Here is a 54,047-nt window from a genome sequence, read left to right on the forward strand (position 1 = left end):
GACATGGTCGTCGCTCCACCACTTGCCTTTCTTGGCGCCGATCACCTGGCCCTGCGCCGAGCGCGGAGTGCCATAGGCGAGACATTTGCCGAGCCCAACTCGACGGGCGTCAGGAAAGGCGATGATCAAGGCTTCCATTGCGACATGGCGCGCCCGCATGCCGAGTTCGCCGGAGCACACCGCAAACGGATCCTCTCGGTGCGGCCGGCAGGCCATTACGATGGCAAGGGCAATCTGGTCGGCTGTCGGGAACATCAGACGATCCCCGCCGCGAAGCGGTCGGCCGCGCGAATGGCTTGACCTTTGAGCATGTGCATCATCTCGGACTGCGACCAGATAGGGGACCGAAGGGATGCGGCCTCGGCCAGGATCAGGCCGTGAAGCACGTCGAGACTTGCCCGGTACCAATGCTGGCCGAGATGGCAGTTGGCGAGCGTCCGCTCGGCACCCAGCACGATGGTGCGCGCCACGGCGAGCCCCGGCGTCCAGACGACATGTGCGAAATGCAGCCTCTCCCACCGCCCGGGCTGGAGCTGGGGGAGATGCGCTTCGATGTTCTCGGCCGTCGCGAGCCGGAAGACACCCGGGTCAGCCTCGAAGCCGACGGCGCAGACCGCGGCATGGCCGGCGTTCTTGCGCCGATCGACCAGGTTGCGCGGCATCGCGATGTCAACCGGCATTGTTTTCCTGCTCCTCACGCCGGCGACGTTTCTCCTCGCGCTTGCGTTCCCTTCGAAGCTGGTCAATTTCCCGGACGGTCTTGCGCCGGAAACTACGGCTGGTGCGAACCAGGCCGAACTCCTTCTCGATGCCGACCAGGATCTGGCCGAGGACCCGGCTCTTGACGTCGTGCAGCGCCTGCCTCGACATGACCTCGACGCGATGCCGGTCCCAGACGCGCGTGCAGAACTCGACGCCGTGGCCGCCGGCATGCGCCAGGAAAGTCCGCTTGTAGCGCTGCGCGTCCTGCCCTTGCCGCCCTGCCCGCACGAAGCGGAGAAGGTCCATGATGTCGACCATGCGATCGGCGGCCGACTGGTGAACCACGATGCGAACTTCGGTGCTGTCGTACTGTGGCATCCCGTCGGCCATGCGCGACAGCTCACGCACATAGGCCTGATGCTCGGTCTCTCGCGACGAGGGCATAGCCGATCCGACCTTGGAGACCATGCGGCGTTCGACGTCGGGCATGTTTCGGGCCGTGTCGACGGCGTCGGCAAACAGTATCCAGAGCAGGTCGCGCGGCGTGGGCAGGCCCCGCTTGTTTTTGGTGAAGAAGATGTCCTCGGCATGCCGCATGTGCTCGATGAAGCGGTCGATCCGCTTCTCCAGCTCGGCGGGCGTATCGAGAAAAAGGCGCTTCATCTTCATCATGCCCGATCCGCCGAAGCAGTAGCCGTTGCGGTTCCAGATGTTGCCATTTTGGTTACACTTTGGGCAAGCGAAAGATCGCTCGGCCACCGCGTTTTGCGTAGGATGCGACAACACTTAATCGTGCTTTGGACGCCCGGCTCACCATAGTGGCGGCGGATCGAGCCCAGCCATGCGCCCCACTCGGGCCGCTCGGGCGTGATCACGAAATCCCCATCCTTGTCGATGGGTGGCGCGCCATGGAACTCGAGGAAGAGCTGCTTTTTCAGGAAGGGGATCATCAGGGGCTTTTCCTTCCGAAGGATCATGGTCGTTCGATAGGTCTCCGCCGTCGCAATCGCCAGCGCCTTGCCGTCAGCTTCAAGGCTTGCGAACGTCTTCGCAGCCGCTTCCCGGCTGTCCGGTCGCATCTTCTCTGGCCATGAGGACCACAGCATATCGAAATCCCCTCCGCCCGGCGCGTCAGCGCGCCCTGGAGGTTCTCTTACTGGTTCCCTTACAGGGTTAGAGTCCGGATTCCGGACTCGGCTATAGGCATTTTCCGGACACGGCTCGCCCTCTTTTCCGGACTCGGCCCCGTGTCCAGATTCCGGACTCGGCTCCACCACATCTTGTGCCGTGACGAAATCGGCCTCGAACGCGAACCGATAGCGCGTGTTCTCCTGCTGTTTGGTGCGGGGGTTGATATGCTGCTCCCGGCGAATTAGGCCGGTCAGCTCCAGGATTTTGAGATGCTCATTGAGCGCAGAGCGCGACATCTCGCAGTCATAGGCGAGCTTGTCTTGGGACGGGAAGCAGCCAAGGTCGGGGTTGTGGCGGTCGCAGAGATGCCAGAGGACGATGCGCGTGGCAGGTTTGAGCCCGCGCTGGGTTATGGCCCAATTTGTGGCGGCATGGCTCATGCTGGCAGTGCCTCAACTGCCGCGACCGCGGTTTCGACCGGGCAACTATACCACTCGCCAGACAGGCGCCATTTGGCCAGGGCAATGTGGGTGAGCCGCTCAGCGTCCTGATGGTCTGCGAAATGCCGCTGGAACACCACCACCGCTTTGATGGCCTTGTTGCGATTGACGACCTTGCAGCGGCGGGTGGGATCGGTCGACATCCCGATCTTTACCCCGCCGTGCTCAGCCGTCATCACATACACGAAGCCCGGATCCTCGCGGATCGGTCTCGGGCAATGCCTACGAATTATCGTCATGTCGCTCTCTCAACTGCGAGGAGCGGCAATCCTACAAGCTACAAATGGTATTGCCGTTCAATCTGGTAGTTCATTGCTTATCCTATCGAGGCCAATACCGCCGACAGGATCTGTTTAGTCATGGAAGGACCGACGGTTTCTCCCAGATATGCCGCTGCTGCCACGAGATGCACAGTTGCACTTCGCTCGGCGGCAGCCGATCCAATGCTTCTTGCTGTTTGGCAAAACCCAGCCATAACTGTCTTTACTTCACCGTTTACCGTCTGCCCGCCGTCAGTCTGCTTCATTTTTATTAAACCTCCTGGGAATGTTTCAACTTGAAACATTGCGTGCGGACCTAAGGCGGAAGTAATTGGCGGAGGAAATCACACCTCCGTCAAAGTCAGCCTCTGTTCGAAGCTTTCGCGATGACGGCTACAGGTTCGTTAACCGGCTCCACATTGGAGCCTGCCTTCTGGCACAAACGGTTGTAGCGGCCGAGGAGGTCGAAGATGGCTTTGCCGTTCCAGTTGGAAGCGGTGCCATACCAAGCATCCCTCACCCGCCAGTGGCCGCGCGGGTAGCCGAGCGCGTCACACGCAGCGTTGATCTGAGCTTTGATGCCCATGCCTGGTTTGATAGTTCCGGCGGCTTTGAACACCACCTGTTGTAGCTCTGCAGCAATGTCCTGCATCGATTCCTCACAAAAAACAGGAGAAGGAACGACGACCCATCGGGATTCTCGGATGCCTTGTCGGACACATCCAACAATTTCCCCGCCATCATCGCCACGACCGCAAGGGGAATGCCGATGGGCCACGACGATGATTGCTGGAAACCGCTTGGAGTTGCGGCTTGGGAAGTTGTTGAACGCACCGACCAACTTCGGACGGAACGAGGAACCGTGTTGATCGTATCTCGGGTCAAGCCGAAGCCGGGCGCCGTGCAACGACATCTGCCGCCTCCCTGCCCAACCAATGGTTTGCGTTCACCTCACCGTCGGTCATAACGACGATGCGGTCGAGATATGGTTGCCTCGGCATCCGGCCGGCCTCGTACCGATCGACTGTCAGCCGCGTACAGTCGATCATCCGGCCCACGTCGGCGGCGCTTAGATTGCGTTCTTCACGCCATTTCGTCAGTTGATGCAGGTTTTCCATGGGCGGGTTTTGTCACCAATTTGGTTACACGTCAAGGTTTGTAACCAATCTGGCACAGTTTCGCAGGAAAGCGTTTTGAGCTACCGCACTGATATGGCGAATGGAATTAAGCACTTCCGGGAGAAAGCCGGGCTCACCAAGGCTGAGCTGGCGCGTCGCGTTGGCACCACAAGGCCGCAGATGGGCCGCCTCGAGGAAGAGGATGGCCCAAACGGCCGGAAGCTTACCTTGAAATGGGCGGAGCGAATCGCGCCGCACCTCAATGTCAGGCCGGAAGAGCTTATGTTTCCGGAGCTTGCGGCGATTGACGTCAGCAAATTCAACCAGGTGTTCGAGATCGCCGGCGGCAAAAATCAAACGCCAGGCCTCGTGCTGGATCCTGAGTTTCTGGCCCGCATGCTGCCGAACTCAACGGGCCACAACCTCCGGTTCATGATGGTCGACGCCTACCAGGCCAATGGCATTGTTGCCAAAGGGGATGCGCTTGTGATCGATCTGGACGACAACATCCCCAATCGACCCGGCATCTTCGCCCTAGAGATCGCCGGCGCGGTGCAGTGGCGTTACCTTTCGCCCACGACGGCAGGCGCCGTCCAGGTCCACAGCGACAACCCCGCGGCGGTCAACGAAACCGTCCAGCCGAAGGACTTGAAGGTCATCGGGCGCGCCCGGCTGAGGATTTCCACACTCTGATCTGCATTTTTTTTCCCTGAGATGTAACCATTTCGGGTACACTACTTGCAAAACGTACCAAATCGGTTACGATCCTACTCACGCAGAAGGATCGCTAGACCGATGGCCCAGTTGCCCCTGGTTGTATTTTACCATCATGCCTCGCGGTCATGTGTTGAGTATCTGCGTGTTCCCGGCCGGGCCGGTGTGACCCCCGCACCATTCGCCCGCACCAGCCCGGCCGGGTTCTCCCAATCTAAGCAGCACTGCGCCCCGCGACCGCTTCGTCGCGCCCATTGTGTTGCCAAAATGGTTTCACGTGTAACACAAAAGGAAACAGACGGATGACGGCGGACCAATATGCATGGTGGCGTCAGGCTTTGAAACTGGCGGGCGGATATCGCGAGCTGACCCACGATCAGCTGCTCCTGCTCGCCCCTTCTGCCGACAGCCCGGAGTCAGGATTTTTCAGGAACCGTCCATTCAAGGATGCGCCCCTGGTTCCTGTTGCCATCTGGCGTGACGCATCGGGCAATGTCATCTGCCTGCAGGGCGGCAAGGAAGCGGAGGCCGATAGGGTCTGGAACTATGCTTGCCGCAACCCGATCACCGAAGCGCTCTATCATTCGGTGCTGGCCGGCGAGCCTTGGCCAGATGAGCCTCCGTCGGTTTCGAAGGAACACAACCTCCCGGCCAAGACCGGCGATCTGCACAAAGACCTGACCCTTGAGCTGGCCGCCGAGAAGGAGACGGTCGAGGGCTTCCTCAAAAAGCCGATCAGCACCCAAGAGCAGGCCGATCAGGCGGGCGTCTGGGCAAAGCGGCTCGCCGGAATCGCCACCAAGGCGGACGAACAATTCAACGTCGAGAAGCGTCCTTGGCTCGATGGCGGCAACGCCGTCGATGACAAATGGCGCGATCTGCGGACCGATGCCAAGGACCTCGCCAAGAAGCTGAAAAAGCATGGTGAGGCGTGGCTGAAAGAACTGGACCGCCTGGAGCAGGAGCGCCAGCGCAAGGCTCGCGAGGACGCAGATCGCATTCGGCGCGAGGCAGAGGCGGCTGAGCAGCGGGCGGCCGACGTCGCGCGCGCGGCCGAGGAGGAGAAGGCTCAGCGCGAAGCCGACACTTCACCCGGCCTCGCATCTTCGTTCGCACAGGAGAGCGACCAGGAGGCCCGGCGGCTCGAAGCCGAGGCCGAGGCAAGGCAGTTGGCCCAGCGCGCAGCGGAAGCCGCACGCGAGGCCCAAGCCCGTCCGGTCTTCGCTGGCAGGACCGGCGCCAAGATGTCCCTGCACACCTATTGGGTCGCGAACATCACCGATTACGACGCGCTGGTTGTGGCCTTGAAAGACGAGCCGGAGGTCCGGGAGGCGATCGAGAAGATCGCAGGCCGCATCGCGCGCAACAAAGACGCCGCCCTGCCGGCCGGCATGGAGCGGGTTCCAGACAAGAGGGCAGCATGACCGACCAGAAGATCGTCGCCGTGAAATTCGGCGAGAGCGACAAAACCTACGACTATTTCGCCGGCGCCTTCGACGTGGCTGTCGGCTCCCGCGTCATGGTGCCTGTTCGCGGCCGCGAGACGTCCGTCACGGTCGCCGAGATTAAGGATCATTCCGACGCCGCCAAGACAGCCATCCTCGCAATCGACGTGCGCACCGACGAGCAGCGCGCCGCCAAGCATCCTAACGGCCGGCACCAGTGGTCGCCCGACGGAACGCTGCTCGACGAGAACGGCAACCGGTCGATCTTCGACGACGTGGACAAATAGCTATGCGCTTGGTCCGCGTTGCCATCGTCATTTTCTGGCTGCCGTGATGATCAGCGCCGCTTGCAGTCGGCTCTTCCGCGAAGTCCCCGCCGCTTTCTGGTTCGCGAGGAACGACGTGTGCATCGAGCAGGACGAGATGCGCCGGACCTGGCGCGCCAACAGCTTCAACCCCGAGGATTGGAAATGAACGAACGGGCTCAGGTACCGGCCCTTATGGTCGGCGGCGCGATCAGCGCCATAATCCCTCAGTCGATCGAGGAAACGTGGCGTCTCGCCACCATGATCGTCGAGGCCGGTCTGGCGCCACAGGCGCTTGTCGGTCGCGAACCGGCTGAGGATGCCGGCGACGACGCCTGGAAGCGTTGGGGCAAGAAGGGCACCAGCGCCGTGGCCATCGTCATCATGTCCGGCGCGGAGCTCGGCCTGCCGCCCATGGTGGCGCTGCGCAGCTTTACCGTCATCGGCGGCAAGCCGGCGCTTTACGGCGACGGACTGATCAACGTCGTTCGAAAGTCGGGCAGAGCGAAATCGGTCGAGCTGGGCTATCTGCGCGATGCGAGGAAAGAGGCGCTCCTCAATCTCGGCCTGCACAAGGACGTGGTTGCCCAGATGAACACCGTCGACGAGCGCACCATCGGCTGGTGCAAGGCGGTGCGCTCCGACACAGGGGAAATGAAGGTCGAGGCCTATTCGGTCGCGGATGCCAAGCAAGCCGGCCTCTGGGACGAACGTCCGACCCGTCGCGGCAAGGTCTGGAAAAACAATCAGCATGTGTGGGACGACGTGCCTAACGATTCCTCCTGGTTCCGCCATCCCAAGCGGATGAAGCAATGGCGCGCAGCTGGTTTCTGTCTGCGCGAGCTATTCGGCGACGTTCTTGGCGGCGTGCGAGACGAGTTCGAGGCCCGCGAGATCGCCGGCGATCTGATCGAGCACCACGACGACGAGCCGGCACCCAGGGCGAGGCTTACCCCGCCATCGCCGCCACCGGTGCCCAGCCTCGACGCCGTCGACCCTATCCCCGAGAACGGGTTCGACAAGGATGTCGAGGGCATGCACGACGGCGCAGAAGCCGCCGAGGAGGAGCAACCAGCGGCCTTCGACTACGGCAAGTTCTTCGAGGATTTCCAGATCGCCCTTCAAGGTGCGAAGTCGACCGCGGCTGTGGAGGAAATCTGGACCGAGTTCGACGTCGAGGCTCAATTCCACGACGACGAGAGCAGTCGCCAGCTGGCCGACAAGATCAAGGCGCGGAGGCTCGCTGCGCTCGCTCCGCCGAGCGCGGGCTGATCATGGCCGGCCGGATCGCATTCCTTCCCGACCACGGCGCCCAGGTGCTCGGTCCGCCCGAAAACTGGCGGGCGCGCGCGCTCAGCGTCCGCGAGAAGCTTGAGATCGTCGTGCGCCAAGGGGGCAAGGAGCCCAGCGGCGCGCGGCTCAACCCGCTCGACGGTGTTCAGTTCGATCACGATCCGGCGTTGCAGCGGCGGCGCTGGGACCCAGAAGCGCATGACACCATCCCGCCATCGTGCGCGCTCGACTACATCGTGGCGCTGAACAAGCCCACGCATGGCGTCAAAACACCGGTCGACCAACGCGAGATCGCGAAGACGAAGCGGCTCGAGGGACGGACCGGAAAGGGTAAGCCGAAACGGAAGATCCCGAGCCGGCCTTTCCCGAAGCTCCACAGGGGTTTTCGATGAGGCGCGCCAGCTACGCCGAGCTCGCCGTCACGCCTGGGATGGTCTTCATTGCGGACCGCTGCCGGCTGGACCTGCCGAGCGTGACCAACGATGCCGAGCGCGTCGTCGAGCAATGCCTGGCCGCCTATGGCGAGCGTCGCATCATCTATCGCGACAGCGGGGGTGAGTGGGGCGAGCTGCTGCACACGGGCATCCAGTTTCGGGGCTTCGCGCCCTACGCCGACCTGACGCCCGACGAGGAGGCAGCATGATCCACGCAAGGCGGCATGCAAGGGCGCGGCCACCAGGTCGACCCGCTGCGGCATGGATCACATGGAAGAATGCCGGGCCTGCCACATGGAGGTGGACTGGGATCTCATGAACCACCCCTTCATCGGCTTCAAGGCGAGCTGCGGCTTCATACCCTTTACCCCTGACCATAACGAGGAGACTTACCCATGCCTAACGAAGTAGCGCACCCCCCGAGGATTTCGGACCTCCAACTGCGCATCGCCCAGGCGCAGACGCAGGCGAAGATGGATTTGCTGGAGCGCGCCAACGAATCCCTGACGTCCCAGCTGACGACGATCTTCGACGGCATCGGCCGCAACGAGCAAGTCGAGCTGATCTATCCGAACGGCGAGGTGGTGCTGATCACCAAGGCGCGGCCTCGTAGAGGCGAAGGCGGCGAGTGATGCCGATCATCTCCGTGTATGTCGACGAGATGACCGCAGCTCGCATGAAGGCCATTTCCGCCGAGAAAGGCCGGTCGGTCGAGGACCTGGCGGAGTGCGCCGTCTCCGAAGCCGCGCTCAATTATTTCCGGCTTGCGCCGGCCGACTCGGATCCTGGTCGCGCCGACGGCGGCGCGAACATCATCACCACGCACACCAACATCGCGGGCACCTGATGAGCACGTTCTTCCTGGCCGCCGGCTTCATCATCTTGCTCAGCGCTTGCGGCCGGCGCGCCTACCTCGATTTCACCGGTCGATGGGTGCCGATCGAGGGATATGTCTTCGGCGCGATAGTCGGGTTCATCGGCGCGCTGCTGATCCTGATAGGCATTTTGCTGGCGGCAGCGCCCTGATGGAAACTCCAATTGGACATGTCCAAAAGCAAAAGAGCCCCGACGAGGCGCTGACGCAGCTCTATGAGCTGCTGGCGGCGAAGAACGCGCCAAAGCCGGGAAGCTTCACCAGCCTGAACGAGGATCAAAAGCGGGAATATTTCCGCCTCGCCCGGCGGCGTAGCCGGGCGAGGGTGCGCGCCGCCCCCTCGGTCGCTGCCACTGCAGCCAACATCAATCAGGCGCTCGCCGACGCGGCGCTGATGATCCTCGCCACCGATGCGCCCGGCGCCGACCAGGTTCGCAAGGTGCTCGCCACGATCTTCGAGCAGCGCCCGGGCGTGCCGATCTCGATCGAGACCAAAGCCAAGGGCGGGAAGCTCAAGACGAAACTCATCGCGAGAGCCAATGATGTCTGAGCGGATCTTGGCGATGGAGACCGCGGAGCAAAAGGCATGGGACGCCCTCGCCCGCTACAAGTTCTACATGTTCGGCTACCACGCGGCGCAGTGGGTCAATCTCAACCGCATTGGTGAATTCAAACGCGAAAACCCGTTTGGAGACTTAGTGAAGATGGCCCGTGGGTACCGACCCATGCCGATCACCGCGACTTCCTCGATCGAACTTCCATCCTCAATTGCCGAACAAGGATCGCTACTATGAGCGACATCCAAGAGTTAAAAAGAGACCAGCTCCTGGCGGAGATCGGTCCCGACGTCGTCACGGCCGAGATGCTGGCCGAGCGAGTCGGCATCTGCACCCCGCACCGTATATCGCTACGTGCGCCAATTGCGTGCGGCTGGCCACAAGATCCTTTCGGGGCCTGGCTTCGGCTACCTGAGACTCGAGCGCGGTCCGGAGGCACAGCCATGAGCCTAGCCGCCGGGCGAAACTGAGATGTTCTTCATCGACTGCTGGTCGGTCGGTCTCGACGATATCCCGCGAAAGCAGATCACCCCCGAGCGCATACTGACGATCCTCCAGCGGGAGGGCCGTTTCAGCAATTTCGAAGCCACCGCCAACCAGGTCATCGCGCGAGCGATCACGGCGATCGTCAATAGCAACCTCGTCGAGACCTACAGGCCGGCGAGCCTCAAAGGGAGCGACGGTACCCTTGGACCTATGTTCGTCTCACCGAAGCAGGCCTGCGCGTCATAGGGGCCGGCGCGCCACGACCTGATCACAAATAGGCTCAAGCATTCGTGATCCGCCTTTGTCGCGCGGTTCAAGTAAGGGATCGACCCGCAACTGGTGTCGAATAACAACCTCCATGAAATCTTACATCATCAACCTGGACCGCAGCCCGGGCAGAATGCAGCGCATGGCTGATCGTCTCAACTCCATCGGAGCAGCCTTTGAACGAGTGCCGGCGGTGGACGGGCGCCTGCTTAGCGACGCTGAGATTGCGGACGTCTACAAGCCCATAGCTGGCGTGGCCGCGATGACGCCGGAAGAGGTGGGCTGCTTCCTGAGCCATCGAAAATGCTGGGAGCGGATCGCGTCGGGTCCGGACGCTTACGGCTGCGTTTTCGAAGACGACATGTTGATATCCAAGCGGGCCGGTCTGTTCCTGGTCGAGGAGGCCAGCTGGGTTCCTCGCGACGCGGACCTGGTCAAGGTCGAGACAGTCGTCGGAAGGGTGTGGCTGGACCGCACCGTACTTGCGCTGCGCGACGGCTTCGAACTGGCGCGCTTGCGGAGCTTCTCTTTTGGGTCCGGCGGATACATTCTATCGAAAACTGCGGCCGAGCGCCTGTTGGCGATGACCAGGGTATTCTCGGATGCGGTCGACCATGTGAAGTTCAACCCCGCCTGCGGGATCGCCGGTAGTCTGAAATCCTATCAGATGATCCCGGCTCTGAGCGTTCAAACGCAGAGCTTCTATCCCAAGGGTTCCCCTTTGATCGAAGTGCCGGCGCTCGCCGTGCACAGCGATCCTCGCTTTCCCGGGAACTTGATGGAGAAGCCGTGGCTGCAGCGAAAGGTCTTGCAGGCGCTCCGTCGGCTGGGACACACGCTGCGCCGCCATTGGCGAACCGAGGTCATGTTTGCCGATCAAACAGGTGCTTTCTGCAGCAAGATCTAGGGAAAATTAGACCGCCTTTTTTGCTTGACTTTATTGTAACCAAAATGGTTACACTGAGCACCGATTTGGTAGCAAAGAGAAGCAGCATGAGCAGTTTGCCAGCAATGATGGAAATCGATCTCCTCGAGACGCCGGCGCCAATCGGGCAAGCGCGCCCGTCACCAGGTCGACCCGAGGCAATCTGACCTCGACGACACAACCCCTACCACGGAGAGTAAGCATGGAAGACAAGAACTACATCGAGTTAACGGCCTCGATCGTCTCGGCCTATGTCGGAAACAACCCGGTGCAAGCCGCGCAATTGCCGGAGCTGATCGCATGCGTGAACGCCGCTGTGCGCAAGCTCGACGGCCCGGCGGTCGTCAACGCGACCGCACCGAAGGAGCCGGCCGTCCACCCCAAGAAGTCGATCCATCCCGATTTCATCATCTGCCTGGAAGACGGGTTGAAGTTCAAATCGCTCAAGCGGCACTTGATGACCGACCACGGTCTTACGCCCGACGCTTACCGCGCGAAGTGGGGTCTGCCGGCGGATTACCCGATGGTGGCGCCGAACTATTCCGCCACGCGGTCGCGGCTGGCGAAGGCCTCTGGCCTCGGCCGGCATTCCAAGGTGCCGCCGATCCGCACCAAGACGCCCGCGCGCCGTGCCTTCCAGTAGGCGCGCCATGAAAGTCACCGCCGTCATTGAGCGACTTGCGAAGGGCGATCCCTGCGCCTCGGCTTCTCCAGTGGCCAGAGGCGGTGGTGGTTCGAAGGACCTTACCAGGTCGTGCCAGAGCATATCTTCACGCGGCGGTGCACGACGGGGCTGTCGCCGTGATCGAGGCCGGCGACAGCCTGTTCGGCTTCAAGGGAAATTCGCAGACCTGGCTGGTCGAGGATGTTCCGATGCACGGTGACCCCTGGGCCAGCTACGACGCCTGGAAGCCGACACCGCCCGATTGGGTGATGCCCTTCCACACCCGTCGCTACGCCGACGAAACCCGTTGGCGCATGCACCGCGATCTCGGGCGACATCCGTTCTTCGACGGCGACGAGTCCGAATACGAATACCTCTGCGAGGAATGGGACGAGCTGGCGCGCATCGATGCGCACGAGCGCGCGCCCGAGGAAGAAGATTTCGAGGAGATGACTGCCGCGACCGGGAAGAGCCATGAATGACCAGCCGCCCGAAGTGCTGACCATGTCGCAGACACCGGAATACTGGTCGTCGCGTTTTCGCGACAAAGGGTTGCGCATGTCCGCCAGGTCGTTGCGCGAGAAGGCGATCAAGACGGGCCTCTGCTACTGTGTCGACAGGCAGGTGCTGATCTCGCCGCGGCAGATCGATGAGTTGTTTTTGTGGAGTAAAGCGTCATGCCGCTCACGATCTACAAGCGCGGCCGGTTCTGGTGGCTCACCGGAACGGTCCCAACCCGGCAAGGCGAGCAGCGCGTACACGAGAGCACTGGCGAAACTGACGAAGCCAAAGCGAACAAGGTCCGCCTGAATCGCGAGCTGCGTGCCCAGCAGGAAATCGATCTCGACCCAAAGGACTTCTTCACCTTCGCCCAAGCCGTCGAGGCCTATCTGCAAGCCGGCAAGAGCGAGAGCTACATCCAGAAGCTGCTCGAACATTTCGCCGACACCAGGATCTCGGACATGACCGGATCGGGCGTGCGTGCCGCCGCCAAGGTGCTGTACCCCGGTGCTGCTTACACGACATGGAACCGGCAGGTGATCATCCCCACCCGGGCCGTCATCAATCTCAGTGCCGATGACGGCAAATGTCGAGAAGTGGTGATCAAAGGGTTCAAGAAATCGGACAAGGACGTCCGCCGGCCGAGCACCCCGTCCAAGCGCGCGGTCGACCGTTCCTACATCGACACATTCCGGGAGCACAGCGACGACCCCCGAATCAGCGCCTTGATGCTATTCATCTACCAGACCGGCGCCCGTGTCTCGGAGGCGATCGCGCTTGAGGATGATTCGCCTGATGTCGACCTGGTGAACCGCAAGGTCATTTTCCGCGACACGAAGAATGGCGAGGACGGCGAGGCCGATCTAACGGTCGAGATGGTCTACGAGATCCAGGAACTCCGCCAGTGGAAGCGGGAACGCTTGGCCGCATGGGAGGTGCGCGTACCCTGGAAGAATAGGCGCTCAGGCCCACGCCACAACGGCCGTGCCGCTAAGAAGCCGAACACCCGCCTGTTCGGCTATATCCAGCGCGGTTCGGTCTACAAGGACATCAAGCGCATCTGCGAAAAGGCCGGCATCCCCTATCTTGGCACCCATCAACCGGGCCGTCACAGCTTCGCCACCGAGATGATCGTGCGCAACGGCGTCGACATCGCCACCACGGCAAACAAGGGCCGTTGGAAAACGAAAAAGCTCCTCCTCGAAAACTACACCCACGGCGAGGGCAAGGGCGTCATCGATAAGGTCTTCGGGAAGAAGAAGCCGCGCAAGGCGGCGAACGCTGGTGACAAAGCAACCAAAGTGGTTACGAGACCTTACACCAGCCGAAAACGGCCTGCCTGATAACAATCTGATTTCGCTAGAAAAAGGGCCGCGTTTCCATCTTGGTTACGCCCTTACCAAGGGAGTGCTCTACCACTGAGCTACCGCAGCCTGCGATGGCGGCGCTTCTGCCATAACGAACCGGCAAGCGCAAGGCCAAGAAAACCTTAAAACGACGCATGCCTTCGTGCGAAATCGCTGCGCGGTTTTCCCGCGGCATGTGTCGAATGCCGCGGCTGTGGAGGCCGCTTGCGAGCAGGCTTCGATGACATGGCGGCGCCACAATGTTAACTATGCCTGAACCACAGCCGGCTATCCGCCGGCGAGGACCGGCGATGAACGACAAGCCAAATCCGCCGAAAAAACGCGACGGCGAGCGCAAGGACCGGCTGGCCGAGGCGCTGCGTGCCAACCTGCAGAAGCGCAAGGCGCAGGCCCGTTCGCGGCGGGATGGCAATCCCGATGATCGGCCGGAAGGATTGCCGACTGCTGGAAAAATGCACAAGGACTAACCGAAATCGGCCACACTGGCCGATCACACTCGGTCCACAGATGGGGAAATCCTATTTCTTGAACCGCACCGGCCGATAGTCTAGAGCCGGATATACTCAACCGATTGAAACCGGCCCGTCCGGGCCGAGGGGACGTTCTTTCATGGATCGCATCAGAATTGTCGGCGGCAATAAGCTTGCCGGAAGCATTCCGATTTCGGGCGCCAAGAACGCGGCGCTGCCGCTGATGATCGCCTCGCTGCTCACCGACGACACGCTGACGCTCGAAAACGTGCCGCATCTGGCCGATGTCGAGCAACTGATCCGCATCCTCGGCAATCACGGCGTCGACTATTCCGTCAACGGCCGGCGCGAGAAGCAGCAGGAGGGCTATTCGCGCACCATCAATTTCTCCGCCCGCAACATCGTCGACACCACCGCGCCCTACGAGCTGGTGTCCAAGATGCGCGCCTCCTTCTGGGTTATCGGCCCGCTGCTTGCCCGCATGGGTGAGGCCAAGGTGTCGCTGCCGGGCGGCTGCGCCATCGGCACGCGCCCGGTCGACCTCTTCCTCGAAGGCCTGCAGGCGCTGGACGCCGAGCTCGACGTCGACAACGGCTATGTCGTCGCCAAAACCAAGAACGGTCGTCTCCACGGCAACCGCTACGTGTTCCCGAAAGTGTCGGTCGGCGCCACCCATGTGCTGATGATGGCGGCCTCGCTCGCCAAGGGCGAGACGGTACTCGAAAACGCCGCCCGCGAGCCGGAGATCGTCAATCTCGCCGAATGCCTGATCGCCATGGGCGCCAAGATCCACGGCGCCGGCACCTCCACCATCACCATCGAGGGCGTCGAGGCGCTGTCGGGGGCGCGCGTGCGCGTCATTCCCGATCGCATCGAGACCGGAACCTATGCCATGGCGGTGGCGATGACCGGCGGCGACGTGGTGCTGGAAGGCGCGCGCCCCGACCTGTTGCAGAGCGCGCTCGATGTCGTTGCCGAGACCGGCGCCGAGATCACGCCGACCAATGCCGGCATCCGCGTCAAGCGCAACGGCGCCGGCATCGCACCGGTGGACGTTACGACCGCGCCCTTCCCCGCCTTCCCGACCGACCTGCAGGCGCAGTTCATGGGCCTGATGACGATGGCGAAGGGCAAGTCGCGCATCACCGAGACGATCTTCGAGAACCGCTTCATGCATGTGCAGGAGCTTGCCCGCCTCGGCGCCCACATCACGCTGTCGGGCCAGACGGCGATCGTCGACGGCGTCGCCAAGCTGAAGGGCGCGCCGGTCATGGCGACCGACCTGCGCGCCTCGGTGTCGCTGGTCATCGCAGGGCTTGCCGCCGAAGGCGAAACCACCGTCAACCGGGTCTACCACCTCGACCGCGGTTTCGAGCGCCTGGAGGAGAAGCTTTCCGGCTGCGGCGCGGTGATCGAGCGGATTTCGGGCTGACAAAGCGCCTCGGTTGCGCAGAGCGGAAAGACCGCATAACAGAAGATTGACTAATCAACCTTCAGGTGCGCATTCCGCATGGCCCTCAAGCTCATCGCGCTCGACGACCAGGATCTGAGCATCATCTCGGCCCACGTCCAGGACGCCGTGATGAAGGTCTCCGACCTCGAATACCTGCCGGCGGCCAAACGTTTCGTGCTGACCATGAACCGCTTCGTCTGGGAGGCGAGGTCCGGCTTCTTCCGCCAGCACAATGAACGGCGCCAGTGCGTGCTGCATTTCGACCGCGTGCTCGGCGCCAAGACCAGCGGCATCGCCCGCGACAAGCCGGCGGAGATACTGTCGCTCTTGGCGGTCAGCTTCGTCGCATTCAGCAAGCCGGCCGGCATCATCGAGCTGGTTTTTTCCGGAGGCGGCACGATCATGCTCGACGTCGAGTGCATCGAGGCGCGGCTCGCCGATGTCGGCGGCTCCTGGGAAGCCACCTCGCGCCCGGTTCACAGGACCTGAGCACCGACGATGGCCATCACGCTTAGCCAAACCGACGCCGATTTCGAGCTGCGTTTTTCGGCATTCCTCACCACCAAGCGCGAGGTGTCGGCCGACGTCGAAGCGGTGGTGCGCGACATCGTCGCGCGCGTGCGCGCCGCAGGCGACAAGGCGCTCATCGACTACACGCTGAAATTCGACAAGGCCGATCTCAACAGGCTCGGCATCGCCGTCTCCAGGGCCGACATCGAAAAGGCATACGCCGCGGCCGACCCAGCCACAGTCGAGGCGCTCGAATTCGCACGCGACCGCATCCGCTCCCATCACGAGCGGCAGAAGCCGAAGGACGACCGCTACACGGACGCCGCCGGCGTCGAGCTCGGCTCGCGCTGGACCGCGATCGATGCCGTGGGGCTCTATGTGCCCGGCGGCACAGCGAGCTATCCGAGCTCGGTGCTGATGAACGCCGTGCCGGCCAAGGTCGCCGGTGTCGAGCGCATCGTGATCGTGGTGCCGGCCTCCGGCGGCGTCATCAATCCGCTGGTTCTGGTCGCGGCCGACCTTGCCGGCGTCTCCGAGATCTATCGCGTCGGCGGCGCGCAAGCCGTCGCCGCGCTCGCCTATGGCACCGAGACGATCCGGCCGGTCGCCAAGATCGTCGGGCCGGGCAATGCCTATGTCGCGGCAGCCAAGCGCCAGGTGTTCGGCAGCGTCGGCATCGACATGATCGCCGGGCCGTCGGAAGTGCTGGTCGTGGCAGATGCGGACAACGATCCGGACTGGATCGCCGCCGATCTGCTGGCGCAAGCCGAGCACGACGCATCCGCGCAGTCGATCCTGATCACCGACAATGCCGCATTCGGCACGGCGGTGGAGCAGGCGGTCGAGCGCCAGTTGAAGAGCCTGCCGCGCGCCGCGACGGCGGCGGCGAGCTGGCGCGATTTCGGCGCCGTGATCCTGGTGCCGACGATCGAGGCTTCGCTGCCGCTGGTTGACCGCATCGCGGCCGAGCATGTCGAGCTCGCCTTCGACGACGCCGAAAGCTTCCTCGCCGGGATGCGCAATGCCGGCGCCGTCTTCCTCGGCCGCCACACGCCGGAAGTCATCGGCGATTATGTCGGCGGCTCCAACCACGTGCTGCCGACCGCGCGCTCGGCGCGCTTCTCGTCTGGTTTGTCCGTGCTCGATTTCGTCAAGCGCACCTCGATCCTGAAGCTCGGCCCGGAGCAGCTCAAGGCGCTGGCGCCGGCGGCGATCGCGCTCGCCAAGGCGGAAGGGCTCGACGCCCACGCACGATCGGTGGCGATCAGGCTGAACATGTAGCGATGTCCGGCCACCACCAAAACCGCGACAGGCTGATCGACGTCGAGCTCGACGAATCGATCGGACGTTCGACGCCCGATGTCGAGCATGAGCGGGCAGTGGCGATCTTCGACCTGATCGAGGAAAACAGTTTCCGGCCGGTCAACGACGATGGCGCCGGCCCATACAGGCTGAAGCTGTCGCTGGCCGAGTCGCGCCTGGTGTTCGCCGTCAGCCGCCAGAATGGCGCCGATGTGGTTACCCACATCCTGTCGCTGACGCCGCTTAGGCGCATCGTCAAGGATTACTATCTGATCTGCGAAAGCTATTATGAGGCGATCCGCTCCTCCACGCCCAGCCATATCGAGGCAATCGACATGGGCCGCCGCGGCCTGCACAATGAGGGCTCGCAAACACTGATGGACCGGCTCGCCGGCAAGATCGAGATCGACTTCGACACGGCGCGCCGGTTGTTCACGCTCGTCTGCGTGCTGCACTGGCGGGGGTAGTCCTGGCCGCGCTGCCGCATTCGATTCTTTTTGTGTGCGGCATGAATGCCGTGCGCTCGCCGATGGCCGAGCAACTGGCGCGGCGGATGCTGCCCGCCACCACTTTCGTCGCCTCGGCCGGCGTGCGCAGCGGCGAGCGCGACCCCTTCGTCGATGCCGTGCTTGCCGAAGAGGGTCTCACGCTCGGCGAGCGGCAGCCGAGGACGCTGGACGAGCTGGAAGACGACTATTTCGACCTGATCGTTACGCTGGCGCCCGAAGCGCATCACGCCGCGCTCGAGCTTACCCGCTCGCTCGCCGTCGAGGTCGAGTACTGGCCGATGCCGGACCCGACCGACACCGGCGGCACGCGCGAGCATATCATGGCCGCCTATCGCGATGTGCGAGAGCGGCTGAAGACGCGCATAAGCCGGCGTTTCTTGCTTCCGGAAGCAAAAAACGCGACGGATTAAGCATGTTCACAAGCGGGCGATTATCATATAGGTTCCGCCGCAAATTCCGGCTGGAGTCGGACGAGTTCAGGTCTGTTCGACCTGAAATCGTCCGGCTCCAGATCAAGAGTAGAGCATGATGTCGTCCGAAAACCGCTTCACACTTTTCGGCATCATGCTCTAGGCCCCGGAACCGCCATCCAAGCAAAGGTATCGAATGCCGAAGGAAGAAGTCCTCGAATTTCCGGGCGTGGTCACGGAACTGCTGCCCAATGCGATGTTCCGGGTGAAGCTCGAAAACGAGCACGAAATCATCGCCCACACGGCCGGCCGCATGCGCAAGAACCGCATCCGCGTGCTGACCGGCGACAAGGTCCTGGTCGAAATGACGCCTTACGACCTGACCAAGGGCCGCATCACCTACCGCTTCAAGTAACAATTCGGCGCGAACCGCGATGAGCATCCTGCAGAAGCTCGTGCTTGCCTCGGGTTCGCCGCGTCGAATCGAGCTGTTGCAGCAGGCCGGCATCGAACCGGACCGCGTGCTGCCCGCCGATGTCGACGAGACGCCGCTGCGCGCCGAGCATCCGCGCTCGCTGGCGAAGCGCCTTTCTAAGGACAAGGCCGAGAAGGCGTTCGCCTCGCTGAAAAGCGAGGAAGACTATGCGCCGGCCTTCATCCTGGCCGCCGACACGGTGGTGGCGGTGGGGCGGCGCATCCTGCCCAAGGCCGAGACGATCGACGACGCGGTGAACTGCCTCGGCCTGCTTTCCGGCCGCTCGCACCGGGTCTATTCCGGCATCTGCCTGATCACGCCGGGCGGCAAGCTCAGGCAGCGGCTGGTGGAGACCAGGGTGCGCTTCAAGCGACTGCCACGCGAGGAGATCGACGCCTATGTCGCGTCGGGCGAATGGCGCGGCAAGGCCGGCGGCTATGCCGTGCAGGGCCTCGCCGGCTCCTTCGTCGTCAAGCTGGTCGGCTCCTACACCAATGTGGTCGGCCTGCCGCTCTACGAGAGTATCGCGCTGCTGTCCGGCGAGGGCTTCAAGCCGCACAAGAACTGGCACGTCGCGCGGCCATGAGCCCGGACGAAAAGGTCACGCCGCTGAGGCCGAAGCGCCCCTGCCCCGAATGCGGCAAGCCTTCGGTGCGGGAGCACTATCCGTTCTGCTCGACACGCTGCAAGGACATCGACCTCAATCGCTGGCTGAAAGGCGCCTACGTCATTCCCGGCCGCGACGACGAAGAGGAAGAAGACGGAGGCCCCAAGCAAGGCCCTTCGTCCACAGACGAGCAGTGAAGGCCCGTAGCAATACGCCGTTTCCCGGCGATTTTTCTTTATCAACACCTAAGCGCTGGACAGGGCGAATTCCCGTGCTATAACCCACGCGCTTTCGAGGGGGGCGCCACCCGGCGCTTCCGTGAAACCCGGCGGACGAGCCCGTTAGCCGGCGCAGGCCCAGATAGCTCAGTTGGTAGAGCAGCGGACTGAAAATCCGCGTGTCGGTGGTTCGAATCCGCCTCTGGGCACCATCACCCTCTTCTCCCCGCATTCGCTTTGGCCGAAGCTTCTACGCTGCAGCAAGCAGCTGGTGTTGGCGATCTTTTTGCTAGCGATGGCGCAATTTGGCGGGATTAGGAGCGCTGCGCTGGAGCTGTTACGGCTGCACGCTTGCCAGCCGGTTTAGCCGTGCCCAGGTTCTTCGAGCTTTTCCAGTCTCGCGGACAGCCGGTCAAGGTCAGTTGTGCCCTGGCCGAAAAGGCTCATGGCCCTCATGGCGACCAACTGGCGGTCTTCCTCGCTCTCAAGTCCATGCCTTGAACAATAGCGATGGACAGCTTTTGAGAGGATTTCAAGTTGGGTGGAATCCAAAACACCATGCAGGGACATGCGTGCCTCCTAGCCAGGGGCGAAAGCACGATACCGCTTTCAAGCGTCCGCTTGCCTCACTACTCGGTACGAACGACAAAGGGGTGATACGCCTCTCCGGCAAGTCGCGCGCTAACAAATGAGGCCGTGATGAAAATCGCGCCTGAGCGGTTACGCCTTCTTGAGAAGGCGCGCCTGCCGAAGAAGCGAAGCTGCGTCGATGCTGATCAAGTCGATGAGCTCGCGTGCTTGGCTGCGGGGATGCCGGTCCCGCGGGGCTGAAATCGCACCCGAAATTCCTTTTCGGCCTGCGACATTCCACCTGAACGTCGGGTACGCGAGCCTTGGCGGCGGCCCGTCTCGCTTGTCATGTGACAGCCATCAAAGACCCAAGAATATCAATCGGCACTTCGCGAACGTTTTCTCCGCTCCAGGCTTTTCGCCTTTCGGCGAGCGATTCTGAGTTCGCCAAGCGTCGGCCGCCACCACCCTCTCGATCGTTCCGCTGATCCGGCAGGACGCCGCGCCGGCCATGTCTTGATCAGTTCAGCCAAGGTCGGCGGCCGCCACCTCGCCCAAACGGCGCCGAAGCCGGTCTCCATCGACTGTGGGTAGAACGGCGCCAGCTCAGAGGGGTCGGCGAGCTCGCCTGAAATCCCGGTGAAGACAACAACGTCATATTGCACCGTCGCCACGGCGCGACCGAGCGGAGGCAGGTCTTCGGCTGGAACCGGATAGCGCCGGCGCCTGCGTTCGGCATGGCGCAGCCTGGCGGCCTTGTGCTCATCGGAGTGTTTACCAGCCTCCCGCCGGCGTTTCCTCTCCTCCGGCTCGGCGCGTTGGGCGGCTCTTTCGATGCTTGGCCAACGGCGCCGCAGCTCCTCATAAGCGCGAAAAGGCACCCGCCAGACCCGCAGTTCGTCGTCCCAACTCGCCCATGGAACCGCTCGCAGTTCCTCCAGCACGGTCTTCGAATAAGGCGTGCGAATGCGCAGGTCGTCCGCGACTTCCAGATAGTGGCTCGACAGTGGATCGAAGGCGAAGGCATCCCGCCCCTTACTGTCGTCATGGGCTGCGCGAGCCGCTGTCTCCTGTGCCAGCCAGCGCTCGATCCGCCGCGCCGCCGTTTTTCCGGGCACGAACCAGCTCCTGAGCTCGTCGCTCCACCTCGCGCGCGGAAACGCAAGCTGGAACCGCTCAACTGCCGCTCGATCGTACGGGAAGCGCGCTTCGGCACCACGAGGCTTCTGCGGTTCAAAATGGGCTTCGGATTTTTCCATCGGATTGCGCTCGCTAGCTCTGCTCGCAAGGAACGCCGCGCAAGTTCCTTGGGTTCAAGCCACACAGCCGAGACAAGCCGAACTGCTCGAGGAACCGCGAGCGGAAACCTTCCCGGCATTCGACGGTTAATCCGGATCAGGAGAGGTCAGCCCATGGCGAGACGACGTGATGCAGATGAAACAGCGGCGAGCCGGCCCAGAAGGCCACGTTCGCGCCCGCTGAAAGGCGAAGAAACGGAAGTGAACCATATCGTGGAAACGCAAAACATCTCGCCGGCCCAGGCGCGGGAGCTGGTGCGGCGTCACGGAAACGATTGGCGCAAGATCGATGAGGCCGCCAAATCCTACAAGAAAGACAGCTAGTATTCCAAACCAAGTATCGGGGTGACTGCCCGGAGAGATCATCGGCCAAGATAACCGGATGACCAGGATCGCTACTTTCAACGTAAATGGCGTCAATGGGCGATTGCCGGTCCTCCTGAAATGGCTTGGCGAAACCGGCTATGACATCGTCTGCCTGCAGGAGCTCAAGACATCCGATGAGAAGTTCCCTGCCGAGGCGATCCGGCAGGCTGGTTACTGCGCCGTCTGGCATGGGCAGAAATCTTACAACGGCGTAGCGATTCTGGCCCATGGGAAACAGCCGCAGGAGCGCAGGCGCGGACTGCCAGGCGACCCGGACGATACGCACAGCCGCTACATCGAGGCCGAGGTGGATGGGCTGGTGATCGGCTGCATCTATCTGCCGAACGGCAATCCCGCGCCTGGACCTAAATTCGATTACAAGCTGGCGTGGTTCCAGCGTTTGATCAGCTATTCCCAGACCTTGCTTAAAGAGGAAACGGTCCTGTGCGGCGATTACAACGTGGTGCCAACCCCGATTGATGCGGTGGTGCCGGCGCGCTGGTTGGGCGATGCAGTGTTTTTCCCGCAGAGTCGTGACGCTTACGCCGATTTGCTGAAGATGGGATGGATGGATGCGGTTCGGCAGATCCATCCCGAGAAGGGGGTCTACACCTACTGGAACTTCTCCTACCGGGGCGGTTATGACCGGAGCTCCGGCCTGCGAATGGACCATCTCCTGATCAGTCCGGCACTTTCAAACCGGCTGCGAGGGGCGGGCGTCGATGCTGCGGTAAGAGCTTTGGAAAGGCCAAGCGATCATGCCCCGGCGTGGATCGAGCTGACCTGGCCTGGAAAGCTCGACTGAGGTTCCGATGGCCTGCCCAGGAGCGGCATCAGCCCGAGCGTATCACGCCGGGCTCATCGGTCTGTTCGTGGGCTTGTCCGACAGCTTGGGGCGCGGCCACAAGGTCCTGGAATCCGATCGTGGCGACCAGATACCCCGCTTCGTCGTAGATTCTCGTAACCCACGATGTCGGGTCGACGCCTTCGACAATCCCATCGAGCATCGCCTCCTTAGCCGCGCGTTTCGCCTCGGCCTTGGCGGCATCCAAATTTTCCATGTCGACCTGGATGGCCGGCTGCGCCGTACTTTCGATGAACTCAAAACGGAACTTCGGCATTGGTTTCTCCATTCGGCGCCGCCGGGAGCGGATCGGGCGGGCTCTCAATCTTGCCGTTGCTGGAAGTTTCGTCTCCGAGCACTGCTTCCGCGATGTATTGCTTGAGATCGCCGACTTCGTCGCCGATATCCTCAGCCAGTATTCCCAGGCCTTCGGCATCGGCGATGCATTGTTCGGCGAGCTTCTCGGCGGCGATTTCGGCCGGGATTGCAGCTGCGGCTTCCGCCTTGTGCTCGTCGATCCATTCCCCGACGAAATGTGCGGTCTTGTTCACGATGATATCCGGTTCCTGAGCGGAAACCGTGTCAGCGTCAGTTGGCTTCGTGTCCATGTCTAAACCCGCCCTCTAGGATCCTTCTTCAACGCCGATTGCCTGCGAAGGATGCAGGCGTTGGTCGAAAGTTGTTATAGCTTCAGGCTTGCACTTCAGACTCCCGGCTCAAGGCTGGAACCTGCGTCAGGATCAACAGTTCTTGAGCATGGCAAATCACCCGATAACGAGTTTCCTCACATCAATCGGGACTTTAGCGTCCCGTCCCGCCGCATTCCTGGTGCTGCTGGCCTACGCAGCACTGTGTGTCGTTTTCGATCGGCAAAGTCTGAATTGGTATGGGGCGGCCACCCTGGCGCCTCCAGCGGGCGCGTGAAAGGTGAGATTTGGTCGGAACCGGCGGAGGCTGCTCAGCAGCCTCAAGTATTTGGCCGTCGCGCTTGTCGCCAGTCTGGTCACGCTGCTCGCGATCAACTTGATCCCCGAGACCCGTGTCATCCGCACGATCGTGCCGCACCGTTTCGATGCGGCAGATCCGCAATTCGAAAGGAGCATGAGCAGCTATTCGCAGGGGCAGATGTTCGAGGCGAACGCCGTGCAGACCCTCGTCAACGGCGACGAGATTTTTCCCGCCATGCTGCAAGCGATCCGTTCGGCCCGAAAGACCATCAACATGGAAACCTACATCTATTGGTCGGGCTCGGTCGGCTACGAGTTCGCCACGTCTTTGGCTGCGAAAGCCCGAGAGGGTGTCGAAGTGCGCGTGCTCGTCGATTGGCTTGGCAGTCTTCCCTTCGATGAGAAGCTGATCCAAATCATGACGAGTGCTGGCGTTCGGTTCGAGCGCTATCGGCCGATCCACTGGTACACGCTCGACCGCGTCAACAACCGGACGCATCGCAAGCTGCTCATTGTGGACGGGCGGGTCGCCTTCACAGGCGGGGTCGGCATCGCGGACAACTGGCTGGGAGATGCGCGCAACCCCAATGAGTGGCGCGACACGCACTACCAGATCGAAGGGCCTGCTGTGCCCGGGTTCCAGGCGGCCTTCGCCGAGAACTGGCTGGAAACAGTGGGCGAGACGTTGCAGGGCGAGAACTTCTACCTGCCGCCCGAAGCCGCGGGTGCGCTCCGTGCCCAGCTGATCCTTTCTTCGCAGCCGAACGGCTCCGAAAACATGGAGCTGATGATGCTGGCCGCCATAGCCGCGGCCAAAGACCACCTGCGCATCGGCATGGCCTATTTCCTCCCGGACGACATCGCCCTGCAGCAGATATTGGACGCCAGAAAAAGAGGCGTCGCCGTCGATGTGATCGTTCCCAATTCCCTGACGGATGTTCCGATCGTCCGCAAAGCTTCGCGCTATTTCTGGGGCAAATTGCTCGAGGCCGGGGTGCGGATCTACGAGTTTCAGCCCACGATGTATCACCCCAAACTGCTGATCGTGGACGACGTCTGGGCGAGCTTCGGTTCCACCAACCTGGACCAGCGGTCTTTGCGTTTGAACGATGAGGCCACGCTCAACGTCTATGGCAAGGAATTCGCACGAACGCAGATCGACTTGTTCAACGAAGATCTGAAGCGCTCGAGGCAGATCAGCCTTGCCGAATGGAGATCGCGTCCCATGCGCGAAAAGTTCACCGATTGGCTGGCCAGCACGCTCCGCGCGCAGCTCTAGTCAGCCCATGGAGCCGAACGCAAAACACCAGCCGCTGCTTGTCTCTTCGGCCGCCCGTCACCCATCGGCGGAGTTGCCAACCCACCCCAGGTGAGCCAGGGTCGGCCGCCACGGGGCGGCTCTTGACGCCGAAAATCGCGCTTCCAATATTTCACCTCAGCGCCGCCGGCACATGCCCAACACCTTGCTGAGCATCTGTTTGGCCTGCCGGCGATTGGCGCATCAAGCGGAGGAAGGTCATGGGCCCAAATGTCTTCGGGGAGCCCGTTGGGCGTGCTTTGATTTCTCGGCAAAGCGACAACTATGGTCACGACCACGGCGCGGCAGAACCAGGCGCAATGAGCACTGATGTGTTCGCTGAACCTGTCCTTGTTGATGACGTGCCATTTGGCGTGAGGAAAATCCGTTGCGCGATGGACGCCATCGAATTCCTGGAGGAGTGGCCGTTCGAGAAGCGGTGCCGCCTGCACGGTTTGGCCAGCGACGCTTGCTGCGCGGCATATGATGGCCGCGGGCCGGTCGCCGCGGCCAGGAAAGTGTTCGTCAGCTGGGCGATCCAGACCGGGATTTGCGCGAGCGCGCCTTGCCTCGAGCTCGACGCCGCCGAGGCAGCGGATCAAGTCACAGGCAGTGGCACGTCCTGATGAGGAAGAACACGCCGACCCCATAGGGAAGCAACAAAAGCAGCAGGGCCAGCCAGTAACCGGGCTGTGCGATCGGCGCGAAATCTGAACGAAGCTGCTCCATTGCCCGTCCAACGCAGGGCGGCACAGCTGGTTCCTCTACTGCACATGTCGCAAGACCAAGCAGCCGCGTACCTCCTGCTGTTGACGGCTGCAGCGATCGAGGAGCGCTGGCCGCCTCCCAGGAGCGGTGATGGCACCGCCAGGTCCTTGGTGCTGTTGGGCCGGACTTCGATATGGATGCACCTGCCACACGCAATTCTTGCAGTCCCTTTCTGGGCAGCAGGAACAAAGGGGCTCGTTGTCCGTTCGGTTTCGCGCAGCAAGAGCAGGATCAGCTTGCAGAACGGCGAGACCGGAGTTTCTGCCGCCAGATTTCTGTTTTCCCTTGTTGTCCGCGTTGAACAAGGTGTTCCGAAGCGCCATGCATTTCCCCCAGTGTCCGTCGGCCGCTCTTGGCCTCCTGCTCTTGGCCATCGCGGTGCTGCCGTACGATCCCGCTTGGGCGCAAGCGCCCTGCCCGGCCGATCACGACAAACTGCTGTTGGCCTTGAAGGCCAATGTCAAGGCGAGTGGCGGGCCGGCAAATGGCGGCTTCGAGAGCAATGAATGGGCCGCGATCGTTGCCCGTGACGGTACGGTCTGCGCCGTCGCCTTCAGCGGCCCTACCGTGGACGCGCAATGGCCCGGCAGCCGGCTGGTCGCGGCGGAGAAGGCCAACACGGCCAACGGGCTCAGCCTCGCGAATATGGCCCTGTCGACCGCCAATCTTTATGCCGGCGTGCAACCAGGCGGGCCGCTGTTCGGCCTGCAGGCCACCAACCCCGTCAATCAGGCGGCGGCTTACGCCGGCGACGCCAAGACATTCGGCAGCCCCAATGACCCGCTGATCGGCAAACCGATCGGAGGCGTGGTGGTGTTCGGCGGAGGCCTGGCCCTGTACGACGGCAAGGCGATCGTCGGCGGCCTCGGGGTCAGCGGCGATTCCTCCTGCGCCGACCACAACGTCGCCTGGCGCGTCCGCGCAGCGCTCGGCCTCGACAAGGTTCCGGCAGGCGTCAATCCCAACCGCAAGGACGCCATCATCTATGACCTCGACCCAGGCGGCAAAAGCGCATCCGGCTGGGGTCATCCGCTTTGCGCCGGGCGCGAGGCCGACATCGCCGCCGAACTGGGCGCCAGCGTCGGAGGCTCGGTCCCGAAATGAAGGCAGCGCGACAGCTGACGGCGAGGTGTGCGCTATCCGGACGCGCTCGCCTCACCCGGGCTGCGCGGCAATATGCGGGATTAAGCATTGTTGGGGCGATGATGCTGGCCTGTCTCCCAGATCTGATGGCCGCCTCGGAGTCGCCCTCGACGCCTGCGATCTCGCCGCCGGCCTCCGCCGCCCCGCCCGACGACGGCCAATGGACGATGCCAGCCAAGAACTACGCCTCGACCCGCTATAGCGAGCTCGCGGAAATCAATGCAGGCAACGTCAAGAACCTGCAGGTCGCCTTCACCTTCTCGACCGGCGTGAACAAGGGCCAGGAAGCGGCACCGCTGGTGGTCGGCAGCACGATGTATATCGTGACGCCCTTTCCCAACATCGTCTACGCGCTCGACCTCTCCAAACCTGGCGCACCGATCAAGTGGAAATACGAACCCAATCCCGAGCCCGCGGCACAAGGGGTGGCGTGCTGCGACGTCGTCAATCGCGGCGCCGCCTTCACCGACGGGCGCATCTTCTTCAACACGCTGGACGGCCACACGATCGCGCTCGATGCGAACTCCGGCCAGCCGATCTGGAACACCCATATCGGCAACATCAATGTCGGCGAGACCCTCACCATGGCGCCGCTGGTGGTGAAGGGCAAAGTGCTCGTCGGCAATTCGGGCGGCGAGATGGGCGTACGCGGCTGGGTCAAGGCGCTCGACGCCGGCGATGGCCATGTCGTCTGGACGGCTTACAGCACGGGTCCCGACAAGGAGGTGCTGATCGGCCCGGATTTCAAGCCGCATTACGACATGGACAAGGGCAGGGACCTCGGTGTGACGACATGGCCGCCGGAGGCCTGGAAGATCGGGGGCGGCAATATGTGGGGCTGGATCTCCTATGATCCCGATCTCAATCTGATCTTCCACGGCACCGGCAATCCAGGCCCCTGGAACCCTGACCTGCGCCCCGGCGACAACAAATGGACAGCGGGCATTTTTGCCCGCGATCCCGATACCGGAGCGGCCAAATGGTTCTATCAGTGGACGCCGCACGATCTGCACGACTATGACGGCATCAATGAGCAGATCCTGCTCGACATGAACTGGCAGGGCAAGCCGCGCAAGGTGCTGGTCCGGCCGGAGCGCAACGGCTATCTCTACGTCCTTGATCGCACCACCGGCGAGGTCCTGTCCGCAAAACCTTATGGCTCCGTCAACTCCAGCAAGGGTGTGGATCTCAAGACGGGCAGGCTGATGGCAAACCCGGACAAGAAAACCGGGACCGGCAAGGTCGTCCGCGACATCTGCCCGACCGCCTCGGGGCTCAAGGACTGGCAGCCTTCCGCCTTCTCGCCGAAGACGGGCCTGCTCTACATCCCGCACAACAATCTGTGCATGGACGAACAAGGCGTCGAGGTGAACTACATCGCCGGCACGCCCTATGTCGGAATGAACGTGCGCATGATCCCGGGGCCCGGCGGCAATCGCGGCGCCTTCACCGCCTGGGATATCGCCGCGGAGAGACCCGCCTGGAGTCTCAAGGAAAACTTCCCGGTATGGAGCGGCGCGGTCGTAACCGCCGGCGATATCGTCTTCTACGGAACCATGGAAGGCTGGTTCAAGGCCGTCAGCGCGAAGACCGGCGAACTGCTTTGGCAGTTCAAGACCTCCTCCGGCATCATCGGCCAGCCGGTGACTTATCGCGGCCCCGACGGACACCAATATGTCGCGATCCTGTCCGGCGTCGGCGGCTGGGCCGGCGCCATCGTCTCGGGCGATCTCGACCCGCGCGATGCCACTGCTGCGCTCGGTTTCGTCAACGCGATGAAGGACTTGAAAAACACGACAACGGCGGGAGGCACGCTCTATGTGTTCCGACTGCCTTGATGCATTCAAACCGACGGCACTGGCGAAAAGATCCGCCCCGCGGGCCCTCGTGGCCGGTCTCGTCGCGTTGGTCTGGCTGGTTCTGGCCGGCGCGGCGGATGCGCGGGAACTGCGCGCCTGCGCCGATCCCAACAACATGCCGTTCTCCGACGCCAGCGGCGAAGGCTTCGAGAACAAGATCGCCGAGATCGTTGCGGCCGACCTTGGCGCGAAGCTTACCTACACCTGGTGGGCGCAGCGCCGCGGCTTCGTTCGCAACACGCTGAAAGCGGGGCTTTGCGATCTGGTGCTCGGAACGCCGGCAAATGTCGAAATGCTACGCACCACCTCGCCCTACTACAGATCCTCCTACGTCTTTGTCGCACGACAGGATGGACCGGACGTAACGTCCTTTAACGATCCACGGCTGCGCGACATGCGCATCGGCGTTCAGCTCATCGGCGATGACGGCGCCAATTCGCCGCCGGTCCAGGCGCTCGGCCGTCGCGGCATTGTCGGACATCTCGTCGGCTACCCGGTCTACGGCGACTATTCCGCTCCCAACCCCGCGGCGCGCATTGTGGAAGCTGTCGCGAGCGGCGAGGTCGACGTCGCCGTGGTCTGGGGCCCGCTCGCCGGTTACTTCGCTACGAAGCAAAAGGTGCCGCTCCGGATCACGCCGGTCACACCTCGCATCGATGGACCGCAACTGCCACTGATGTACGACATCTCGATGGGCGTTCGGCGCGAGGACGAGCGACTGCGCGGCGATGTGAATAGCGCGCTCGCCAGGCACAAGGCCGAGATCGACGCGGTTCTGACGCAATATGGCGTTCCGCTTCTCGACATCGCCGGGAGCCCGGTGCGATGAGGCTGGGTCTCGCGACGCTGCTGTCCGTGACGCTCGCCTTGGCGGCATGCCAGCGCGAGGAGCGGGACACGCGCCCGCAATCTTCGCTCGGCTCCGGCGGGCAGCCGACGCCCGTGACTACGCTGGAACCTGGCGGCCAAAGGCCCTCCCCCAGCAACAACAAGGCGGCGAGCTTCGAGGCGAACGCCTTTCATCTCAGCGAGGGCAAGCGCCTGTTCGGCTGGTTCAACTGTTCGGGATGCCACGCCAATGGCGGCGGCGGCATGGGCCCGGCGCTGATGGACCAGAAGTGGATCTATGGCAGCTCCATGGAAAGCATTCACGCCACCATCCGCGACGGACGTCCGAACGGCATGCCGAGCTTCCGCAACAAGATCCCCGACGATCAGATCTGGGAACTGGCGGCCTTCGTGCGTTCGCTAAGCGGCAACGCGCCCTCTTCCGCTGCGCCACAGCGAAATGACGACATGATGCCCCATCCGTCGGAAAACCGCATGCCGGATGCCGCCACGCTGGGGAAGTCGCCGTGAAAGGCCTCGCCTCGATGGCGTTTGCCGCGGCAAGCGTCCTTTCTCTCCAGGGATGCGCGGGCTGGCAATCGGCGCTCGACCCGAAAGGCCCCGCGGCGAGCGAGTTGGCATGGCTGATCTGGTTCTTCATAGGGCTTTGCTCGGTAGTGTGGGTGCTGGTGATGATCGCTCTCGCCGCACCGCTGTTGATGCGGCCACCCAGGCGCACCGAGCCGCTGATGCTCGACGCCAGCGCTGACCATCGCAAATTGCGCGTTGTGGTCATCGCTGTCGGGCTGACCGCAGCGACGCTGGTCGGGCTGACCCTGCTCAGCTTCTTGGCCAACAGGACGCTTGCGGCAATCGGCTCGAACGCTGCGCTCACCATTCGGGTGACCGGGCACCAGTGGTGGTGGGAGGTGCGCTATGAGGATGCCACGCCGAGCCGCATCCTGACGACGGCGAACGAAATCCACATCCCCGCCGGCGAGCCGGTGCGGCTTCTTCTGATCTCGACCGATGTGATCCATTCCTTCTGGATCCCAAGTCTGGCCGGCAAGCTCGACCTCATCCCCGGTCACATGAACGTGCTGGATGTCAAGGCGGACAAGCCCGGAACCTATCGCGGCCAGTGCGCCGAGTTCTGCGGCGCGCAGCATGCGAACATGGGCACCTTTATCATCGCCGAGCCGCGGGCAAAGTTCGACGCCTGGTGGAACGACCAGCTGCAGCCGGCCGCGGCCCCGACGGGCGACGAGGCGAAGGCGGGCGCGGACTTGTTTCTCAAGCGTCCCTGCGTGATGTGCCACAAGATCGGCGGCACGCCCGCGGGCGGAACGGTCGCTCCGGATCTCACCCATATTGCCAGCCGGCAAACACTTGCCGCGGGAACCTTGACGATGAGCCGCGGCAATCTCGCCGCCTGGATAGCCGACCCGCAAGGCATCAAGCCCGGCTCCCACATGCCGGTGGTTGAGCTCAATGGCGACGAGCTCAACGCGATCGTCGCCTATCTCGAGGGCCTGAAATGAGCAGCGCGGACCTGGCCAGCGAACGCGACCTGCCGCCGGAACGTGAGGCGACTGCCAAGGGCGACGTTGCCCCCGAACGTGATGGGCCGCGCGACACCGGCATGGACGATGCCAGCCTTCACCGCTGGCTCGCGCGCACATGGCGGACGCCGCCCGGCATCATCGGCGCATTGTCCAGCGTCGATCACAAGGTCGTCGCAAGGCGCTATCTGATCACGGCATTCGGGTTTCTGTGCCTGGGCGGGCTGAGCGCCGTCGCCATGCGCATCCAGCTTTCGGGACCGCAACGCGGCCTGATCGGGCCGGACCTCTACAACCAGCTGTTCACCATGCATGGCGTCACCATGATGTTCCTGTTTGCCGTGCCCATCGTGCAGGCGACCGGCATCTATCTGGTGCCGCTGATGGTCGGCAGCCGCAACATCGCCTTTCCGCGCCTGAACGCGTTCAGTTATTGGATTTATGTCTCGGGAGGTCTCTTCGCCTGGGTGTCCTTCGCCCTTTCCATGGCGCCGGATGTCGGCTGGTTCGCCTATGTGCCGCTGTCAGGTCCCGAATTCGGTCCCGGCAAGCGCGCCGACGTGTGGGCGCAGATGATCACCTATACCGAGGTCTCATCGCTGGCGGTCGCCGTCGCGACCATTGTCACCGTATTGAAGCAGCGTGCGGCAGGCATGTCGCTGGACAAGATCCCGCTCTATGTCTGGGCGTTGCTGGTGACCTCATTCGTCGTCGTCTTCGCCATGCCGGCGGTCATGATCACCTCGACCTTCCTGATCCTCGACCGACTGGTCGGAACGCATATTTTCAATCCAGCGGAGGGCGGCGACGCCCTGCTGTTCCAGCACCTGTTCTGGTTCTTCGGTCACCCCGAGGTCTACATCATCTTCCTGCCGGCGACAGGCATCGTCTCCGCGATCATTCCCGCTTTCGCTCGAAGGCCGGCGTTCGGCTATCTCGGGCTGGTCCTGTCGTTGATCGCGGTCGGCTTCCTGTCGTTCGGTCTCTGGGTCCACCACATGTTCGCGACGGGATTGCCGAAGCTCGGTGCAAGCTTCTTCACGGCATCCAGCATGTTGATCGCCATTCCCAACGGCCTGCAGATCTTTTGCTGGCTGGCGACCTTGTGGGACGGCAGACCGGTGATCCGTACGCCGTTGCTCTTCGTCTTCGGTTTCTTCTTCATCTTCGTCATCGGCGGTCTCACCGGTGTCATGCTGGCCTCGGTGCCGCTCGACCTGCAGGTGCACGACACCTATTTCGTCGTCGCGCATTTCCACTATGTGCTGATCGGCGGCTCGGTTTTCCCACTGCTGGGTGCCGCCTATTTCTGGTTCCCCAAGATCACCGGCCGCATGATGAGCGAGCGCCTCGGACGCTGGCATTTCTGGCTGGCCTTCATCGGCTTCAACGCGGCCTTCTTCCCGATGCACCTTGTCGGCCTGTGGGGCATGCCGCGCAGGGTCTATACCTATCCGGCCGAGCTTGGCTGGGGGAACATCAACCTGTTCATCACCGGCGGCGCGGTGCTCTTCTTCCTGAGCTTCGTGCTGTTCACCTTCAACCTCGTGCATGGCGCCTTGAAAGGCGCGCCGGCCGGCGACAATCCCTGGGATGCCGGCACGCTGGAATGGGCCACGTCTTCGCCGCCTCCAAGCTATAATTTCGCGCGCATTCCAATCGTCACGAATGTCGAGCCGCTCTGGGCCGAACGCGAGGCCCTTCCCGTCGCCACCGGCCTTCGCGTCGATGTGCGCGAGCTCCTCATCTCGACGGTGGCGGAAGCGCATCCCGATATCCGCGAGAAATCGGCGACGCCGTCGATCTGGCCCTTGTTCGCTGCGATCGCTGTCGGCGGCACCTTTCTGTATTCGATCTTCACGCCCTGGGCGATCGTCTGGGGCGCCGCGCCGATCGCGATCACCCTGATCGGCTGGTTCTGGCCGAAAGATACGCCGGAGGACGAGGAATGAAGCAGCGTCCCGCCGCCGATCTGTCGGGCCTGCCAAGCTTCGGGCTTGGTCCGCGCAGCCCGACCTGGTGGGGTACGCTCGGTTTCATGGCGTTGGAAGGAATGGGCTTTGCGCTGGCGGCCGGCGCTTATCTGTATCTGGCGACCTTGTGGCCCAACTGGCGTCTGAGCGCCCCGGAGCCCAACCATTGGCCGGGAACGATCGTGACGCTGCTTCTCATCGTCAGCCTGGTGCCGAACCACCTCCTCAACCGCTACGCCAAGCAATGCGCCATCGGGCCGGTGCGGATCGGCATGTTGGTGATGTCGCTGCTCGGCAGCGCGCCGCTCATCGTGCGCTGGTTCGAGTTTCCGGCCCTGAACATCTATTGGGACACCAACGCTTATGGCTCGATGCTCTGGGTGCTGCTCGGCCTGCACACCATCCATCTGATCACCGATGTCGGCGACACGATCGTTCTGACAGTGCTGATGTTCACGCGCCACGCCTATAGCGGCCGGCGTTTCGGCGACGTCGGCGACAACGTCTTCTACTGGGATTTCGTGGTCTTGACCTGGATCCCGATCTATCTGCTCATCTACTGGGCCCCGAGGCTAGGCTGATGCGCGCGCTGCGTTTGGGAACGTCCTGGGGTGGTCTTGTGTCGGGGCCTCTGGCCTGGGCCATCTCTACGCAGCTGAATTACGCGCTGGTGCCCTGGCAATGTAATCGCCAGGTCCCGGTGGTGCTTCCCTTCGCACTGGTGCTCATGGTGTTTTCGCTCCTCGGCGGCGTCGTGTCGTGGCAGGCGAAGCGGCAAGGCGGCGCCGCCTTCAAACCGGAGCGTACACGCAGCACCGAGCGATTCATCGCCGATCTCGGCATGCTTTCGGCTTTGCTGTTTGCCCTCGTCATCGTCATGCAGGCCAGCGCCGCGCTCATCCTCGACGAGTGCCTGCGATGAGTTTCGAGGCGTTCTTCTCGACCTCGATCTGCTACGGCGCCGGCGCGCCCGAGACCGGGTGGACGCTTGCCCTTCCCATCACGCTTCCGCTGGCCGCGCTCGCGCTGGTCTATGCGACCGGCGCCAACCGGCTGTGGCGCCGCAGCAGCCGAGGCCGACCAGAGCGGATACGACAAACCTTGCTGTTCGCCGCAGGGTGGTGCGTGCTGACGGGAGCGCTGGTCAGCCCGATCCATGCGCTCGGCGAGCGGGTCTTTGCCGCTCACATGATCGAGCACGAGCTGCTGATGGCGCTGGCGGCTCCGCTGCTGGTTGCAGCCCGCCCCGGCGCGGCACTGGTATGGGCATTACCGGTCGCGTTTCGGCAGAGAACGGGAAGGCTCACGCATGGCAAGATGCTGCAGGCGGTCTGGGCCTTCGCCAGCCGCCCTCTCAACGCAACAATCATCCACGCGATCGCCATCTGGATCTGGCACATCCCGTTCCTGTTCGAGGCAGCCCTGCAGCGGGGCGTGCTGCACTATACCCAGCATGCCAGCTTCCTCGGCACTGCCTTGCTGTTCTGGTGGGCGCTTCTGCCCGGTTCCGGTCGGCAGCAGGCCTATGGCAGCGCTGTCATGCATCTCTTCTTCACCTCGATGCACACCGGCCTGCTCGGCGTGCTGCTGCTGCTGTCGCCCAAACTATGGTATCCGGAAAATGCCGGTGGCGCAGCGCTGTGGGGTTTAAGCCCGATCGAGGACCAGCAGCTTGCGGGTCTGGTGATGTGGGTTCCGGCTGGCCTGATCTATGGCGGAGCCGCTTTGCTGCTCGCCGGCCTCTGGATAAGCAAGAGCGGAACCAGGGAGGCGACGCATGCGCTCCGATCTGGCTAGACTGATCGCCGGCGCCCTCGCCGCCATGATCGTAGTTGCCGTAGCCGTCGCCGCCGTGGCCTTATGGGCCGACCGGCGTGATCGTGTCCGGCACGAGTCGGACGCGGCAACCGGCGGCGTGGGCGCGCGCGCCATTCCGATCATGACCGCGAACGGCTGCTCCGGCTGCCATACGATCCCTGGCGTGCCGGGCGCGCAAGGTCAGGTCGGCCCGCGCCTCGACGCCAGCCTCGCCGGCCGGGTCATTATCGGCGGCGTGCTGGCGAACAATCCGGAGAACCTGATCCGCTGGATACGTGGCGCCAGAGAGATTAATCCGCACACCGCCATGCCATCGACGAGGGTCACCGAGCAGCAGGCGCGTGATATCGCGGCCTATCTCTATGCTTTGAAATAATTGAACCCCGCCGCGTCGGAACCCGGGCTGTCACGCAACCTTCGACAGGACGCTGATATCGCATCTGGCGAGGCCATATCGCCAGCGATGGTTCGTCGCCGCGACACGGCTCTGGTAAAAAAGCGTGAGCTGTTCGCCCTCGATCATGACGGTGGAGTGACCGTTTTCTCCTGGCCCGCCTGGATCAAGAACCGGACCTATCGAGACGTAGGGTCCGGTAACCTCGGCGGCGATGGCGAAAAACACGCGTTGTCGGCTTCCTCGCGCTCCCCGCGGAAGGAAGCACGTGGCGTTCAGAAGCACGCGGCCATCGGGGAGCTCGACCAGTTGGGCGCCTTCGATCCCCCACTCGTAGTCGGGATCATCGCGCGTATTGTGGTGTGGGATCTCACTATGGTCGAGGATCCTGCCCAGCCGCTTCCAAGGTCCGAACCACGAGTCCGACTGGCTGCGCGCCAGGTAGACATCGGGTTGCGGCACACGACTGAATTTCGGCATGCCGGAATAGACGATGTAGCGCTTGCCGCCGATGATCGCCGGATGCGGATCATAGATCCCATCTTCGTCCGTGCCAGGGATCGACAGGATTGCCGGGTTGAGCACCACCCAGTTGAAGCCATCATTCGACACCGCGTGCTCACAGCGGCCGCCGGACTTCATGAACTCGGTCTGGATGAACATGTGGAAGACGCCGAGCTCGTAGACAACACCGGGCGCGGCAACGCCCGATCCTGTGACAGGAAGCTCGATGGGCTCGTGCTCCGTCCAGGGACCATGCAGCTCCGGCGCGGTTGCGTGAAGTATCTTCCAACTCTCGGTTGTTACCGTGCCGCTCGAGCCGAAGACGTGCCAAAGCCTGCCGTCAAAGACGGGGCATGGATCCTTGAGATCATCCACCGCCTGCGGATGGAAGAGCGGGAACACATTCGTCTCGAACTCGATCTTCATCACTTGCCCCAGCAATTGCCGGCCGTTTGAGGCTCGTTTGGCTCCGGTCCAGGCGAATCGTTGGAGCCGTCGAACAGCTTAGCTGCCCATGCTACCGAAATACGGCCACCGAGTGACCGTCCCCAAGAACCTGCGTGCGAATCTTGGCTCCACCTCCCAAAGGGGCAGCAGCACCGCGGCATGATCCTTCGCCGCTTTAACGGTTCGCGGCTGGAACAAGTTATTCGACGGAAAGTTAGACGGAAAGGTGGATCTCGCCTCCGCTGCCTGCGATTAACAAATGTTAATCGCAATATACATCGTTCTGCCACTAGGGAAAATTTGTATGGACGCAGCAATAAGAATACCAACTCGCAGAAAAACCACGAAGACGCAAGACTTACTGGTATGCTTCTCTCATTTACGATGGAATTTTGTCTATCAGCGTCCACAACATATTCTTACCTTGGCCGCGAAGGAACATGAGATTATCTATTTCGAGGAACCTGTTTTCGAGGAGCGCTCGCATCCTTCGATGCGTTTCTCAGAGGTGGCGCCGGCAATTCGGGTCGCGACTCCTCTGCTTCCAATTGGCACAAGCCCGGCCAGAGCTGATGCCGTGCAGCGCAAATATCTCGACCGGATCATCGCTTCGACGCCGCACACTAACCTGACCGCCTGGTACTACACGCCCATGGCCCTACGCTTCAGCGCGCACATCAATTGCGATGTCTGCGTCTATGACTGCATGGACGAACTTTCGGCGTTCAAGAATGCGCCAACCGAGCTGGCCATGATGGAGCGAGCCCTCTTCGGGCGCGCCGACGTGGTCTTCACCGGCGGCTTGAGCCTCTTTGAAGCGAAGCGCTGCCAGCACCGTGCCATCTATCCGTTTCCGAGCAGCATCGACGTCAGCCACTTCCACAAGGCAAGGACACCCGGCAAGGACCCGGCCGATCAATTCGGCATTCCTCATCCACGGGTGGGCTTCTTCGGCGTCATCGACGAGCGCCTCGACATCGATCTCGTGGCCCAGGCCTCCAAGGCGATGCCGGACGTGCATTTCGTCATGCTCGGTCCGGTGGTCAAGATCGACCCGAGCAGCCTGCCGACAGCGGGCAATCTGCATTGGCTCGGCGGGAAAGCCTATGCCGACCTTCCAGATTATCTGCGCCACTGGGACGCCGGCTGGATGCCGTTCGCGCTCAACGAGGCCACTCGCTTCATCAGCCCGACAAAAACGCCGGAGTTCCTCGCCGCTGGCCTGCCGGTGGTCTCAACAGCAATCGTCGATGTTGTGCGAACCTACGGCGCAGCCGGGCTCGTCGACATAGTGGACGCCGAGGACGTCGACATCAAGCTGCGATCCGTCCTTACCCAATCGCGCGAGGCGCGGCTTCAGCAGGTCGATGCCTATCTCCGGGACATGTCCTGGAAGCGCACATGGAATGGCATGGCCGCTCACATCAGGAACGCCAGTGCTCGGAAAAAGGTCGTCCCGTTCCGCAGGAGCGCCTGACCATGTTCGACTGGCTGATCGTCGGCGCCGGCTTCGCCGGCAGCGTTCTCGCCGAACGCATTGCCTCGCAGCGGGGAGAAAGCGTTCTCCTCATCGATCGCCGCAATCACATCGGTGGCAACGCCTATGACTGCTACGACGAAGCAGGCATCCTCATCCACCGCTACGGGCCGCACATATTCCATACAAATGCGCGGTCCATCGTGGATTATCTGTCACACTTCACGACATGGCGGCCGTATGAACATCGTGTGCTGGCGGCGGTCGACGGAATGCTTCTCCCGATCCCCATCAATCTCGATACGATCAACCGCCTCTATGGTCTCGATTTGGATCCGGTGGAACTGGAAGACTTCTTCGCGTCTCGCCGCGAGACCATCGAGGAAGTCCACACGGCCGAGGACGTCGTGGTCAGCACTGTCGGGCGGGAACTCTATGAGAAATTCTTCCGCGGCTACACCAGGAAGCAATGGGGCGTAGACCCCTCCCAGCTCAGCAAATCGGTAACCGCCCGGGTTCCGACCAGGACCAACCGCGACGACCGCTACTTCGGCGACAGCTTCCAGCACATGCCCGCGAACGGGTACACGCGCATGTTCGAGCGCATGCTCAACCATCCCAATATCAAGATCATGCTGCAGACCGATTATCGTGAGGTCCGGGACCGGATTCCGTTCCGCAAGCTGATCTACACCGGCCCTGTCGACGAATTCTTCGACTGGAGACTTGGCCGCCTGCCGTATCGCTCACTGCGTTTCGAGCACGTGACCGTCGAATGCGAACAGTTCCAGCCGGTCGCTGTGGTCAACTATCCGCAAACGGAGGACTTCACCCGGATCACCGAGTACAAGCATCTGACCGGCCAGAAGAACGCCCGGACAAGCCTCACCTATGAATACCCGACCGACATTGGCGATCCGTATTACCCGGTGCCCCGGCCGGAAAACGAAGCGCTCTACAAGCAATATGAAGCCTTGTCCGCCAGTCGCCCGGATGTCTGGTTTGTCGGCCGCCTTGCGACATACCGCTATTACAATATGGACCAGGTCGTGGGTCAGGCTCTGGCTACTTTCGCCCGCATTCAGAAGACGGTCCCAATTGGAGGCGCCTTGCAGCCGGCAATGGCTGTGCCGGGCTAAAGCCGCTTGCTACTCCGGCATGCAAGGCTGCGTGGATCGAGAATGCTTCTCAAACAGCCTCTGCTGCCTCGCCAGTTCATCGGCCATCGGCTGACGGGTGCGACGCGATCCATCCGCATGGATGACGGAGAAAAGGCCAACTTCGGCGTGGCGTGAATTGTCCCATCCCGGGTAAGCCGTGATCGGATAAAGGCAAATACCCCCGACGGGCGCGCCTTGGTTCATAGCCTCCCGCACCTCGTCGCACACATAGTGAAGCCATGCCGGGCCCCCCGATCCCTCCGCACCTGTCTCTGCAATGTACATCGGCTGTCGGTAGCGCTGGGCGACCTCGACGAGCATTTCCGACAGAGCCCGGTATTCGTGATGCCCCATCGGGATTGTTGGCCCGTGCAGGTACCACTGATTGTGCGGATAGAAATTCAGACCGATGACATCGATGAGATCTTCGCTGCCGCCAAGCTGCGGCTCGACGCGCCCCATCAGCATGTCGTACGCTTCGAACTGTCCCTGTCGGACTTTTTCAGCCGCCCGGATCTCCGCGCGGCTTCGATCGCGCGGCGCGATGTGAATAAGCGGCTCGGCCCAGATGAACCGGCATTCTGGATCCGCTTGGCGCATGGCTCGTATGCCTTGCACGGCAGCCTTGACGAGGTGGCGTTTGAACCAACCCCTTCGCCTTGGGCCGGCCGGTGGAAAATAGCCCACTTCGACTGCCCAGGCGAAGAACGATATCTCGTCGATCGGGCAGACGAGCGCAGGCTTCCCGCTGACGGCCCGATGCAACCGGACAGCTTCCGCTGCGAAATCGGCATAGCGCTCGATCAGCTCCTTCCCGCCCTGGTCAAGATAATCGGGGGTTCCGTAGTGAAAGACGTCCCAGATGACCTGAACGCCGGCGAGATTTGCCGCTTCGATCATCGGCGCCCAACTCGACCAATCGTACACGCCCGGCGCCTTCTCGATCAGGTGCCAGCGTAGCCCGTCACGAACAGTTCTGAGCCCAAGGTTCGCGCAGCCGCGATAGTCGCGTTCTGCGTGAGAATCATGGCCAGTCGCTCGCACGAGATCGAGACGCACGCCATCCTTTCGCCGGTGCGAGGAGCATTCGAAACCGCCCATGAAAAAACTGTCGAATGTGACCGCGCTGGCAGCCGGATTCACGTTTTGGCTAACGGCTTGCGGCACATTCTTACTCCTTGCATTGGCCGGCACGGTCGACCAACGGCCAAACCCTCTTTGGATTGGGCAACTTCTTCGTTCTTGCCGCGTGCTGAACGGCGTTCAGCCCAGCGTGATCTCCTGATCGTTCACAACCTCGGCCAGCCGACTGAGGAAACTCACGAGGCCGACTTCCGGATCGTCGTTGTCGCCTGTGAGCACGGTGATACCCCAACGCCCCAGCACGGCTTCTTCGACGGGGTCTCGGCTCGCCATGAAAATGTATGACGGCGGCCGATCCGCCTCGTAGCCCGAACGGTTCCATGTCTGCCAAAGCCGATGCAACAGCAGCCGGATGTTCAGGTCCGAGAGGCTATAGCCGACGAACAGAACCGTGCTGCCCAGCGCATCGGAACGAAACCGCACATCGAGCGGCGAATCGAAGGATAACCGATCGAGATAGTCGGTTTCCGTAAGGACCAGCGAGGAATCGTCATCGAAGTCGCCGTGGAATTTCACGATACACGCGACGTCCCGGCGAGCCTTCGAGACATCCCGAGCATTGGCCACCTTCACGTATGCGCGGCCGTGTATCTCAAAGGCGACTTCGAGGTTCCGGTCATAGTTGGTGGTGTAGATCACCGGAAAATCCAGCGCGACGATCAGACGATGCAGTTCGGACTCCCGAATCTTCTCCCTCGTCACGGTCCAGTGCCTGTCCATCCAACTGCGCAACGGCCCGATGCTGCCATGCTTGATCCGGTAATACTCGGCCAGGGTTTGGAAGCGATCACGCGGTCTCGCCCCATCCAGGCCGAGTTCGCTCGCCATGCGTTCAATCAGCTTCTCCCAGGAAGGCAGCCCCACGCTCATCGAAACACCAGCTCCGACAAAGAGCACCGCATTGCGCTCTCGGATCGCTTTCGCGAGTGGAATAATCGGGTCCTCGTTCATTGCCGAAGCTGAGCGGGCTGCCGCGGGCGGCGCATGACGCATAACTTCCGAACCCGAAGGTGGATGAAGTGTTCCCCGCTCAGCCGCGAAAATGTAGAAGACCGCCGATACTCCCGGTCGGCCTCGGCAAGGTCTCGGAGCTGCCATCGAGCAAGGCAAAGCAGAGACGGACGAGCTGGCTTCGGTCCCTCTCAGCATCGGCGGATCGCGAGCGCGACATCGGTCGCGAACGGTGGCACCTCCAGCGTCAACCTACCGTGCGCTTGCGCCCGCCATTCCGCCGCTTGCGTGCCGGCCGCAGTATCCCAGCCGACTATGCGGTAGGTACCCGGAGCCAGCCCAGGCAGGACGATCATGACGGGCTCGGTTTGCACGTCGGCCTGCAGCATGCCGTTGGGCCCGATCGTTTCGCGGTGCACCAGCCAGGCCACCGCCTGGGCATCGTCGCCGCAGGCTACCGCCGCGACATCGGGGCGGGAAACCCGCACCCGGCCGCCGAGATGGACACGTCGGAACCGACTCCAGTCGATCAGCGGCAGGAAACCCGCCAGCGAGCGCTGCGCCCGCCGCATGCCGGGTGTGAGCACATGCGGCGTACGGTTCGGCCAGCGCATGCCGCCACCGGCACCGCCGGCAGCCAGGTGCGCCCATTGCATATGGCGGAAATATTCGTCATCGAACGGCTCCGGCAGCGTGATCTTCTTGTCCTTGAAGGTATGGATCGGGCCATGTTCGCTGTCGAGGAACGGCCGGCCATCGCGAGTTTCGGCCAGGGCCTCGCCGACGATCCGCCCCAGGCCGAGCGCCGGGGCCACTGTGTCGCGGGGATGATCGATCGTGCCCTCCTCGTAGATGTGGAGGGAGGCGAAGTCGAGATCCGGATGCCGGAAGATAGGTTCGCGGAGCGGCATGTGCGCCCGCCAGCGAAGCTCCGGTCCGAAGAGCGAAACCGTTTGCGGGTGGGAGCGGCCGTAGAGCGAAATCTCCAGCCGGCGAACGAAAGCACCGAGATCGTGGATGAAGTCGCCGAAATCGTCGGCGCTGCCTTCGGCCTGCTCGGGATGGATCTCATTCCAGAGGTCCCAAGCGAAGAGCGCGCCGCTGCCGCCCCATCTGCGCACCGCGAATTCCAGCCTTGCCTTGATGGCGCGGCGCGTGGCCGTGCAGACCAGAAAGCGCGAGGGCTGATCCAGCACGCCGCCGTTCCTCTGATTATAGGGCTGATGACGCCAGTGCCGCCACTGCCAAAATGTATCGAACGGGGTGAGCAGTATTCTCAAACCGTGCTTTTCACAGAGACGAAAAAGATCGTCCCACAGCCGCACGATAGCAGGAACGAAGCGACCGAGCGGCCGCTCGAAGTAGCGGTGGCGGACCTGAGCATATTCCAGCATCAGCCTGAGGCAGGTGACGCCGCTTTGCTTAAGCCAGCGGAGGTGAGCCTCCACGCCGGCTATGTCCTTGCGCCGGAACAGTCCATTTAGCTCGGGCCAGCTTATCGCGTCATTCTGCCCGATCGGCATCCACGGCTCGCCGTCCTCAGTGGCGAAATACGAGCCGCTCACCGTAATCCACTGCAGACCCGCGGACCGGACAGCGAATACGCCCTCCGCGTCACTGGTCGTGCTTCCCGTTAATCCCGTATTGTCCAAGTGGCTTTCCGGTATTCCCCAAGGCACTCCAAACTGTCTCAGGGGAAAAATGTTCACCGGCGCCGGAGCAAAAATCGCAGCCCGCCCGGGCCTCATCGCCGAGAGAATGGCCCGTTATTAAAGAATGGCCAGCTGATCTGCTCCAGCTTCGCTCGACTGAAAACCCTAGCTAGGATCCGCTCGCCACCATCCCGGCCGTCGGGGCCTGGGCAGGCCACCGAAAGCCAACCAAGTCAAGTCATAGCGACGAGTAGAGATTCGCCGGCGGGATCTCGCCAACCAGGAAGGCCGGCTTCAGGCGATCCTCTGCTGAAGCTGCGGCATGTCTTCGCTCTTCCGCAGACCCGTTGCGACGACCGACACCCGAAACTTTCCGGCCAATGCCTGGTCGAAGATGGCGCCGACGATAATGTCGGCGTCGGCGTCGACCTCTTCCCGTATCCGTGTCGCGGCTTCGTCGACCTCGAAGAGCGTCATGTCCGTGCCGCCGCAGATCGATACCAGCAGGCCTCTGGCGCCCGTCATGGAAGCCTCATCGAGCAGCGGGTTGGCGATTGCTGCCTCGGCCGCCGTCCTTGCGCGGCCCTCCCCCGAGGCCTCACCGGTTCCCATCATCGCCCGGCCCATGTCCCGCATCACCGACTTCACGTCGGCAAAATCGAGATTGATCAGGCCTTCCTTCACGATGAGATCCGTGATGCAGCCGACACCGGCGTAGAGAACACGGTCCGCCATAGCGAAGGCATCGGCAAACGTCGTCCTGGCGTCGGCGACCCTGAAAAGGTTCTGGTTGGGGATGACGATCACGGTGTCGGCGCTTTCGCGAAGGCGTTCTATGCCCTCTTCGGCGGCCTGGGACCTGCGCTTGCCCTCGAACGTGAAAGGCTTGGTAACGACGGCCACCGTCAAAATGCCGGCATCGCGCGCCGCACGCGCAATGACGGGCGCGGCGCCAGTCCCGGTGCCGCCGCCCATGCCCGCCGTGATGAAACACATGTGCGTTCCCGCAAGATGATCCATGATCTCGTCGATGGATTCCTCGGCGGCCGCGCTGCCGACGTGGGGGAGAGATCCGGCGCCCAAGCCTTCGGTCACATGCGCACCCAACTGGATCAGCCGCGGCGACTTCGACATGGTGAGCGCCTGGGCGTCGGTATTGGCGACGACGAACTCGACCCCCTGCAGGCCTTCAGCGATCATGTTGTTGACGGCGTTTCCGCCAGCGCCACCGACCCCCACAACGGTTATCTTAGGTCTCATCTCCAGGATTTCCGGCTTGGCGGTCATTGTGATCTCTCTACGGGACGCAGTGGCTGCGCCAGAGCAACTAGCAAACGAATCAGATGGTCCCGCCAAGATCAGGGAATCAGAGGACAGGCCTCGCCGCAAGGTCAAGCTGAGGGCGTCAAATCGCAAGTTTTGCTTCAGGAGCGCCGTGGTCCGAGCGCAACCTGCGTGAACCGGTGGGGGTGCTGGGGGCGACGAAAGACAAATGGTTCGCCGAAGCAACTCTTCCCTGAGATACGTCCGGGCCGCTTCGGACCGTCGCGCGGCCAGCATCGTTCGGAACTTACTGCGCAGTTGCCGGCAGAGCCGGAGACGTCCTGCTCACGAGGTTGATAAATCCCGCCGGCTCTCTAAGTTCGCCTTGGGACACCTTGACTTCGCGCTGGTCCGGCAAACGATCGGACTTAGGCGCAAGAACGGTGATTTGTCGATGACAAGCGCGGTGTCGGGCACCTTGGCGGCCCTTTTGTGCTTTCTGTCCCTGACCGCTGCTGCTCCGCGTGCGTTCGCCCAGCAACCGACCGTGCAGCCGGCCGGAGCGATCAAGCCGGACGAGAAGACAACCGAAATCAAGATAGGCTATTTACGGGCCTACGCGCCGCGCCTGACGCTTTCCCTGCTGGACGAGCCGCCGCGTGACGAAGGTGTCGCCGGCGCCAATGTCGCCATCGGCGACAACAACACCACGGGCAAGTTCATCAAGCAGAAATTCAGCCTCGATGTCACCGAGATAAAACCGGAAGCCGACGCGGTTCAGGCATTCAACGCGTTGATTGCCAAAGGCGAACGCTATGTCCTCGCGGACCTCTCGGCCAAGCAGCTGCTGTCTATCGCCGACATTGCCCGCGACAAGGGCGTGCTGATCTTCAACGTGGGCGCCACCGACGACAGACTGCGCGAGGAGGACTGCCGCATAAACGTCTTCCACATCGCGCCGACGCGAAGCATGCTCGCCGACGCTCTGGCGCAGTATCTGATGGTGAAGAAATGGCCGAACTGGGTGCTGCTCTACGGCTCGCATGATGAGGACCGCCTCTATGCCGACGCGTTGCGCCGCGCGGCAGCCCGCTTCGGCGGACAGATCGTCGCGGAGAAAGAATTCAAGGATACCGGGACGGCGCGCCGCACTGACACCGGGGCGACGCAGATACAGCAACAGATTTCGGTATTCACGCAAGACCTGCCGGAGCATGACGTGCTGCTTGTGGCCGATGAAAGCGAGGTGTTCGGGACCTACGTGCCCTACCGCAGCTGGACGCCGCGGCTCGTCGCAGGCACGGCCGGTCTTGTGGCATCGTCATGGCATCCCGCGAGTGAACAGTGGGGCGGCATTCAAATGCAAAATCGCTTCCTGAAGACGGCAGGCCGGCGAATGATGTCCAAGGACATGTCGGCCTGGACGGCCGCGCGGGCCGTCGGCGAAGCCACTACGCGCACCAATGGCGACGATCCGAAAAAGATCAGCGATTACATCCGCTCGGACGACTTCTCGGTCGCCGCCTTCAAGGGACAGAAGCTGACCTTCCGCAAATGGAACCTCCAGCTTCGCCAGCCGATCCTGCTTGGCGATGCCAAATCGGTCGTCTCGACATCTCCCCAGGAGGGCTATCTCCACCAAGTCTCCGAACTCGACACCCTCGGCATCGATCAGCCGGAAACGAAATGCGTTCTCAGGTAGCGCCGATCGGGAGGAATTCGTGCAGAGCCGAGCTTGCGTACTCGCCATTCTCGCAACCGGCGTCATGGCCGGCCCGGCATCGGCCTACACGGCCTACGTCTCAAACGAGAAGGACAATACGATCACCGTCGTCGATACGGCGACGATGCAGGTGGTCAAGACCGTCGACGTCGGCCAGAGGCCGCGCGGCATCACAATCTCGCACGACGGCAAGTTCATCTATTTGTGCGCCAGCGACGACAATACGATCCAAATCATCGATACCACGACGCTGCAGGTCGTCGGCACCCTGCCCTCCGGCGACGATCCCGAATTGTTCGTGCTTTCGCCAGACGGCAAGACGCTTTACGTCGCCAACGAAAACGACAATCTGGTCACCGCGATCGACCTCGACAGCAAGCAAGTCAAGTCCGAGATCCCGGTCGGCGTGGAGCCCGAAGGCATGGCCGTCAGCCCCGACGGCAAGACCCTGGTCAACACCTCGGAGACCACCAGCATGGCGCATTTCATCGACACCGAGAGCCATGAGGTAACCGACAACGTGCTGGTCGACACGCGCCCGCGCTTCGCCGCGTTCAAGCCCGACGGCTCGCAGGTCTGGGTCAGTGCCGAGATCGGCGGCACCGTCAGCGTCATCGACAACGCCAAGCGCCAGGTCGTGAAGAGGATCAAGTTCGCGATTCCCGGACTGCGAGCCGAAACCATCCAGCCGGTCGGCATCGCCATCAGCGCCAACGGGAAGAAGGCTTATATCGCGCTCGGCCCGGCGAACCATGTCGCAGTGATCAACACCGAAACCTACGAGGTTGAAAAATACATCCTCGTCGGACAGCGCGACTGGCATCTGGACTTCACCCCCGATCAGAAGACACTGATCACAACGAACGGCAATTCCAACGACATCACTTTCATCGATACGGCGACCGAGGAGCCGGTTCAGTCGGTCACCGTGGGTCAGCAGCCGTGGGGGGTGGTCATATCGCCCAAGTAGAAAAGCAGCCGGAAGATTAGGCCATGAAGCCGGGCCAAAGACGTCGAGCGCGCTAGATAAGCACCCTCAAGGAGCATCCATGCAGCATGCGAGGACGGCGAAAACGGGGACCGGAGCGGCGGCACTCGATGTCGCCGGCGTCAGCCATTCCTATGGCCCGAAGCGGGCGCTCAACGACGTCTCGTTCTCGATCGCGCCGGCGACTTTCACCGCCCTTCTCGGTCTCAACGGCGCCGGCAAGACGACCCTTTTCTCGCTGATCAGCCACCTCTACGACACGCGCCAGGGATCGATCCGCATCTTCGGCCATGACGTCAGCCGTGCGTCCGGCGAGGCGCTCAGGCGGGTCGGCATTGTGTTCCAGGCGCGCACGCTCGACCTCGACCTGAGCGTATACCAGAACCTCTCCTATCACGCCTCGCTGCACGGCATCGGACGGCACGAAGCCCGACAGCGCATTGCAGCGATGATCCAGACAGTCGACATGCAAGGCCGTCAGCATGACAAGGCTCGCAGCCTTTCCGGCGGCCAGATGCGGCGCATCGAGATCGCCCGGGCGCTGCTCCATCGCCCGTCCCTGCTGCTGCTCGACGAGGCGACGGTGGGTCTCGACATCCAGTCGCGCGCGGGCATTCTCGCCACCATCCGCAAGCTGGTCGAAACCGAGGGCATCGGCGTGCTTTGGGCCACCCACCTGATCGACGAGGTTGAAGATGGCGACCATGTCGTCGTGCTGCGGCAAGGTGACCTGGTCGCCAAAGGCAAAGTGGCCGACGTGGTCAAAGCGAGTGGTGCCGCGTCGATCCGCGACGCCTTTTCCAGACTCAGCCGCGGCGAAGCAGCCGGCCAGGCGGAGATCTCGCCATGAGCACTCCCGCAATGCCGGAAAAGGTCGCCGCCGTCACCCCGGTGAAGTCCGACGCGTTCGGCTTTCGTCACTACCTCATCTGCCTCAAAGGCGTCGTCGTGCGGGAAGGGCTGCGCTTCCTGCACCAGCGCGAGCGCTTCATCTCGTCGCTGGTGCGACCGCTCGTCTGGCTGTTCATTTTTGCCGCCGGGTTCCGGCAGGTGCTCGGTGTCTCGATCATCCCGCCCTACAAGACCTACGTGCCCTACGAGGTCTACATCACGCCGGGCTTGTGCGGCATGATCCTGCTGTTCTCGGGCATGCAGTCTTCGCTGTCGATGGCCTACGACCGTGAGATGGGCAATATGCGCATCCTGCTGGTCAGCCCATTTCCCCGCTGGTATCTGCTGGTGTCGAAGATGCTCGCCGGCGTCTCCGTGTCGATCGCGCAGGTTTATGCCTTTCTGATCGTTGCATGGTTCTGGGGCGTCAAGGCGCCGCCGCTCGGTTACCTATTCGTGCTGCCGGCCCTGTTCCTGTCGGGGATGATGCTTTGCGCGCTCGGCATGCTCCTGTCCTCGATGATCAAGCAGCTCGAGAATTTTGCCGGGATCATGAACTTCGTGATCTTTCCCGGCTATTTCGCGTCGCCGGCGCTCTATCCTTTGTGGCGCATCCAGGAAGCGAGCCCGCTGCTTTACAAGCTCTGCCTCGCCAACCCCTTTACCTATGCCGTCGAGCTGATCCGCTTCGCCTTCTACGGGCAGATCGATTGGGTGTCGCTGGGCGTCGTCGCCGGCTGCACCCTGCTGTTTCTCGGGGGGGCCATCATCGCTTATGACCCTTCGCGCGGACTGATAACCCGCAAACAAGGCGCGGGAGGAAACGGTTGATGGAACGGATGCGCCTGGTTCGCAGCCTGGTGCGGCTGTCATGCTCATGCCCCACGCCGGCGCCACGGCCGCGAACACCGATCCGGACTGGGCCCTGCATGCAGCGCAAGGTGCCGCAACTGGTCGCCGGGGTGAGCTTGATCGAACGGGAGAGACACGAAGCTAAGGAACTCATCCCTGAGCTAGGCAGTTGTGTTTTGTTCCTGGGTTTTGGCTGTTTGAGAACCCAGCGTTTCATTTGTCCGTTTGTGAGGTGATGGATGAGCCATTGCATTGCCCGCAATGGCGCCAATGAGGGCAGGTCCCTTCGGGCTGGCTAAAGAGGAGAATGCAATGAAGAAGAAGAGCTGGAAGAAACCGACGATGTGCCAGGTTGCCGCGGGCTTCGAGATTTCGCGGTATCTGCCTGCTGAAACGCCTCCCAGGAAGTAGGCCGCAGAGCTGCGTGTCCCTGGCTGTGGGGGCATGCATCCCCTTGCCGCTTGAGGTCGTCGAGACGGGGGCTGCCGCGGGAAGCGCGGGCGCGAAGCCGTTTGCCACCGAGAATTTGGCGCCGGTCAAATGGGCCGCAGAGCAGGCATCGCCATGCGCGTGAAGATCATAGGATCGGCGGCGGGAGGCGGCTTTCCGCAATGGAACTGCAACTATCGCCTGAGCCGCTCGGCTCGGAGCGGCATGGCCGGCGTGCATTCGCGGACCCAGTCGTCCATTGCCGTATCGGCTGACGGGACAGGCTGGGTTCTGTTCAACGCGTCGCCCGACATTGGCCGGCAGATTGCGCAAACGCCCGAACTGCAGCCCGCGGCCGATGCGCCGCTGCGCTCGACGCCCATCCGCGCGGTCGTGCTGACGAATGGCGACGTCGACCATGTCGCCGGCCTGCTCAGCCTGCGGGAGCGGCAGCCCTTCGCAATCTATGCAACGGCACAGGTGCTGGCGACGCTGGCGGCGAATTCGATCTTCAACGTTCTCGATCCGGCGATCGTGCCGCGCCGCCTTCTGGCGCCAACGGAGCAAGTGGCGATCTGCAACGCGGACGGCCAGCAGACCGGCGTGGTCGTCGACGCCTTTCCCGTGCCCGGCAAGATCGCGCTCTATCTCGAGCAAAGAGGCGATCCAAGCGCCGATTTCAGCTCCGACACGGGCGCCACGATCGGCGTGCGTATCAGCGGGGCTGGAAGTCGGACTGCTTTCTTTTACATTCCCGGCTGCGCGGGCATCGATGCCGCCCTGCGCACGCGTCTGGCGGACGCCGCCTGCCTTCTGTTCGACGGCACTGTCTATACAGACGACGAGATGATCATCGCCGGCGTCGGCCAGAAGACCGGTGCGCGCATGGGGCACATCGCAATGTCTGGAGAAGCGGGTTCGATCGCCGCCTTGGCCGATGTGAGGACCGGCCGCCGCGTCTTCATCCACATCAACAATACCAATCCTGTTCTCGACGAGAGTTCCGCCGAACACGCGGCGGTCAGAGCGGCTGGCTGGGAAATCGGGAGCGACGGAATGGAGATCGAACTTTGAGCGACTTCCACGACGCGGCGCGACATGGTCTGTCCAAGAGCGAGCTCGAGGCCGTGCTGCGGCAGGTCGGCGCCGAGCGTTATCACAACCGCCATCCCTTTCATCACAGGATGACCAGTGGCGTGCTGACGAAGGCCGAAATGCAGGCCTGGGCATTGAACCGCTACTGCTACCAGGCCGTCATTCCGCGCAAGGACGCCATGATCCTGGCGCATGCCGAGGATCCGGCGTTTCGCGCCGCCTGGCGCAAACGCATCGAGGATCACGACGGCGAGGACGGCTGGAGCGGCGGCATCGCGCGCTGGCTGCATCTGGCGACCTCGCTCGGGCTCGATGCCGAAGCCGTCAAGAGCGAAAGGCTGGCGCTGCCGGCGACCCGCTTCGCCGTCGGCGCCTACCTTTCCTTCTGCACGAACCGCACGCTGCTCGAGGCGGTGGCATCGTCGCTGACCGAGATGTTCTCGCCGATCATCATCGGCGAGAGAGTGCCGGCGATGCTGGCCAAATACGACTACATCACCGACGACACGCTGGCCTATTTCAGCCGGCGGCCGGAACAGGCGTCGCGCGACGCCGACTTCGCCCTCGCCTATGTGCTGAGCCACGCCGACACGGCCGAGCGCCAGCAGCGGGCGATCGATGCGCTGGTGTTCAAATGCGATATATTGTGGGCGATGCTCGATGCACTTCAACATGCCTATGGCGCGCCGGGAAACGTCCCTCCGGGCGCCTTCCAGCCGGAGGCAACCCGATGATGGCGCTGCGCGAGAGAGCCATCGTCTCCTTGCAATCAATGCCATCGCTGCCGAGGCACGTGCGTATTCAGTACGACCCCGTGCGGCAGGCCTTCGCCGTGCTTTCGCCGGAAAAGGTATTCTGGCCGAACGATATCAGTCTCGACATATTGCGCCGCTGCGACGGGCGGTCCGCGGTCGGCTACATCATCGCTGGTCTTGCGGCCGATTACGATGCTGAACAGGAGGCCGTAGCGGCCGATGTCATCGCCTTCCTGCAGGAATGGTCGGACAAGCTGTTGGTGAAGCTATGAGCGAGCCGCTTCTGCCTCCGATCGGCATGCTGGCGGAACTGACGCATCGCTGCCCGCTGCAGTGCCCTTATTGCTCCAATCCGCTCGAATTGCTCAAGGCCGATCGTGAGCTCGACACCCAGACCTGGCTCGATCTTTTCTCGCAGGCCGCCGATCTCGGCGTTCTGCAGGTGCATCTGTCGGGCGGCGAGCCGACGCTGCGCCGCGATCTCGAGCAATTGATCGCCGGGCTTTCGACGCGCGGCGTCTACAGCAATCTCATCACCGCCGGCATCAACATTGCCGAGGGCCGCATCGAGGTCTTTGCCGAAGCCGGGCTCGACCACCTGCAGCTGAGCTTCCAGGGCGCCCGCCCGGCGACGACCGACCGTATCGGCAACCACAGCGGCAGCCACGAAAAGAAGCTGGAGACGGCACGCCGCGCCCGCGCGGCCGGGCTGCCGCTCACCATCAATGCGCCGATCCATCGCCACAACATCGAGGAAGTGCCGGAATTCATCGACCTGGCTCTTTCGCTGGACGCCGAGCGGCTCGAGATCGCCAATGTGCAGTATGCCGGCTGGGCGCTGGCCAATCGCAATACCCTGATGCCCGAACGCGCCGCCGTCGAACGGCAGGTGGAGATCGTCGCGGCGGCGCAAGCACGGCTTGCCGGCGTCATCAACATCGATTTCGTCCCGCCGGACTATTTCGCCGTCTATCCCAAGCCGTGCATGGGCGGCTGGGCGCGCGACGCCTTCATGGTGACGCCCGACGGCACGGTGCTGCCATGCCATGCCGCGCAGACCATTCCTGCGCTCCGCTTCGAGCGTTTCGGAGAGCGCTCGCTGTCTGAGATCTGGACCGATTCACCGGCATTCAATGCCTTTCGCGGTACCGAATGGATGCTGGAGCCGTGCCGAAGCTGCGAGCGGCGCGAGATCGATTGGGGCGGCTGCAGATGTCAAGCGATGGCGATTGCCGGCGATGCCGCTGCAACGGATCCGGTCTGCATCAAATCGCCGATCCATGCCCGGGTGGGCATGCTCACCGATGAAACGCAGCGCCCCGCGGCAGACAATGCGGCGGGCGAACCCTTCATTTACCGTCGGATAGGAGCTGTGGCGGAGCTCGCCTGACCGTCTTCTCGTAGGTGGTCCCCAATAGGATAAACCGGAATTCGGCATGGCGGGATTTGGGCGAAAGCGCGTCGCCTGAATCCGTTCCAGCGCGACACGCTTTAGAGAGGGTCAAGGCGGAGTTTGTCCCGGGCGATCTTCCAGGCGGATTCGACGTGGCGCCGTGCCGCGGCTTCCGCCTCCTGCGGCTTACGCGCCCGGATCGCCTCCATAATCGCGTTCATCTCGGCGATCGCCGGCTCGCGACGGTTTGCCGAGGCGATCGTCATCGAACGCAGCTGGTTGATGCGCACATTCAACCCGCTGACGATCTCCCAGGCGACACGCTTGTCCGCAGCCTCGAAAAGCGCTTCGTAGAACTTCGTCGTCGCGCGCATCACCGCCGGCGGCTTGCCCGAGGCCCAGGCCTCGAAGAGCTCGCCGAGGGCGTGCTCCAGTACGGCCAGTTGGCCATTGGTGGCCGATTGTGCGCAGGCGCGCGCCGCGATGCCCTCGAGCAAAGCCCTGAGCTCATAGATCTCGTCGGTGCGGCCGATATCCGGCTTGGCCACAGCTGGACCATGCCCAGGGATCATCTGCACAAGGCCTTCAGCCTCCAGTTGCCGGAGGACCTCGCGCACAACCGATCGGCTGACGCCGAGCTGGTCGCAAAGCGGCCGCTCGACCAGCCTTTCGCCGGGCTGAAAATGAAAATCCATTATGGCCTCGCGCATGCGCTCAAGAGCCAATGTTCTCAAGGTCTTGGCGCTGCGATCGATGCGAAGCGTGTCGTCCTGCATGTCTCTGCTCCCTTGGCCGCCACGAAAACAGATTCCATGGCAGGTTGACAAGGTATTTGGTGCTCCATACTATGGTATACCATAAGACGACAGAGGAGTTGGCGTTTCTCGAGCGCCACCTGACAGAGGTTTCCATGCAGCCGGCCATTCGCAAGATCGTCACTTACAGCGAGAACACGCTGATCGAAGGCGGCAAGGCAGCATCCAAGCCGCTGCGCCTGATCGGCGTCGCCGCCGTGCTGACGAACCCCTGGGCGGGTCGCGGCTTCATCGAGGATCTTTCGCCCGAGATCCGCGCCTTTGCGCCGGTGCTTGGAGAAACCCTGACCCGCGAGATCGTTGCCGCCGCCGGCTCGGCCGAGGCGATCGAGGGCTACGGCAAGGCCGCGATCTGCGGCACGTCGGGCGAGATCGAGCATGCCTCGGCGCTGATCCACACACTGCATTTCGGCAATCACTATCGCCGCGCCGTCGCCGCCAAGACCTATCTCGCCTTCACCAATCTGCGTGGTGGGCCGAACACACCGATCATGATTCCGCTGATGGACAAGAATGACGAGGGCCGCCGCTCGCACTATCTGACCGTGCATTTCCAGATCGGCGACGCACCGGCGCCGGACGAGTTGGTCGTGGCGCTCGGTGCTTCGATCGGCGGCCGTCCTCACCATCGCATCGGCGACCGCTATCAGGACCTCAAGGAAGTGGGCGACCTGCATGGCTGACGCCGTCGCACCTGGATGGACCCGGGCAGCCGCGCCCGACGGAACCGGCTTTATCCGCGCCGGATCGGGCGCGCCGGTGCTGTTCATCCACGGCGTCGGCATGAACGCGACGATCTGGCAGCCGCAGATCCAGCGGATGGCTGACCGCTTCGACCTGATCGCCATCGACATGCTTGGCCACGGCCGCTCGCCGCTGCCGCCGCAGGAGCCGGAACTCGCCGACTATGCCGCGCAGGCGATCCGGCTGCTCGATCATCTCGGCCTCGACAAGGTGTCCGTCGTCGGTCACTCGATGGGGGCTTTGGTCGCGCAGGAACTCGCGCTGCTAGCGCCGGAGCGCATCCGCCGTGTCGTGTCGCTCAACGCCGTGTTCCGTCGTCCGCCTGATCTGGCCCAAGCCGTGCTCGAGCGCGCGGCGGCGCTCACCGGCCACGGCGATGCGGCGGGGGTCGCCCAGACCATCGCCCGCTGGTTCGGCGATCCGGTTCCGGCCGAGCTCACGGCGGCGGCCGGGAAGGCGGCGGCAGCGTTGAGCGAGGTCGATCCCGAAGGCTACGCCCGCACCTATCGCCTGTTCGCCCGTGCCGACGGCGACCACGCCGAGCGCCTGCAGACCCTGGCCATGCCGGCGCTGTTCATCACCGGCTCCGAGGACAAGAACT

General features: G+C 62.7%; 70 protein-coding genes and 1 tRNA gene (2 of these 71 cut by a window edge). 53 read left to right on the top strand and 18 right to left on the bottom strand.

Features of this window, described 5'->3' with window-relative positions; translation table 11 throughout:
• The 8 genes from P9254_RS25450 to P9254_RS25485 form a co-directional block, all read right to left on the bottom strand.
• A protein-coding gene (locus tag P9254_RS25450) for a hypothetical protein (protein WP_095825855.1) crosses the window boundary here: on the bottom strand, positions 1-255 show its 5' portion. Its footprint begins 54 nt before the window's first position; 255 of the gene's 309 nt are visible here — the first part of the coding sequence; it begins with the start codon at positions 253-255; the stop codon falls past the left edge of the window.
• Positions 255-680, bottom strand: a complete 426-nt coding sequence (locus tag P9254_RS25455; protein ID WP_127239299.1) for a hypothetical protein — start codon at positions 678-680, stop codon at positions 255-257. The genes P9254_RS25450 and P9254_RS25455 overlap by 1 nt, the downstream gene beginning before the upstream one ends.
• Positions 670-1,374, bottom strand: a complete 705-nt coding sequence (locus P9254_RS25460; RefSeq protein WP_127239298.1) for a hypothetical protein — start codon at positions 1,372-1,374, stop codon at positions 670-672. Before P9254_RS25460 ends, P9254_RS25455 begins: the two co-directional genes overlap by 11 nt.
• Positions 1,371-2,273 carry a helix-turn-helix domain-containing protein gene (locus tag P9254_RS25465; protein WP_278055525.1) on the bottom strand — a complete coding sequence of 301 codons (903 nt, stop codon included), beginning with the start codon at positions 2,271-2,273 and terminating at the stop codon, positions 1,371-1,373. The genes P9254_RS25460 and P9254_RS25465 overlap by 4 nt, the downstream gene beginning before the upstream one ends.
• The gene (locus tag P9254_RS25470; protein WP_164746621.1) at positions 2,270-2,518 is read right to left on the bottom strand and encodes a GIY-YIG nuclease family protein; all 249 of its coding nucleotides are present in this window, start codon (positions 2,516-2,518) and stop codon (positions 2,270-2,272) included. Before P9254_RS25470 ends, P9254_RS25465 begins: the two co-directional genes overlap by 4 nt.
• A gap of 131 nt (positions 2,519-2,649) precedes the next feature.
• On the bottom strand, positions 2,650-2,859 hold the full coding sequence (locus P9254_RS25475) for a hypothetical protein (RefSeq protein WP_127214630.1): 210 nt from the start codon (positions 2,857-2,859) through the stop codon (positions 2,650-2,652).
• 95 nt (positions 2,860-2,954) lie between these two features.
• Positions 2,955-3,506, bottom strand: a complete 552-nt coding sequence (locus tag P9254_RS25480; RefSeq protein ID WP_127239295.1) for a hypothetical protein — start codon at positions 3,504-3,506, stop codon at positions 2,955-2,957.
• On the bottom strand, positions 3,475-3,711 hold the full coding sequence (locus P9254_RS25485) for a helix-turn-helix domain-containing protein (protein WP_127214626.1): 237 nt from the start codon (positions 3,709-3,711) through the stop codon (positions 3,475-3,477). The genes P9254_RS25480 and P9254_RS25485 overlap by 32 nt, the downstream gene beginning before the upstream one ends.
• A gap of 75 nt (positions 3,712-3,786) precedes the next feature.
• Between P9254_RS25485 and P9254_RS25490 the strand changes: the two genes are divergently transcribed.
• From P9254_RS25490 to P9254_RS25620, 27 genes are all read left to right on the top strand, one after another.
• On the top strand, positions 3,787-4,404 hold the full coding sequence (locus P9254_RS25490) for a helix-turn-helix domain-containing protein (protein WP_164746620.1): 618 nt from the start codon (positions 3,787-3,789) through the stop codon (positions 4,402-4,404).
• A 323-nt stretch (positions 4,405-4,727) separates the two neighbouring features.
• Entirely contained in the window at positions 4,728-5,849 is a 1,122-nt protein-coding gene (locus tag P9254_RS25495) for a hypothetical protein (protein WP_127214624.1), read from the top strand.
• Complete coding sequence (locus tag P9254_RS25500; RefSeq protein WP_095813958.1) at positions 5,846-6,157, top strand: hypothetical protein; 312 nt, start codon at positions 5,846-5,848, stop codon at positions 6,155-6,157. Before P9254_RS25495 ends, P9254_RS25500 begins: the two co-directional genes overlap by 4 nt.
• A gap of 46 nt (positions 6,158-6,203) precedes the next feature.
• Positions 6,204-6,344 (top strand): hypothetical protein, encoded by a 141-nt coding sequence (locus P9254_RS25505; protein ID WP_164750388.1) that lies wholly within the window; start codon positions 6,204-6,206, stop codon positions 6,342-6,344.
• Positions 6,341-7,447, top strand: coding sequence for a hypothetical protein (locus P9254_RS25510; protein ID WP_278055534.1), 1,107 nt, complete (start codon positions 6,341-6,343; stop codon positions 7,445-7,447). Before P9254_RS25505 ends, P9254_RS25510 begins: the two co-directional genes overlap by 4 nt.
• A 2-nt stretch (positions 7,448-7,449) precedes the next feature.
• Complete coding sequence (locus P9254_RS25515) at positions 7,450-7,860, top strand: hypothetical protein (RefSeq protein WP_127214621.1); 411 nt, start codon at positions 7,450-7,452, stop codon at positions 7,858-7,860.
• Positions 7,857-8,111 (top strand): hypothetical protein, encoded by a 255-nt coding sequence (locus P9254_RS25520; protein ID WP_127214619.1) that lies wholly within the window; start codon positions 7,857-7,859, stop codon positions 8,109-8,111. Before P9254_RS25515 ends, P9254_RS25520 begins: the two co-directional genes overlap by 4 nt.
• 186 nt (positions 8,112-8,297) lie before the next feature.
• On the top strand, positions 8,298-8,534 hold the full coding sequence (locus tag P9254_RS25525; protein WP_127214617.1) for a hypothetical protein: 237 nt from the start codon (positions 8,298-8,300) through the stop codon (positions 8,532-8,534).
• On the top strand, positions 8,534-8,749 hold the full coding sequence (locus P9254_RS25530) for a hypothetical protein (protein WP_095825842.1): 216 nt from the start codon (positions 8,534-8,536) through the stop codon (positions 8,747-8,749). Before P9254_RS25525 ends, P9254_RS25530 begins: the two co-directional genes overlap by 1 nt.
• Positions 8,749-8,928 carry a hypothetical protein gene (locus P9254_RS25535; protein WP_095825841.1) on the top strand — a complete coding sequence of 60 codons (180 nt, stop codon included), beginning with the start codon at positions 8,749-8,751 and terminating at the stop codon, positions 8,926-8,928. Before P9254_RS25530 ends, P9254_RS25535 begins: the two co-directional genes overlap by 1 nt.
• Positions 8,928-9,326, top strand: coding sequence for a hypothetical protein (locus tag P9254_RS25540; RefSeq protein WP_095825840.1), 399 nt, complete (start codon positions 8,928-8,930; stop codon positions 9,324-9,326). The genes P9254_RS25535 and P9254_RS25540 overlap by 1 nt, the downstream gene beginning before the upstream one ends.
• Positions 9,327-9,333: 7 nt before the next feature.
• Positions 9,334-9,570: a hypothetical protein gene (locus P9254_RS25545; protein WP_206517785.1), complete on the top strand. Its 237-nt coding sequence runs from the start codon at positions 9,334-9,336 to the stop codon at positions 9,568-9,570.
• A 234-nt stretch (positions 9,571-9,804) separates the two neighbouring features.
• The gene (locus tag P9254_RS25550) at positions 9,805-10,065 is read left to right on the top strand and encodes a hypothetical protein (RefSeq protein ID WP_095825837.1); all 261 of its coding nucleotides are present in this window, start codon (positions 9,805-9,807) and stop codon (positions 10,063-10,065) included.
• Positions 10,066-10,177: 112 nt separating this feature from the next.
• The gene (locus tag P9254_RS25555; protein ID WP_127214607.1) at positions 10,178-10,993 is read left to right on the top strand and encodes a glycosyltransferase family 25 protein; all 816 of its coding nucleotides are present in this window, start codon (positions 10,178-10,180) and stop codon (positions 10,991-10,993) included.
• 220 nt (positions 10,994-11,213) lie between these two features.
• Positions 11,214-11,654 carry a MucR family transcriptional regulator gene (locus tag P9254_RS25560; protein WP_095825835.1) on the top strand — a complete coding sequence of 147 codons (441 nt, stop codon included), beginning with the start codon at positions 11,214-11,216 and terminating at the stop codon, positions 11,652-11,654.
• Between the two features lie 158 nt (positions 11,655-11,812).
• Positions 11,813-12,157, top strand: a complete 345-nt coding sequence (locus P9254_RS25565; RefSeq protein WP_127403429.1) for a hypothetical protein — start codon at positions 11,813-11,815, stop codon at positions 12,155-12,157.
• 195 nt (positions 12,158-12,352) lie between these two features.
• Complete coding sequence (locus P9254_RS25570) at positions 12,353-13,519, top strand: tyrosine-type recombinase/integrase (protein WP_127847653.1); 1,167 nt, start codon at positions 12,353-12,355, stop codon at positions 13,517-13,519.
• A 314-nt stretch (positions 13,520-13,833) separates the two neighbouring features.
• A complete protein-coding gene (locus P9254_RS25575) occupies positions 13,834-14,010 on the top strand; it encodes a hypothetical protein (protein ID WP_095802509.1) in 177 nt (58 codons plus the stop codon).
• 142 nt (positions 14,011-14,152) lie between these two features.
• A complete protein-coding gene (gene murA, locus P9254_RS25580) occupies positions 14,153-15,445 on the top strand; it encodes a UDP-N-acetylglucosamine 1-carboxyvinyltransferase (protein ID WP_095802510.1) in 1,293 nt (430 codons plus the stop codon).
• Between the two features lie 78 nt (positions 15,446-15,523).
• Entirely contained in the window at positions 15,524-15,955 is a 432-nt protein-coding gene (locus P9254_RS25585) for a DUF2948 family protein (protein ID WP_066993786.1), read from the top strand.
• Positions 15,956-15,964: 9 nt separating this feature from the next.
• Positions 15,965-17,257: a histidinol dehydrogenase gene (gene hisD / locus P9254_RS25590; protein WP_127248492.1), complete on the top strand. Its 1,293-nt coding sequence runs from the start codon at positions 15,965-15,967 to the stop codon at positions 17,255-17,257.
• 2 nt (positions 17,258-17,259) lie between these two features.
• Positions 17,260-17,745: a UPF0262 family protein gene (locus P9254_RS25595; RefSeq protein ID WP_066993793.1), complete on the top strand. Its 486-nt coding sequence runs from the start codon at positions 17,260-17,262 to the stop codon at positions 17,743-17,745.
• A 32-nt stretch (positions 17,746-17,777) separates the two neighbouring features.
• Positions 17,778-18,197: an arsenate-mycothiol transferase ArsC gene (locus P9254_RS25600; protein ID WP_405023141.1), complete on the top strand. Its 420-nt coding sequence runs from the start codon at positions 17,778-17,780 to the stop codon at positions 18,195-18,197.
• 196 nt (positions 18,198-18,393) lie between these two features.
• Positions 18,394-18,612 carry a translation initiation factor IF-1 gene (gene infA / locus P9254_RS25605; RefSeq protein ID WP_006200926.1) on the top strand — a complete coding sequence of 73 codons (219 nt, stop codon included), beginning with the start codon at positions 18,394-18,396 and terminating at the stop codon, positions 18,610-18,612.
• A 19-nt stretch (positions 18,613-18,631) separates the two neighbouring features.
• Positions 18,632-19,258: a Maf-like protein gene (locus tag P9254_RS25610; RefSeq protein ID WP_066993800.1), complete on the top strand. Its 627-nt coding sequence runs from the start codon at positions 18,632-18,634 to the stop codon at positions 19,256-19,258.
• Complete coding sequence (yacG, locus tag P9254_RS25615) at positions 19,255-19,476, top strand: DNA gyrase inhibitor YacG (protein WP_067328558.1); 222 nt, start codon at positions 19,255-19,257, stop codon at positions 19,474-19,476. The genes P9254_RS25610 and yacG overlap by 4 nt, the downstream gene beginning before the upstream one ends.
• 157 nt (positions 19,477-19,633) lie before the next feature.
• A tRNA-Phe gene (locus tag P9254_RS25620) sits at positions 19,634-19,709 on the top strand.
• A gap of 151 nt (positions 19,710-19,860) precedes the next feature.
• Here P9254_RS25620 and P9254_RS25625 read toward each other — a convergent pair.
• Positions 19,861-20,067: a hypothetical protein gene (locus P9254_RS25625; protein WP_066993806.1), complete on the bottom strand. Its 207-nt coding sequence runs from the start codon at positions 20,065-20,067 to the stop codon at positions 19,861-19,863.
• A 377-nt stretch (positions 20,068-20,444) separates the two neighbouring features.
• A complete protein-coding gene (locus tag P9254_RS25630; RefSeq protein WP_442920111.1) occupies positions 20,445-21,185 on the bottom strand; it encodes a hypothetical protein in 741 nt (246 codons plus the stop codon).
• Positions 21,186-21,479: 294 nt separating this feature from the next.
• Between P9254_RS25630 and P9254_RS25635 the strand changes: the two genes are divergently transcribed.
• Both P9254_RS25635 and xth read left to right on the top strand, forming a co-directional pair.
• On the top strand, positions 21,480-21,689 hold the full coding sequence (locus P9254_RS25635; RefSeq protein ID WP_066993812.1) for a hypothetical protein: 210 nt from the start codon (positions 21,480-21,482) through the stop codon (positions 21,687-21,689).
• Positions 21,690-21,747: 58 nt separating this feature from the next.
• On the top strand, positions 21,748-22,536 hold the full coding sequence (xth, locus tag P9254_RS25640) for an exodeoxyribonuclease III (protein WP_278055545.1): 789 nt from the start codon (positions 21,748-21,750) through the stop codon (positions 22,534-22,536).
• Positions 22,537-22,564: 28 nt separating this feature from the next.
• Here the strand turns inward: xth and P9254_RS25645 are convergent, their stop codons facing one another.
• Together P9254_RS25645 and P9254_RS25650 are read right to left on the bottom strand one after the other, a co-directional pair.
• Entirely contained in the window at positions 22,565-22,852 is a 288-nt protein-coding gene (locus P9254_RS25645; protein ID WP_066993818.1) for a DUF6894 family protein, read from the bottom strand.
• Positions 22,833-23,183, bottom strand: coding sequence for a hypothetical protein (locus P9254_RS25650; protein WP_278055548.1), 351 nt, complete (start codon positions 23,181-23,183; stop codon positions 22,833-22,835). The genes P9254_RS25645 and P9254_RS25650 overlap by 20 nt, the downstream gene beginning before the upstream one ends.
• Positions 23,184-23,550: 367 nt before the next feature.
• On the opposite strand from P9254_RS25650, the gene P9254_RS25655 reads away from it, so the two are divergent.
• From P9254_RS25655 to P9254_RS25710, 12 genes are all read left to right on the top strand, one after another.
• Positions 23,551-24,801, top strand: a complete 1,251-nt coding sequence (locus P9254_RS25655; RefSeq protein ID WP_278055550.1) for a phospholipase D-like domain-containing protein — start codon at positions 23,551-23,553, stop codon at positions 24,799-24,801.
• A 239-nt stretch (positions 24,802-25,040) separates the two neighbouring features.
• A complete protein-coding gene (locus P9254_RS25660) occupies positions 25,041-25,445 on the top strand; it encodes a DUF982 domain-containing protein (RefSeq protein WP_095782978.1) in 405 nt (134 codons plus the stop codon).
• Positions 25,446-25,908: 463 nt separating this feature from the next.
• On the top strand, positions 25,909-26,691 hold the full coding sequence (locus P9254_RS25665; RefSeq protein ID WP_278055552.1) for a heme-binding protein: 783 nt from the start codon (positions 25,909-25,911) through the stop codon (positions 26,689-26,691).
• A 125-nt stretch (positions 26,692-26,816) separates the two neighbouring features.
• Positions 26,817-28,568 carry a methanol/ethanol family PQQ-dependent dehydrogenase gene (locus P9254_RS25670; protein ID WP_278055554.1) on the top strand — a complete coding sequence of 584 codons (1,752 nt, stop codon included), beginning with the start codon at positions 26,817-26,819 and terminating at the stop codon, positions 28,566-28,568.
• A 49-nt stretch (positions 28,569-28,617) separates the two neighbouring features.
• The gene (locus tag P9254_RS25675; RefSeq protein WP_245322488.1) at positions 28,618-29,418 is read left to right on the top strand and encodes a substrate-binding domain-containing protein; all 801 of its coding nucleotides are present in this window, start codon (positions 28,618-28,620) and stop codon (positions 29,416-29,418) included.
• On the top strand, positions 29,415-29,948 hold the full coding sequence (locus P9254_RS25680) for a c-type cytochrome (protein ID WP_095799423.1): 534 nt from the start codon (positions 29,415-29,417) through the stop codon (positions 29,946-29,948). Before P9254_RS25675 ends, P9254_RS25680 begins: the two co-directional genes overlap by 4 nt.
• Complete coding sequence (gene coxB / locus P9254_RS25685; RefSeq protein WP_278055557.1) at positions 29,945-30,958, top strand: cytochrome c oxidase subunit II; 1,014 nt, start codon at positions 29,945-29,947, stop codon at positions 30,956-30,958. Before P9254_RS25680 ends, coxB begins: the two co-directional genes overlap by 4 nt.
• The gene (gene ctaD / locus P9254_RS25690; protein ID WP_278055559.1) at positions 30,955-32,931 is read left to right on the top strand and encodes a cytochrome c oxidase subunit I; all 1,977 of its coding nucleotides are present in this window, start codon (positions 30,955-30,957) and stop codon (positions 32,929-32,931) included. The genes coxB and ctaD overlap by 4 nt, the downstream gene beginning before the upstream one ends.
• Complete coding sequence (locus tag P9254_RS25695) at positions 32,928-33,533, top strand: cytochrome c oxidase subunit 3 (RefSeq protein WP_278055561.1); 606 nt, start codon at positions 32,928-32,930, stop codon at positions 33,531-33,533. The genes ctaD and P9254_RS25695 overlap by 4 nt, the downstream gene beginning before the upstream one ends.
• Positions 33,533-33,874: a hypothetical protein gene (locus tag P9254_RS25700; protein WP_278055563.1), complete on the top strand. Its 342-nt coding sequence runs from the start codon at positions 33,533-33,535 to the stop codon at positions 33,872-33,874. The genes P9254_RS25695 and P9254_RS25700 overlap by 1 nt, the downstream gene beginning before the upstream one ends.
• Entirely contained in the window at positions 33,871-34,749 is an 879-nt protein-coding gene (locus P9254_RS25705) for a cytochrome c oxidase assembly protein (RefSeq protein WP_278055565.1), read from the top strand. Before P9254_RS25700 ends, P9254_RS25705 begins: the two co-directional genes overlap by 4 nt.
• The gene (locus tag P9254_RS25710) at positions 34,730-35,146 is read left to right on the top strand and encodes a c-type cytochrome (protein ID WP_127323744.1); all 417 of its coding nucleotides are present in this window, start codon (positions 34,730-34,732) and stop codon (positions 35,144-35,146) included. Before P9254_RS25705 ends, P9254_RS25710 begins: the two co-directional genes overlap by 20 nt.
• 30 nt (positions 35,147-35,176) lie before the next feature.
• On the opposite strand, the gene P9254_RS25715 is transcribed toward P9254_RS25710, so the two are convergent.
• Positions 35,177-36,094 carry a hypothetical protein gene (locus P9254_RS25715; protein ID WP_066993843.1) on the bottom strand — a complete coding sequence of 306 codons (918 nt, stop codon included), beginning with the start codon at positions 36,092-36,094 and terminating at the stop codon, positions 35,177-35,179.
• 325 nt (positions 36,095-36,419) lie between these two features.
• Here P9254_RS25715 and P9254_RS25720 point away from each other — a divergent pair, with 325 nt between their 5' ends.
• Both P9254_RS25720 and glf read left to right on the top strand, forming a co-directional pair.
• Entirely contained in the window at positions 36,420-37,592 is a 1,173-nt protein-coding gene (locus tag P9254_RS25720) for a glycosyltransferase (RefSeq protein WP_067328529.1), read from the top strand.
• A 2-nt stretch (positions 37,593-37,594) separates the two neighbouring features.
• Positions 37,595-38,731, top strand: a complete 1,137-nt coding sequence (gene glf / locus P9254_RS25725) for a UDP-galactopyranose mutase (protein ID WP_066993849.1) — start codon at positions 37,595-37,597, stop codon at positions 38,729-38,731.
• Positions 38,732-38,740: 9 nt separating this feature from the next.
• On the opposite strand, the gene P9254_RS25730 is transcribed toward glf, so the two are convergent.
• The 4 genes from P9254_RS25730 to ftsZ form a co-directional block, all read right to left on the bottom strand.
• Positions 38,741-39,919 (bottom strand): beta-glucosidase, encoded by a 1,179-nt coding sequence (locus P9254_RS25730; RefSeq protein ID WP_278055569.1) that lies wholly within the window; start codon positions 39,917-39,919, stop codon positions 38,741-38,743.
• Positions 39,920-40,015: 96 nt separating this feature from the next.
• Complete coding sequence (locus tag P9254_RS25735; protein ID WP_278055726.1) at positions 40,016-40,846, bottom strand: SIR2 family NAD-dependent protein deacylase; 831 nt, start codon at positions 40,844-40,846, stop codon at positions 40,016-40,018.
• Positions 40,847-41,037: 191 nt separating this feature from the next.
• Positions 41,038-42,411 (bottom strand): hypothetical protein, encoded by a 1,374-nt coding sequence (locus P9254_RS25740; RefSeq protein WP_278055571.1) that lies wholly within the window; start codon positions 42,409-42,411, stop codon positions 41,038-41,040.
• A 381-nt stretch (positions 42,412-42,792) separates the two neighbouring features.
• Positions 42,793-43,785, bottom strand: coding sequence for a cell division protein FtsZ (gene ftsZ / locus P9254_RS25745; RefSeq protein WP_067328519.1), 993 nt, complete (start codon positions 43,783-43,785; stop codon positions 42,793-42,795).
• A gap of 430 nt (positions 43,786-44,215) precedes the next feature.
• Here ftsZ and P9254_RS25750 point away from each other — a divergent pair, with 430 nt between their 5' ends.
• From P9254_RS25750 to pqqE, 8 genes are all read left to right on the top strand, one after another.
• Positions 44,216-45,463 (top strand): ABC transporter substrate-binding protein, encoded by a 1,248-nt coding sequence (locus P9254_RS25750; protein WP_127847036.1) that lies wholly within the window; start codon positions 44,216-44,218, stop codon positions 45,461-45,463.
• A 19-nt stretch (positions 45,464-45,482) separates the two neighbouring features.
• A complete protein-coding gene (locus P9254_RS25755; RefSeq protein ID WP_127213790.1) occupies positions 45,483-46,454 on the top strand; it encodes a YVTN family beta-propeller repeat protein in 972 nt (323 codons plus the stop codon).
• A gap of 79 nt (positions 46,455-46,533) precedes the next feature.
• Complete coding sequence (locus P9254_RS25760; protein ID WP_127213791.1) at positions 46,534-47,322, top strand: ATP-binding cassette domain-containing protein; 789 nt, start codon at positions 46,534-46,536, stop codon at positions 47,320-47,322.
• An 11-nt stretch (positions 47,323-47,333) separates the two neighbouring features.
• On the top strand, positions 47,334-48,194 hold the full coding sequence (locus tag P9254_RS25765) for an ABC transporter permease (protein ID WP_278055730.1): 861 nt from the start codon (positions 47,334-47,336) through the stop codon (positions 48,192-48,194).
• Positions 48,195-48,779: 585 nt separating this feature from the next.
• On the top strand, positions 48,780-49,718 hold the full coding sequence (gene pqqB, locus P9254_RS25770) for a pyrroloquinoline quinone biosynthesis protein PqqB (protein ID WP_278055731.1): 939 nt from the start codon (positions 48,780-48,782) through the stop codon (positions 49,716-49,718).
• Positions 49,715-50,473: a pyrroloquinoline-quinone synthase PqqC gene (gene pqqC, locus P9254_RS25775; protein ID WP_095826027.1), complete on the top strand. Its 759-nt coding sequence runs from the start codon at positions 49,715-49,717 to the stop codon at positions 50,471-50,473. Before pqqB ends, pqqC begins: the two co-directional genes overlap by 4 nt.
• A complete protein-coding gene (gene pqqD / locus P9254_RS25780) occupies positions 50,470-50,766 on the top strand; it encodes a pyrroloquinoline quinone biosynthesis peptide chaperone PqqD (RefSeq protein ID WP_127213794.1) in 297 nt (98 codons plus the stop codon). Before pqqC ends, pqqD begins: the two co-directional genes overlap by 4 nt.
• Positions 50,763-51,884: a pyrroloquinoline quinone biosynthesis protein PqqE gene (pqqE, locus tag P9254_RS25785; RefSeq protein WP_278055578.1), complete on the top strand. Its 1,122-nt coding sequence runs from the start codon at positions 50,763-50,765 to the stop codon at positions 51,882-51,884. Before pqqD ends, pqqE begins: the two co-directional genes overlap by 4 nt.
• Before the next feature lie 101 nt (positions 51,885-51,985).
• On the opposite strand, the gene P9254_RS25790 is transcribed toward pqqE, so the two are convergent.
• Positions 51,986-52,663 carry a GntR family transcriptional regulator gene (locus tag P9254_RS25790; RefSeq protein WP_127213796.1) on the bottom strand — a complete coding sequence of 226 codons (678 nt, stop codon included), beginning with the start codon at positions 52,661-52,663 and terminating at the stop codon, positions 51,986-51,988.
• A gap of 134 nt (positions 52,664-52,797) precedes the next feature.
• Here P9254_RS25790 and P9254_RS25795 point away from each other — a divergent pair, with 134 nt between their 5' ends.
• A complete protein-coding gene (locus P9254_RS25795; RefSeq protein ID WP_067328500.1) occupies positions 52,798-53,385 on the top strand; it encodes an amino acid synthesis family protein in 588 nt (195 codons plus the stop codon).
• A protein-coding gene (locus P9254_RS25800) for an alpha/beta fold hydrolase (RefSeq protein ID WP_278055581.1) crosses the window boundary here: on the top strand, positions 53,378-54,047 show its beginning. Its footprint extends 1,124 nt past the window's final position; 670 of the gene's 1,794 nt are visible here — the first part of the coding sequence; its start codon is at positions 53,378-53,380; its stop codon lies beyond the right edge, outside the window. The genes P9254_RS25795 and P9254_RS25800 overlap by 8 nt, the downstream gene beginning before the upstream one ends.

The organism is Mesorhizobium sp. WSM4983 (assembly GCF_029625765.1).
Lineage (GTDB): Bacteria > Pseudomonadota > Alphaproteobacteria > Rhizobiales > Rhizobiaceae > Mesorhizobium.

Excerpts from the sequence above, each read along its gene's own strand:
- P9254_RS25520 (WP_127214619.1), top strand. The coding sequence starts at position 7,857 with ATGAGGCGCGCCAGCTACGCCGAGCTCGCCGTCACGCCTGGGATGGTC.
- P9254_RS25505 (WP_164750388.1), top strand. The coding sequence starts at position 6,204 with ATGATCAGCGCCGCTTGCAGTCGGCTCTTCCGCGAAGTCCCCGCCGCT.
- P9254_RS25750 (WP_127847036.1), top strand. The coding sequence starts at position 44,216 with ATGACAAGCGCGGTGTCGGGCACCTTGGCGGCCCTTTTGTGCTTTCTG.
- P9254_RS25670 (WP_278055554.1), top strand. The coding sequence starts at position 26,817 with ATGGCCGCCTCGGAGTCGCCCTCGACGCCTGCGATCTCGCCGCCGGCC.
- P9254_RS25530 (WP_095825842.1), top strand. The coding sequence starts at position 8,534 with ATGCCGATCATCTCCGTGTATGTCGACGAGATGACCGCAGCTCGCATG.
- ctaD (WP_278055559.1), top strand. The coding sequence starts at position 30,955 with ATGAGCAGCGCGGACCTGGCCAGCGAACGCGACCTGCCGCCGGAACGT.
- ftsZ (WP_067328519.1), bottom strand. The coding sequence starts at position 43,785 with ATGACCGCCAAGCCGGAAATCCTGGAGATGAGACCTAAGATAACCGTT.
- P9254_RS25650 (WP_278055548.1), bottom strand. The coding sequence starts at position 23,183 with ATGGACACGAAGCCAACTGACGCTGACACGGTTTCCGCTCAGGAACCG.
- P9254_RS25660 (WP_095782978.1), top strand. The coding sequence starts at position 25,041 with ATGGGCCCAAATGTCTTCGGGGAGCCCGTTGGGCGTGCTTTGATTTCT.
- P9254_RS25710 (WP_127323744.1), top strand. The coding sequence starts at position 34,730 with ATGCGCTCCGATCTGGCTAGACTGATCGCCGGCGCCCTCGCCGCCATG.
- P9254_RS25480 (WP_127239295.1), bottom strand. The coding sequence starts at position 3,506 with ATGTCGTTGCACGGCGCCCGGCTTCGGCTTGACCCGAGATACGATCAA.
- P9254_RS25585 (WP_066993786.1), top strand. The coding sequence starts at position 15,524 with ATGGCCCTCAAGCTCATCGCGCTCGACGACCAGGATCTGAGCATCATC.
- P9254_RS25460 (WP_127239298.1), bottom strand. The coding sequence starts at position 1,374 with ATGATGAAGATGAAGCGCCTTTTTCTCGATACGCCCGCCGAGCTGGAG.
- P9254_RS25735 (WP_278055726.1), bottom strand. The coding sequence starts at position 40,846 with ATGAACGAGGACCCGATTATTCCACTCGCGAAAGCGATCCGAGAGCGC.
- P9254_RS25525 (WP_127214617.1), top strand. The coding sequence starts at position 8,298 with ATGCCTAACGAAGTAGCGCACCCCCCGAGGATTTCGGACCTCCAACTG.
- P9254_RS25555 (WP_127214607.1), top strand. The coding sequence starts at position 10,178 with ATGAAATCTTACATCATCAACCTGGACCGCAGCCCGGGCAGAATGCAG.
- P9254_RS25510 (WP_278055534.1), top strand. The coding sequence starts at position 6,341 with ATGAACGAACGGGCTCAGGTACCGGCCCTTATGGTCGGCGGCGCGATC.
- yacG (WP_067328558.1), top strand. The coding sequence starts at position 19,255 with ATGAGCCCGGACGAAAAGGTCACGCCGCTGAGGCCGAAGCGCCCCTGC.
- P9254_RS25720 (WP_067328529.1), top strand. The coding sequence starts at position 36,420 with ATGGACGCAGCAATAAGAATACCAACTCGCAGAAAAACCACGAAGACG.
- P9254_RS25680 (WP_095799423.1), top strand. The coding sequence starts at position 29,415 with ATGAGGCTGGGTCTCGCGACGCTGCTGTCCGTGACGCTCGCCTTGGCG.
- P9254_RS25705 (WP_278055565.1), top strand. The coding sequence starts at position 33,871 with ATGAGTTTCGAGGCGTTCTTCTCGACCTCGATCTGCTACGGCGCCGGC.
- P9254_RS25695 (WP_278055561.1), top strand. The coding sequence starts at position 32,928 with ATGAAGCAGCGTCCCGCCGCCGATCTGTCGGGCCTGCCAAGCTTCGGG.
- P9254_RS25715 (WP_066993843.1), bottom strand. The coding sequence starts at position 36,094 with ATGAAGATCGAGTTCGAGACGAATGTGTTCCCGCTCTTCCATCCGCAG.
- P9254_RS25465 (WP_278055525.1), bottom strand. The coding sequence starts at position 2,273 with ATGAGCCATGCCGCCACAAATTGGGCCATAACCCAGCGCGGGCTCAAA.
- P9254_RS25790 (WP_127213796.1), bottom strand. The coding sequence starts at position 52,663 with ATGCAGGACGACACGCTTCGCATCGATCGCAGCGCCAAGACCTTGAGA.
- P9254_RS25495 (WP_127214624.1), top strand. The coding sequence starts at position 4,728 with ATGACGGCGGACCAATATGCATGGTGGCGTCAGGCTTTGAAACTGGCG.
- P9254_RS25595 (WP_066993793.1), top strand. The coding sequence starts at position 17,260 with ATGTCCGGCCACCACCAAAACCGCGACAGGCTGATCGACGTCGAGCTC.
- P9254_RS25645 (WP_066993818.1), bottom strand. The coding sequence starts at position 22,852 with ATGCCGAAGTTCCGTTTTGAGTTCATCGAAAGTACGGCGCAGCCGGCC.
- pqqE (WP_278055578.1), top strand. The coding sequence starts at position 50,763 with ATGAGCGAGCCGCTTCTGCCTCCGATCGGCATGCTGGCGGAACTGACG.
- P9254_RS25550 (WP_095825837.1), top strand. The coding sequence starts at position 9,805 with ATGTTCTTCATCGACTGCTGGTCGGTCGGTCTCGACGATATCCCGCGA.
- murA (WP_095802510.1), top strand. The coding sequence starts at position 14,153 with ATGGATCGCATCAGAATTGTCGGCGGCAATAAGCTTGCCGGAAGCATT.
- infA (WP_006200926.1), top strand. The coding sequence starts at position 18,394 with ATGCCGAAGGAAGAAGTCCTCGAATTTCCGGGCGTGGTCACGGAACTG.
- xth (WP_278055545.1), top strand. The coding sequence starts at position 21,748 with ATGACCAGGATCGCTACTTTCAACGTAAATGGCGTCAATGGGCGATTG.
- hisD (WP_127248492.1), top strand. The coding sequence starts at position 15,965 with ATGGCCATCACGCTTAGCCAAACCGACGCCGATTTCGAGCTGCGTTTT.
- P9254_RS25515 (WP_127214621.1), top strand. The coding sequence starts at position 7,450 with ATGGCCGGCCGGATCGCATTCCTTCCCGACCACGGCGCCCAGGTGCTC.
- P9254_RS25700 (WP_278055563.1), top strand. The coding sequence starts at position 33,533 with ATGCGCGCGCTGCGTTTGGGAACGTCCTGGGGTGGTCTTGTGTCGGGG.
- P9254_RS25635 (WP_066993812.1), top strand. The coding sequence starts at position 21,480 with ATGGCGAGACGACGTGATGCAGATGAAACAGCGGCGAGCCGGCCCAGA.
- P9254_RS25795 (WP_067328500.1), top strand. The coding sequence starts at position 52,798 with ATGCAGCCGGCCATTCGCAAGATCGTCACTTACAGCGAGAACACGCTG.
- pqqB (WP_278055731.1), top strand. The coding sequence starts at position 48,780 with ATGCGCGTGAAGATCATAGGATCGGCGGCGGGAGGCGGCTTTCCGCAA.
- P9254_RS25540 (WP_095825840.1), top strand. The coding sequence starts at position 8,928 with ATGGAAACTCCAATTGGACATGTCCAAAAGCAAAAGAGCCCCGACGAG.
- P9254_RS25625 (WP_066993806.1), bottom strand. The coding sequence starts at position 20,067 with ATGTCCCTGCATGGTGTTTTGGATTCCACCCAACTTGAAATCCTCTCA.
- P9254_RS25475 (WP_127214630.1), bottom strand. The coding sequence starts at position 2,859 with ATGAAGCAGACTGACGGCGGGCAGACGGTAAACGGTGAAGTAAAGACA.
- P9254_RS25535 (WP_095825841.1), top strand. The coding sequence starts at position 8,749 with ATGAGCACGTTCTTCCTGGCCGCCGGCTTCATCATCTTGCTCAGCGCT.
- P9254_RS25575 (WP_095802509.1), top strand. The coding sequence starts at position 13,834 with ATGAACGACAAGCCAAATCCGCCGAAAAAACGCGACGGCGAGCGCAAG.
- P9254_RS25665 (WP_278055552.1), top strand. The coding sequence starts at position 25,909 with ATGCATTTCCCCCAGTGTCCGTCGGCCGCTCTTGGCCTCCTGCTCTTG.
- pqqD (WP_127213794.1), top strand. The coding sequence starts at position 50,470 with ATGATGGCGCTGCGCGAGAGAGCCATCGTCTCCTTGCAATCAATGCCA.
- P9254_RS25760 (WP_127213791.1), top strand. The coding sequence starts at position 46,534 with ATGCAGCATGCGAGGACGGCGAAAACGGGGACCGGAGCGGCGGCACTC.
- P9254_RS25500 (WP_095813958.1), top strand. The coding sequence starts at position 5,846 with ATGACCGACCAGAAGATCGTCGCCGTGAAATTCGGCGAGAGCGACAAA.
- glf (WP_066993849.1), top strand. The coding sequence starts at position 37,595 with ATGTTCGACTGGCTGATCGTCGGCGCCGGCTTCGCCGGCAGCGTTCTC.
- P9254_RS25485 (WP_127214626.1), bottom strand. The coding sequence starts at position 3,711 with ATGGAAAACCTGCATCAACTGACGAAATGGCGTGAAGAACGCAATCTA.
- P9254_RS25560 (WP_095825835.1), top strand. The coding sequence starts at position 11,214 with ATGGAAGACAAGAACTACATCGAGTTAACGGCCTCGATCGTCTCGGCC.
- P9254_RS25455 (WP_127239299.1), bottom strand. The coding sequence starts at position 680 with ATGCCGGTTGACATCGCGATGCCGCGCAACCTGGTCGATCGGCGCAAG.
- P9254_RS25570 (WP_127847653.1), top strand. The coding sequence starts at position 12,353 with ATGCCGCTCACGATCTACAAGCGCGGCCGGTTCTGGTGGCTCACCGGA.
- P9254_RS25765 (WP_278055730.1), top strand. The coding sequence starts at position 47,334 with ATGCCGGAAAAGGTCGCCGCCGTCACCCCGGTGAAGTCCGACGCGTTC.
- P9254_RS25610 (WP_066993800.1), top strand. The coding sequence starts at position 18,632 with ATGAGCATCCTGCAGAAGCTCGTGCTTGCCTCGGGTTCGCCGCGTCGA.